Source organism: Rhodococcus sp. T7 (assembly GCF_009872365.1).
Classification (GTDB): Bacteria; Actinomycetota; Actinomycetes; order Mycobacteriales; family Mycobacteriaceae; genus Rhodococcus_F.
On sequence record NZ_WXYH01000022.1, the window covers coordinates 57,083 to 112,743 of the forward strand.

At 68.2% G+C, this 55,661-nt stretch carries 56 protein-coding genes, 1 tRNA gene and 1 pseudogene (2 of these 58 running past the window's edge); 29 read left to right on the plus strand and 29 right to left on the minus strand.

Annotated elements, in window-relative coordinates; genetic code table 11:
• Positions 1-652: pseudogene (locus MLGJGCBP_RS53665) on the minus strand (amidohydrolase) (it extends 1,021 nt beyond the left edge of the window).
• Entirely contained in the window at positions 652-2,082 is a 1,431-nt protein-coding gene (locus MLGJGCBP_RS03375; protein WP_160094055.1) for an APC family permease, read from the minus strand. Before MLGJGCBP_RS03375 ends, MLGJGCBP_RS53665 begins: the two are co-directional and overlap by 1 nt.
• A 158-nt stretch (positions 2,083-2,240) precedes the next feature.
• Between MLGJGCBP_RS03375 and MLGJGCBP_RS03380 the strand changes: the two genes are divergently transcribed.
• Complete coding sequence (locus tag MLGJGCBP_RS03380) at positions 2,241-2,639, plus strand: TetR family transcriptional regulator C-terminal domain-containing protein (protein WP_236580900.1); 399 nt, start codon at positions 2,241-2,243, stop codon at positions 2,637-2,639.
• Positions 2,640-2,648: 9 nt separating this feature from the next.
• On the opposite strand, the gene MLGJGCBP_RS03385 is transcribed toward MLGJGCBP_RS03380, so the two are convergent.
• Together MLGJGCBP_RS03385 and MLGJGCBP_RS03390 are read right to left on the minus strand one after the other, a co-directional pair.
• A complete protein-coding gene (locus MLGJGCBP_RS03385) occupies positions 2,649-4,295 on the minus strand; it encodes an amidohydrolase (RefSeq protein WP_160094056.1) in 1,647 nt (548 codons plus the stop codon).
• Between the two features lie 17 nt (positions 4,296-4,312).
• Positions 4,313-5,557, minus strand: a complete 1,245-nt coding sequence (locus MLGJGCBP_RS03390; protein ID WP_160094057.1) for an MFS transporter — start codon at positions 5,555-5,557, stop codon at positions 4,313-4,315.
• A 289-nt stretch (positions 5,558-5,846) separates the two neighbouring features.
• Here MLGJGCBP_RS03390 and MLGJGCBP_RS03395 point away from each other — a divergent pair, with 289 nt between their 5' ends.
• On the plus strand, positions 5,847-7,373 hold the full coding sequence (locus tag MLGJGCBP_RS03395; RefSeq protein ID WP_160094058.1) for a PucR family transcriptional regulator: 1,527 nt from the start codon (positions 5,847-5,849) through the stop codon (positions 7,371-7,373).
• Between the two features lie 24 nt (positions 7,374-7,397).
• On the opposite strand, the gene MLGJGCBP_RS03400 is transcribed toward MLGJGCBP_RS03395, so the two are convergent.
• The 5 genes from MLGJGCBP_RS03400 to MLGJGCBP_RS03420 all read right to left on the minus strand — a co-directional run bounded on the left by MLGJGCBP_RS03400 (position 7,398) and on the right by MLGJGCBP_RS03420 (position 14,711).
• Positions 7,398-8,759: a flavin monoamine oxidase family protein gene (locus MLGJGCBP_RS03400; RefSeq protein ID WP_160094059.1), complete on the minus strand. Its 1,362-nt coding sequence runs from the start codon at positions 8,757-8,759 to the stop codon at positions 7,398-7,400.
• Between the two features lie 52 nt (positions 8,760-8,811).
• Positions 8,812-11,988 carry an NAD-glutamate dehydrogenase domain-containing protein gene (locus MLGJGCBP_RS03405; protein WP_160094060.1) on the minus strand — a complete coding sequence of 1,059 codons (3,177 nt, stop codon included), beginning with the start codon at positions 11,986-11,988 and terminating at the stop codon, positions 8,812-8,814.
• Positions 11,989-12,137: 149 nt separating this feature from the next.
• Complete coding sequence (locus tag MLGJGCBP_RS03410; protein ID WP_160094100.1) at positions 12,138-13,301, minus strand: MFS transporter; 1,164 nt, start codon at positions 13,299-13,301, stop codon at positions 12,138-12,140.
• Position 13,302: 1 nt separating this feature from the next.
• Positions 13,303-13,767, minus strand: a complete 465-nt coding sequence (locus tag MLGJGCBP_RS03415; protein WP_160094061.1) for a hypothetical protein — start codon at positions 13,765-13,767, stop codon at positions 13,303-13,305.
• Positions 13,768-13,781: 14 nt separating this feature from the next.
• A complete protein-coding gene (locus MLGJGCBP_RS03420) occupies positions 13,782-14,711 on the minus strand; it encodes an AEC family transporter (protein ID WP_087558759.1) in 930 nt (309 codons plus the stop codon).
• Positions 14,712-14,852: 141 nt separating this feature from the next.
• Here MLGJGCBP_RS03420 and MLGJGCBP_RS03425 point away from each other — a divergent pair, with 141 nt between their 5' ends.
• The 3 genes from MLGJGCBP_RS03425 (at position 14,853) to MLGJGCBP_RS03435 (ending at position 17,096) form a co-directional block, all read left to right on the plus strand.
• Positions 14,853-15,905: a serine hydrolase domain-containing protein gene (locus MLGJGCBP_RS03425; protein ID WP_160094062.1), complete on the plus strand. Its 1,053-nt coding sequence runs from the start codon at positions 14,853-14,855 to the stop codon at positions 15,903-15,905.
• 131 nt (positions 15,906-16,036) lie between these two features.
• Entirely contained in the window at positions 16,037-16,432 is a 396-nt protein-coding gene (locus MLGJGCBP_RS03430) for a DUF6153 family protein (RefSeq protein ID WP_236580901.1), read from the plus strand.
• A 70-nt stretch (positions 16,433-16,502) separates the two neighbouring features.
• A complete protein-coding gene (locus MLGJGCBP_RS03435) occupies positions 16,503-17,096 on the plus strand; it encodes a DUF305 domain-containing protein (RefSeq protein WP_160094063.1) in 594 nt (197 codons plus the stop codon).
• Positions 17,097-17,156: 60 nt separating this feature from the next.
• On the opposite strand, the gene rpsR is transcribed toward MLGJGCBP_RS03435, so the two are convergent.
• The 4 genes from rpsR to rpmB are packed head-to-tail and all read right to left on the minus strand — an operon-like array spanning position 17,157 to position 18,142.
• Positions 17,157-17,411 carry a 30S ribosomal protein S18 gene (rpsR, locus tag MLGJGCBP_RS03440; protein WP_005238639.1) on the minus strand — a complete coding sequence of 85 codons (255 nt, stop codon included), beginning with the start codon at positions 17,409-17,411 and terminating at the stop codon, positions 17,157-17,159.
• Between the two features lie 9 nt (positions 17,412-17,420).
• A complete protein-coding gene (gene rpsN, locus MLGJGCBP_RS03445; RefSeq protein ID WP_087558673.1) occupies positions 17,421-17,726 on the minus strand; it encodes a 30S ribosomal protein S14 in 306 nt (101 codons plus the stop codon).
• A 12-nt stretch (positions 17,727-17,738) separates the two neighbouring features.
• Complete coding sequence (rpmG, locus tag MLGJGCBP_RS03450; RefSeq protein WP_160094064.1) at positions 17,739-17,906, minus strand: 50S ribosomal protein L33; 168 nt, start codon at positions 17,904-17,906, stop codon at positions 17,739-17,741.
• Positions 17,906-18,142 (minus strand): 50S ribosomal protein L28, encoded by a 237-nt coding sequence (rpmB, locus tag MLGJGCBP_RS03455; protein WP_160094065.1) that lies wholly within the window; start codon positions 18,140-18,142, stop codon positions 17,906-17,908. The genes rpmG and rpmB overlap by 1 nt, the downstream gene beginning before the upstream one ends.
• Positions 18,143-18,239: 97 nt before the next feature.
• Between rpmB and mrf the strand changes: the two genes are divergently transcribed.
• From mrf to MLGJGCBP_RS03505, 10 genes are all read left to right on the plus strand, one after another.
• A complete protein-coding gene (gene mrf, locus MLGJGCBP_RS03460; protein WP_160094066.1) occupies positions 18,240-19,514 on the plus strand; it encodes a ribosome hibernation factor-recruiting GTPase MRF in 1,275 nt (424 codons plus the stop codon).
• A gap of 68 nt (positions 19,515-19,582) precedes the next feature.
• Positions 19,583-20,191, plus strand: coding sequence for a trimeric intracellular cation channel family protein (locus MLGJGCBP_RS03465; protein WP_087562456.1), 609 nt, complete (start codon positions 19,583-19,585; stop codon positions 20,189-20,191).
• Between the two features lie 67 nt (positions 20,192-20,258).
• Positions 20,259-20,945 (plus strand): response regulator transcription factor, encoded by a 687-nt coding sequence (locus tag MLGJGCBP_RS03470; RefSeq protein WP_005238656.1) that lies wholly within the window; start codon positions 20,259-20,261, stop codon positions 20,943-20,945.
• Positions 20,945-22,423: a sensor histidine kinase gene (locus tag MLGJGCBP_RS03475; protein WP_160094067.1), complete on the plus strand. Its 1,479-nt coding sequence runs from the start codon at positions 20,945-20,947 to the stop codon at positions 22,421-22,423. The genes MLGJGCBP_RS03470 and MLGJGCBP_RS03475 overlap by 1 nt, the downstream gene beginning before the upstream one ends.
• Positions 22,424-22,552: 129 nt before the next feature.
• Entirely contained in the window at positions 22,553-24,046 is a 1,494-nt protein-coding gene (locus tag MLGJGCBP_RS03480; protein ID WP_160094068.1) for a S1C family serine protease, read from the plus strand.
• Positions 24,046-24,606, plus strand: coding sequence for a MogA/MoaB family molybdenum cofactor biosynthesis protein (locus MLGJGCBP_RS03485; protein ID WP_005567398.1), 561 nt, complete (start codon positions 24,046-24,048; stop codon positions 24,604-24,606). The genes MLGJGCBP_RS03480 and MLGJGCBP_RS03485 overlap by 1 nt, the downstream gene beginning before the upstream one ends.
• A gap of 664 nt (positions 24,607-25,270) precedes the next feature.
• Positions 25,271-25,957, plus strand: coding sequence for an MspA family porin (locus MLGJGCBP_RS03490; protein WP_160094069.1), 687 nt, complete (start codon positions 25,271-25,273; stop codon positions 25,955-25,957).
• Between the two features lie 72 nt (positions 25,958-26,029).
• Positions 26,030-26,710 (plus strand): MspA family porin, encoded by a 681-nt coding sequence (locus tag MLGJGCBP_RS03495; protein WP_160094070.1) that lies wholly within the window; start codon positions 26,030-26,032, stop codon positions 26,708-26,710.
• Positions 26,711-26,966: 256 nt separating this feature from the next.
• Positions 26,967-27,653 carry an MspA family porin gene (locus MLGJGCBP_RS03500; RefSeq protein ID WP_160094069.1) on the plus strand — a complete coding sequence of 229 codons (687 nt, stop codon included), beginning with the start codon at positions 26,967-26,969 and terminating at the stop codon, positions 27,651-27,653.
• 72 nt (positions 27,654-27,725) lie between these two features.
• A complete protein-coding gene (locus MLGJGCBP_RS03505) occupies positions 27,726-28,409 on the plus strand; it encodes an MspA family porin (protein WP_160094071.1) in 684 nt (227 codons plus the stop codon).
• Positions 28,410-28,477: 68 nt separating this feature from the next.
• Here the strand turns inward: MLGJGCBP_RS03505 and mscL are convergent, their stop codons facing one another.
• The 4 genes from mscL to MLGJGCBP_RS03525 form a co-directional block, all read right to left on the minus strand.
• On the minus strand, positions 28,478-28,945 hold the full coding sequence (gene mscL / locus MLGJGCBP_RS03510; RefSeq protein ID WP_160094102.1) for a large conductance mechanosensitive channel protein MscL: 468 nt from the start codon (positions 28,943-28,945) through the stop codon (positions 28,478-28,480).
• A gap of 83 nt (positions 28,946-29,028) precedes the next feature.
• Positions 29,029-29,742, minus strand: a complete 714-nt coding sequence (locus tag MLGJGCBP_RS03515; protein ID WP_160094072.1) for an SAF domain-containing protein — start codon at positions 29,740-29,742, stop codon at positions 29,029-29,031.
• A gap of 97 nt (positions 29,743-29,839) precedes the next feature.
• Complete coding sequence (locus tag MLGJGCBP_RS03520; RefSeq protein WP_015889437.1) at positions 29,840-30,148, minus strand: FmdB family zinc ribbon protein; 309 nt, start codon at positions 30,146-30,148, stop codon at positions 29,840-29,842.
• Positions 30,149-30,220: 72 nt separating this feature from the next.
• On the minus strand, positions 30,221-30,829 hold the full coding sequence (locus MLGJGCBP_RS03525; protein ID WP_160094073.1) for a 5-formyltetrahydrofolate cyclo-ligase: 609 nt from the start codon (positions 30,827-30,829) through the stop codon (positions 30,221-30,223).
• A gap of 105 nt (positions 30,830-30,934) precedes the next feature.
• On the opposite strand from MLGJGCBP_RS03525, the gene MLGJGCBP_RS03530 reads away from it, so the two are divergent.
• The 8 genes from MLGJGCBP_RS03530 (at position 30,935) to MLGJGCBP_RS03565 (ending at position 38,045) form a co-directional block, all read left to right on the plus strand.
• The gene (locus MLGJGCBP_RS03530; RefSeq protein ID WP_087559981.1) at positions 30,935-31,855 is read left to right on the plus strand and encodes a UTP--glucose-1-phosphate uridylyltransferase; all 921 of its coding nucleotides are present in this window, start codon (positions 30,935-30,937) and stop codon (positions 31,853-31,855) included.
• Positions 31,856-31,874: 19 nt separating this feature from the next.
• On the plus strand, positions 31,875-33,134 hold the full coding sequence (glp, locus tag MLGJGCBP_RS03535; protein ID WP_087559982.1) for a molybdotransferase-like divisome protein Glp: 1,260 nt from the start codon (positions 31,875-31,877) through the stop codon (positions 33,132-33,134).
• A 77-nt stretch (positions 33,135-33,211) separates the two neighbouring features.
• Positions 33,212-33,847 carry a GNAT family N-acetyltransferase gene (locus MLGJGCBP_RS03540; RefSeq protein WP_124389239.1) on the plus strand — a complete coding sequence of 212 codons (636 nt, stop codon included), beginning with the start codon at positions 33,212-33,214 and terminating at the stop codon, positions 33,845-33,847.
• A gap of 320 nt (positions 33,848-34,167) precedes the next feature.
• Complete coding sequence (gene sepX, locus MLGJGCBP_RS03545; RefSeq protein WP_160094074.1) at positions 34,168-34,908, plus strand: divisome protein SepX/GlpR; 741 nt, start codon at positions 34,168-34,170, stop codon at positions 34,906-34,908.
• A gap of 97 nt (positions 34,909-35,005) precedes the next feature.
• Positions 35,006-35,078: transfer RNA gene (locus MLGJGCBP_RS03550), tRNA-Ala, on the plus strand.
• A 1,022-nt stretch (positions 35,079-36,100) separates the two neighbouring features.
• Positions 36,101-36,529, plus strand: a complete 429-nt coding sequence (locus MLGJGCBP_RS51385; protein WP_236580902.1) for a hypothetical protein — start codon at positions 36,101-36,103, stop codon at positions 36,527-36,529.
• A 2-nt stretch (positions 36,530-36,531) separates the two neighbouring features.
• A complete protein-coding gene (locus tag MLGJGCBP_RS03560; RefSeq protein WP_087559986.1) occupies positions 36,532-37,032 on the plus strand; it encodes an ImmA/IrrE family metallo-endopeptidase in 501 nt (166 codons plus the stop codon).
• Positions 37,032-38,045, plus strand: a complete 1,014-nt coding sequence (locus tag MLGJGCBP_RS03565; RefSeq protein WP_160094075.1) for a hypothetical protein — start codon at positions 37,032-37,034, stop codon at positions 38,043-38,045. Before MLGJGCBP_RS03560 ends, MLGJGCBP_RS03565 begins: the two co-directional genes overlap by 1 nt.
• A 22-nt stretch (positions 38,046-38,067) precedes the next feature.
• Here the strand turns inward: MLGJGCBP_RS03565 and MLGJGCBP_RS03570 are convergent, their stop codons facing one another.
• Both MLGJGCBP_RS03570 and MLGJGCBP_RS03575 read right to left on the minus strand, forming a co-directional pair.
• Positions 38,068-39,486 (minus strand): glucose-6-phosphate dehydrogenase, encoded by a 1,419-nt coding sequence (locus MLGJGCBP_RS03570; RefSeq protein WP_160094076.1) that lies wholly within the window; start codon positions 39,484-39,486, stop codon positions 38,068-38,070.
• Between the two features lie 133 nt (positions 39,487-39,619).
• Positions 39,620-40,036, minus strand: coding sequence for a helix-turn-helix domain-containing protein (locus MLGJGCBP_RS03575; RefSeq protein WP_087559989.1), 417 nt, complete (start codon positions 40,034-40,036; stop codon positions 39,620-39,622).
• Between the two features lie 643 nt (positions 40,037-40,679).
• On the opposite strand from MLGJGCBP_RS03575, the gene MLGJGCBP_RS50315 reads away from it, so the two are divergent.
• Together MLGJGCBP_RS50315 and MLGJGCBP_RS03580 are read left to right on the plus strand one after the other, a co-directional pair.
• On the plus strand, positions 40,680-40,823 hold the full coding sequence (locus MLGJGCBP_RS50315; protein WP_005561362.1) for a hypothetical protein: 144 nt from the start codon (positions 40,680-40,682) through the stop codon (positions 40,821-40,823).
• 140 nt (positions 40,824-40,963) lie between these two features.
• Positions 40,964-41,803, plus strand: a complete 840-nt coding sequence (locus MLGJGCBP_RS03580; RefSeq protein ID WP_087559990.1) for an SDR family oxidoreductase — start codon at positions 40,964-40,966, stop codon at positions 41,801-41,803.
• A gap of 3 nt (positions 41,804-41,806) precedes the next feature.
• Here MLGJGCBP_RS03580 and MLGJGCBP_RS03585 read toward each other — a convergent pair whose 3' ends face one another.
• Positions 41,807-43,825, minus strand: a complete 2,019-nt coding sequence (locus tag MLGJGCBP_RS03585; protein WP_160094077.1) for an ABC transporter ATP-binding protein — start codon at positions 43,823-43,825, stop codon at positions 41,807-41,809.
• A 50-nt stretch (positions 43,826-43,875) separates the two neighbouring features.
• A complete protein-coding gene (locus MLGJGCBP_RS03590; protein WP_236580903.1) occupies positions 43,876-44,436 on the minus strand; it encodes a hypothetical protein in 561 nt (186 codons plus the stop codon).
• Positions 44,437-44,687: 251 nt separating this feature from the next.
• Between MLGJGCBP_RS03590 and MLGJGCBP_RS03595 the strand changes: the two genes are divergently transcribed.
• Complete coding sequence (locus MLGJGCBP_RS03595) at positions 44,688-44,990, plus strand: hypothetical protein (RefSeq protein WP_160094079.1); 303 nt, start codon at positions 44,688-44,690, stop codon at positions 44,988-44,990.
• A 38-nt stretch (positions 44,991-45,028) separates the two neighbouring features.
• Here MLGJGCBP_RS03595 and MLGJGCBP_RS03600 read toward each other — a convergent pair whose 3' ends face one another.
• The 5 genes from MLGJGCBP_RS03600 to MLGJGCBP_RS03620 all read right to left on the minus strand — a co-directional run bounded on the left by MLGJGCBP_RS03600 (position 45,029) and on the right by MLGJGCBP_RS03620 (position 51,945).
• Complete coding sequence (locus MLGJGCBP_RS03600) at positions 45,029-46,243, minus strand: RNA polymerase sigma factor (protein WP_160094080.1); 1,215 nt, start codon at positions 46,241-46,243, stop codon at positions 45,029-45,031.
• Entirely contained in the window at positions 46,240-46,644 is a 405-nt protein-coding gene (locus tag MLGJGCBP_RS03605) for a YciI family protein (protein WP_160094081.1), read from the minus strand. The genes MLGJGCBP_RS03600 and MLGJGCBP_RS03605 overlap by 4 nt, the downstream gene beginning before the upstream one ends.
• A gap of 107 nt (positions 46,645-46,751) precedes the next feature.
• Positions 46,752-48,191, minus strand: coding sequence for an HAD-IB family hydrolase (locus MLGJGCBP_RS03610; protein WP_087559996.1), 1,440 nt, complete (start codon positions 48,189-48,191; stop codon positions 46,752-46,754).
• Positions 48,192-48,199: 8 nt separating this feature from the next.
• The gene (locus tag MLGJGCBP_RS03615; RefSeq protein WP_160094082.1) at positions 48,200-50,473 is read right to left on the minus strand and encodes a glycerol-3-phosphate 1-O-acyltransferase; all 2,274 of its coding nucleotides are present in this window, start codon (positions 50,471-50,473) and stop codon (positions 48,200-48,202) included.
• 17 nt (positions 50,474-50,490) lie between these two features.
• On the minus strand, positions 50,491-51,945 hold the full coding sequence (locus tag MLGJGCBP_RS03620; protein WP_160094083.1) for a wax ester/triacylglycerol synthase domain-containing protein: 1,455 nt from the start codon (positions 51,943-51,945) through the stop codon (positions 50,491-50,493).
• 191 nt (positions 51,946-52,136) lie between these two features.
• Here MLGJGCBP_RS03620 and MLGJGCBP_RS03625 point away from each other — a divergent pair, with 191 nt between their 5' ends.
• Complete coding sequence (locus MLGJGCBP_RS03625) at positions 52,137-52,631, plus strand: DUF2505 domain-containing protein (protein ID WP_087559999.1); 495 nt, start codon at positions 52,137-52,139, stop codon at positions 52,629-52,631.
• Positions 52,632-52,634: 3 nt separating this feature from the next.
• Here the strand turns inward: MLGJGCBP_RS03625 and soxR are convergent, their stop codons facing one another.
• The gene (gene soxR / locus MLGJGCBP_RS03630) at positions 52,635-53,114 is read right to left on the minus strand and encodes a redox-sensitive transcriptional activator SoxR (protein WP_087560000.1); all 480 of its coding nucleotides are present in this window, start codon (positions 53,112-53,114) and stop codon (positions 52,635-52,637) included.
• A gap of 42 nt (positions 53,115-53,156) precedes the next feature.
• Positions 53,157-53,678: an FABP family protein gene (locus tag MLGJGCBP_RS03635; protein ID WP_160094084.1), complete on the minus strand. Its 522-nt coding sequence runs from the start codon at positions 53,676-53,678 to the stop codon at positions 53,157-53,159.
• A 107-nt stretch (positions 53,679-53,785) separates the two neighbouring features.
• Between MLGJGCBP_RS03635 and arcA the strand changes: the two genes are divergently transcribed.
• Positions 53,786-55,003, plus strand: a complete 1,218-nt coding sequence (gene arcA / locus MLGJGCBP_RS03640; protein ID WP_160094085.1) for an arginine deiminase — start codon at positions 53,786-53,788, stop codon at positions 55,001-55,003.
• Positions 55,004-55,071: 68 nt separating this feature from the next.
• Here arcA and arsC read toward each other — a convergent pair whose 3' ends face one another.
• A complete protein-coding gene (gene arsC / locus MLGJGCBP_RS03645) occupies positions 55,072-55,428 on the minus strand; it encodes an arsenate reductase (glutaredoxin) (protein ID WP_160094086.1) in 357 nt (118 codons plus the stop codon).
• Positions 55,429-55,515: 87 nt separating this feature from the next.
• On the opposite strand from arsC, the gene MLGJGCBP_RS03650 reads away from it, so the two are divergent.
• Positions 55,516-55,661, plus strand: the start of a protein-coding gene (locus MLGJGCBP_RS03650; RefSeq protein ID WP_160094087.1) for an SDR family oxidoreductase. Its footprint extends 538 nt past the window's final position; the window shows 146 of its 684 coding nt (coding positions 1-146); its start codon is at positions 55,516-55,518; its stop codon lies off the right edge, out of view.

Consider the following 55,661-nt stretch of genomic DNA (forward strand, 5'->3'; position numbering starts at 1 on the left):
TGCCGCACGCGGTCGCCATCTCCAGGCTGGACGTGATCCTCCGGTACCGGCGGTCGGGGGAGTACATCGGGATGTCGCGCTGCAGACCGGCCAGACCGGCCCGCGTCATCGCGCTGGTGTAGAAGTCCGTGACCCAGCCGGTTGGCAAGCCGTTTCCGTCGAATTCCGGACGTCCCCACGGGATCCGGGTGCCGCGGTCGATGCCGAGCTTCCGCAGCGCGGCGTCGTTCAGCCACACCGAGTGCTGGTCGTAGGTGGTGATGAAGACCGGGCGATCCGTGAGGCCGCGGAGGTCGTCGGCGTTCGGCCTGCGCCCGGTCACCACGGAGTAGACGGCGTTCTCGGCGCAGATCCAGTCGAGGTCGGGGCGGGCGGCTGCGTGTGCGCCGATCCGCCGCCGGACCTCCGTGAGGTCCTGTGCGCCTTCGAGACTCACCGCGTCGGGGTCGAAGCCGAGGAGCAGGTGGTTGTGGCTGTCGACGATGCCGGGGGTGACCAGCCGGCCGTGCAGGTCGATGGTCCGCCGGGCCGCCGGGGCGTCCTCGGTGGTCCCGACGTACCGGATCCGGCCGTCCGCGATGCCGACGGCCTCGGCCCGGCCGGGCGCGTCGAACGTGCGGACGACGCCGTTGTTCAGCAGCAGGTCGAGCATCAGCAGGTCTCCTCGGGGGCGGCGTCGAGCAGCAGCAGGTGGGTGTTCTTGCGCGGTCGCAGGTAGAGGGCGAAATAGACGAAGCCGGCGGCGACGAGTCCCAGGGAGATGCCGAGACTGAGCCACTGCTCCGGGTCGAGCAGGGTGACGACGAAGACGAGACCGAGTGCGGCGATGCAGATTCCCGGGGCGAGGGGCCACAACGGCATGCGGTAGCCGGCTCGGGTGGTTCCGCCGCGGCGGTGGTTGATCGCGGCCAGCGCGATGAACAGGTAGGTGAACGTCAGGGTCGACCCGGTGGCGGTGAGCAGGACGTCCAGCGGGACGAAGCACGCGGCGAACGCGATGGCGCCCATCACGACGGTGGCGAGCACGGGGACACGGCCCTTGGTGCTGACGGCCTGCAGCGGCGCCGCGACGGTCTCGGGGAGGGCGCGATCGCGCGCGGCGGCGTAGAGGAGCCGGCCCGCCTGCAGCGTGATCGCGATGATCGCGTTGATCACGGCGAGGGCGATCGAGAGCATGACCACCATGGCGACGGCGTGACCGGCGCGTTCGGTGAGGAAGGCCTCGACGGGGAGGTCGGATCCGAAGAGTTCGGTCTGCGAGCGGGCGCCGACCATGATGGCGATCAGCGGGACGAGTTCGGTGGCGACGGTGATCACGGCGCTCCAGATCACGGCCTTCGCGATCGAGCGGGCGGCGTTCTTGGTTTCCTCGGCGAAGTACACGGCGCCGCCGTACCCGTTGTACGCGAAGATTCCCTGGGTGACGGCCAACATCAGTCCGGAGATTGCGAGGGGTGCGAGCCGGCCGGTGGACGTGTCGAGGACCTCCGGGCTGAGCAGGCTCGACAGCGGCCGTTCCATGTGGACGAAACCGAGGACGGTGAGCAGGGCCAGTGCCGCCATCTCGACGCCCAGGAAGGCCCCGGTGAGCCACGCGTTCGTCCGGATGTCGAAACACGCGGTCACGGTGGTGATCACGACGACGACCAGTGCGGTCTGCTGCGGCGACAGTCCGTGGATCGCGACGCCCAGATAGTCGGCGACGCCGAGGGCGAAGACCGCGATGATCAGCGGCAGCGAGATGAGACTGATGAAGAACGTGGCGACGCCGAAGGCCGGTCCGAGTGCCCGCGACACCAGCGAGTAGTCGCCGCCGGCAACGGGATACGCGGAGGCGAGTTCGGCGTAGCAGAAGGCGATGAGGATGCTGACGATGCCGGCGATGAGGAACGCCCAGAAGACGCCGGTGCCGAACAGGGCGAGGGCGGAGCCGCCGAGGATGAAGACGCTCGACGCCGGTGAGATCGAGGACAGGGTGATCAGGATGTTTCCGCCGACGCCGATGCTCCGCGAGAGTGAGGCCTCGTAGGCGTCCGGGGCGGCGGGGGGAGTGGCGGTGGGTGGCCGGGCGGTCTGGTCCATGAGCTGTCCGTTCGGGGAGAGTGAGGGGGGAAATAGTTTTTTGACAGACCCGTCAAACAACTGGGCCGAGTGTCACAGATTTCGACGACCTGGATGCGCTTCTCGCCGAGGCCCATCGGGCGGGCACCGAGCGCTACTGCGATCAGCGCGACGAGGCGGTGGCCGCCCAGACGTCGTACGCCGCCAAGTTGAGGACGGCCATCGACGCGGGCCTGCCGAGCGGGCCCGACGACACCCTGATGCGGCTGCTCTACGAATTCGACTTCATGTCGGGCACTTCGGCGCTGCACGACGAACTGGTCCGGAAGATGTATCTGCGGCAACTCGCGACGTACCGCGCGATCCTCGGCGACGGACACGCGTCGGGGGAGTTCGCCGTGAACGGCGACATCGACCAGGCAGCCATGAACCTGGTGGCCCTCGAGGACGCGTACGGTCTGCACATCGTCGGGGGAAACAGTCTCATCACCGTCGACGCCGCGCGCACGGCCATGCTGGGATTCTGCGAACAGATCGGCTGCGGCGTCGCGAAAGACGCCGCAGCCGAACGGGACTGACCGGAACGGCTACGCCGGGAAGCTGCCCGCCACCTCGGCTTCGTGGCGCACCGCACCGGCCACCACGGTCAGCTGCACCCGTGCGGTGAGCAGGGAATCGGCGCCCGCGGTGAACGGATCCCCGTCGAGGACCACGAAATCGGCGGCCTTGCCCTCGACGAGCTGACCGGTGAGGTCGTCCCAGCGGCACGAGTAGGCGGCGTCGCGGGTGGCGTGCGCGAGCGCGTCCGCCATCGGCAGCGCGTACTCCGGCAGGTTGGGTGCGAGCGCCGGATCGATCGCGGACCTGCGCGTCGTCGCGATGTACATGTTGGGCAGCGGGGGATGCGGTGCGGTGGGGGCGTCGGACCCCAGCGCGAGGACGGCGCCGGCCGCCGTCATCTCGGGCCACGGAAACGCCCGCCCGACCCGATGGTCGCCCAGCATCGCCCGCCAGTTCTCCTGGATCGCGGGATCGGCGTGCACCGGTTGCATCGAGGCGACGACGCCGAGCCGCGCGAGCCGCTGCACGTTGTCCTCCGTGATCGTCTCCAGGTGTTCCATCCGGTGCCTGCGCGGGCGAATTCCGTTGGCGGCGACTGCGTGTTCCAGCGCATCGAGCGCGATCTCCGACGCCTCGTCGCCGATGGCGTGCATCGCCACCTGCAGTCCGGCGGCGTCGGCGGCGGCGACCACCGGTGCCAGCGAGGCGAGGTCCCAGATCGGTTCGGCGTTCGTGCCGTCCGAGTACGGTTCCTTCATGGCGGCGGTGCAGCTGTCGATGACGCCGTCGATGATGACCTTGATCCCGGCCATCCGCAACCAGGGGCCCTGCAGGCGCTGCTGGTACTCCGCCGCCTCGTGTACCTGGCGGATGTTCTCCTCGTCCGAATCGGTGCGTTCGATCAGCCAGTGCCCGGCCACCCGCAGCGGCAGTGTGCCGTCGCCCGCGGCCAGTGCGCGTTCGAGCGCCGCGACCTCGTCCGCGCCGAGCGCCATGTCGACCGCCCCGGTGACGCCGTCGACGAGGTACTGCTCGAAGGCGGCCGCGAGGGCGGTGTCCCGTTCGTCGTCGCTGATCACCTTCGCGAGGGCGGGCCACACGATCTGGGTCACCGCCGTCTCGAACAGCATGCCGGTGGCCTCGCCGGTGTCGGGATCGCGCTCGATGCGGCCGCCGATCGGGTCGGGGGTGTCCGCGTCGATCCCGAGTTCGCGCAGAGCGGCGGTGTTCACCCACGCCGAGTGCACGTCGTTGGAATCGAGATAGACGGGTCGGTCGGCTTCGGCCGCGTCGATCATCTGGCGCGTCGGCGGGTGCCCGTCGAGTGCGGAGAACAGCCAGCTGCGGCCGAGGAGCCGGGGCGCGTCCGGGTTCTCGGCGGCGAACCGGCGGATGCGGTCCTGGATGTCGGTCAGGTCGGCGGCGCTCTGCAGGTCCACCTTCTGCAGGGCCTGTCCCATCATCAGCAGGTGGGTGTGGGCGTCGATGAAGCCGGGCAGGACGAACGCCCCGCCGAGGTCGACGACGCGGGCGTCGCCAGACAGCGTGTCGGCGGTCGCGGTGTCGCCGACGTACGTGAGGCGGTCGCCCCGGACGATCATCGACTCGGCCCAGGCCGGTTCGGCGGCGGTGAAGATCCGGCCGCCGCGGTAGTGGGTCGTGTCCGTGTTCATGGTGTTCTCTCTTTCCGTCAGACGACGACCGAGGTGGTGTACCGGGCGGTGGGATCCTGTCCGGGTGACGCGGAGGCCTGTTCGGTGCGCGTCGACAGGCGCGCGATCCAGACGATCGGCACGAGCAGGACGACGCTGATGCCCGCCAGGACGAAGCCGAACGCGACGTACCCGACGGCGCCGGTCACGAGCGTGCCGAAGAGCGGGGCGAACGCCGACCCCACCAGATAGGTGCCGAGGAGTGGGGCGGACCAGCGGCCGGACGGGTCCAGCGCGGCGGCGATGGCCACCACGTAGATGAAGGCCGCGGCGTACACCGTGTTCCAGGCGATGATGAGCACCAGGTACGTCGTCGAATCGGTGGCCAGGCAGGAGCCCAGCTTGAGGGCCGCGCCGAGTCCGAGGAGGACGGCGGTGGGGACGGTGCGGCCGAGGCGCGAACCGAGCGCCGTGAGGACGAGGGCGGCGCCGATGCCGCCCGCGGTGGACAGGCTGAGGGCCAGACCCATCTGCTGTTCGGTCAGGGACGCGTGTTCGGCGCCCATGATGCCCGACACCGCCCACAGCGAGTCCTCGCCGATCGCCCAGATCGCGAAGAGCACGAGGAGGGAGAAGCCGGCGACGGCCAGTTTCTTCTCGGTGACGCCCTGGGGCAACGGGGTTCGCGTGTGTGCCGTGCTCGGCTCGTCGTCGTCCTCGTTGACGGCGGGGGCGGACGGCAGCCAGGTGATCGTGAACACCGTCGCCAGCGCCAGCACCGCGACGATCCCGAAGGCGTTGGTCATGTGCAGGCCGAGGATCGGGATCAGCGCGAGGACTCCGGTGACCGCGGTGCGGTTGACGAGCCCGTTGATCCCGGACACCCGGTTCGGATTGTTCAGCGCGGCCAGGGCGGCCCCGCCGACCGCGACCGCGCCACCGGCGCCGATCCCGCCGACGATGACGGCGGCGCACGCGACCGGCGCGGAGTGGACGAGGGCGGCGACGCCGAACCCGGCGGCCATCACGACGAGGCTGACGCGGCCGAGTAGGTGGCGTGAGCGGCCGGCGGCCCAGCGGGTGGTCGCGAGGCAGACGAGCGCGGTGGCGAGCATCGAGCCGGTGAGGACGGCGCCGGCGACGGTCTGGGTGACGCCGAGGTCGTCGACCATCGCGATGATCATGAGCGGGATGAGATTGGCCGTGATGTAGCCGACGACGAAGACGCTGAAGGTGGCGATACCGCGGCCGAGGGTCAGGGGGACGCGGACGGCGGCGGTCACGTGGGATTCCTGGGGTGGGACAACGACAACTCCGGGTCTCGGGTGGCGTCCCGCGTGAGACGTGGGTCACTTAGCGAATGGGATTCGTTAAGTATGCGGAGGGTGTGCCCCGGGCGCAAGAGGGCAAACGAACTTGATTCGTTAATGTTGCGTTTCGGCGTTGTTCGAGGTCGGCGTCTGACACAATGGAGTAGTCGTCCGTGCTCAGCTGGCCAACTTGTCCAGCGCCATCCCGATTCCGACCGGTCAGGGTGGCACGGACCCGACCGCACACTGCGCAGGAGCCGACATGACCGTTCCCGTTCGCTGGATGTTGTCCCAGCCGGACCTGGCTCTCGAACTGAAGGGTGGCGCCGCCGGTCTCGGCAACGAGATCACGTTCGCCCACACCACCGAACTGCAGGACCCCTTCCGCTGGCTCTCCGGCGGCGAACTGCTCCTCACCACCGGTATCCGGCTGCCGCTGACGGCCGCCGACCGGGGGCGGTACCTGCGCGGACTCGGCGAAGCCGGGGTGGCGGCCGTCGGGTTCGGCACCGGACTCTCCCATCCGGAGGTGCCCGAGGACCTCGTGATCGTCGCCGACGAGATCGGGCTGCCGCTGCTCGAGATTCCGCTGCCCACCCCGTTCGCGGCTGTGGTCAAGAGGGTCATGAACCGTCTTGCGGAGCAGGAGTACGAGGCGGTGCTGCGCGCGTCCCGGGCCCAGCCGCGGATGACCCGCGCCGTCATCCAGGGCGGCACCGGCGCCACCGTCCGCGAACTCGCCGTCGCCACGTCGTCCACCGTCCTGCTCCTCGACCTGTCCGGCCGGGTGCTGGAGGCGCATCCGGCGCAGCCCGCGGAGGACGTCCTCGGGGAACTGCGCGACGTGCTGGAGGCGGGCACCGGCGGGGCGTCGAGCAGCGTGTCGCTCGCGCGCTCGGGCGCGTCGATCACGGTGCAGCAGATCAGCGTCGGCAGCACCCCGCACGGCCACCTCGCCGTGATCAGTCCCACCGCGCTCAGTCACGTGGACCAGATCTTGCTCGGTCACGCGAACTCGTTGCTCGCGTTGGATTTCGAGAAACCGGTGCGGCTCCGGACAGCACAGAACCGGCTCAATTCGCACGCCCTCGGCCTGCTGCTCACCGAGGACCGCGACCTCGCGCCCGCGTGGTCACAGATCCGGCACGCCGCCGACGCGGACGGGATGATCCGCGGACTCACGGTCGTGGCGGAGACGCCGGCGCTCGCGGAACGGGCGGAGTCGGCGGTCGCGGTGGCCATGAACAAGGCCGGACGGCAACTGTTCTCGCGCAGGCACGATGCGCGGGTCACCGTCCTGTTGCGCGGAACCGACGACGTGGACTTCGCGCGGGCGATGCTGCGCAGTCTGTCCGCCCCGGAGCGGAAGGCCATCCGTGCCGGGCTGAGCGGGCGGCGGGAGATCGCCGGACTCGTCGCGGCCATCGAACAGTCCCAACTGGCCGCGTCGGCCGCCGAGGCGGGCGCGGATCCGCTGGAATTCGCGGCGCTGACCGGCAGCGCGCTGCTCGCGTTCAGTTCGACACGGGAGGTGCTGAACTCGCTGGCGGACACGATGATCTCGCCGATCGACGACTACGACCGCACCAACGGCACCGAACTGCTGGGGTCGCTGCGGGCATTCCTCGAGGCGAACGGGCACTGGGAGTCGGCGGCGGCGACGATGGGCGTGCACCGGCACACGCTGCGCAGCCGCATGGCGCGGATCGAGTCGCTGATCGACTGCAGGCTGGACGTGGCGCGGGTACGCGCCGAACTGCTGCTCGCGATCATCGCCCGGCAGTCGTGACTGCCGGGCGATGACCGGACGGGATTACTTTCCGAGGCGGGCGACGATGTCCGCGGCGGTGCGCTGACCCATCCGGACGGCGCCGTCGACGTGCTGGTAGCCCTCGGCGGCGATGTCCGAGCAGGAGAAGTGGAACGGTCCGACCGGTGTCCGCGTGTCCTTGCCGTACCGGTGCAGGCCACCGAGGTCGAAGCTCGCGGCGTACGCGCCCCGGGTCCATTCCTCGGAGCCCCAGTCGGACTCGTAGTACACGACCGGCTCGGCGGCCTTCGGTCCGAGGTAGCGGGCGAGGGAACCGACGATGGTGGCGCGGCGCTCCTCCTCGCTCAGTGCGAACATCGCGTCGGCCTTCTCGTCCGACACGAACGCGACGAGGGTGCCGCGGGTGTCCTCGTGGTTGGTGTTGTCGTACACCTCCTGCACGACCTCGGAGGCGCCGAATCCGGTGCCGGACAGGCCGTCCGCGCGCCAGAACGGGGTCTCGTACACGGCGTGCACCTTGATGACCAGTCCCAGCGACTGGTGCTGGTGCATCTGGTGCTGGCGGCGCGGCAGCGGCGGGTCGTAGGAGATGCGGGAGTACAGGTTCGGCGGGACGGCGAGGATCACGCGGGAGGCCTCCACGCGAATGTCCCCGTCCGCCAGTACCACCGCGCCGTCCTCGCTCCACCGGACGGTGCGCACGGGGGCGTTCAGGAAGACGTCGTCGCCGAGGGCGGCCGCCATCCGGATCGACACCTGCTGCATGCCGCCGATGACCCGCTTGTCGAGGATGAAGTCCTCGTCCACCAGGTGCGAGAACGATCCGGCGGACGCGGCCATCAGCACCGCCTGCAGCGCGGAGAACGCGTGCGCGGGCTTGGTCAGCATGCCGCCGGCGATGAACAGGCCGATGTTGTCGCGGGCCTCGGCGTCGTCGGACTGCTCGATCAGCCAGTGCTTGAACGAGATCGTGTCCAGTTCGCGGGCCAGCGGATGCGCCCACGGCTCCTCGGCCCCGATCTGCGCGGCGAGGTCGTCGAGGATCTGGACCAGGCGGTCCATCTCCTTGCGAGTGGTCTCGTCGACGGGGAACGACTCACCGGTGTAGCGGGTGCGGTCGCCTGCTGCCGAGATGTAGACGGATTCGCCCTCGCGGTACCGGTCGAACGTCTCGAGTCCGAGTTCGTCGAGCAGCGAGATCAGCGCCGTCTGGTCGGGGGACACCCACTGGCCGCCGATCTCCAGCATCGCGCCGTCGATGGTGTCGGTCCAGGTGCGGCCTCCGACGCGGTCGCGCGCCTCCAGGACGGCGACGGACAACCCCGCCTTACGCAGCGCCGTTGCTGCGGCCAGGCCGGACGGGCCTGCGCCGACGATGGCGACATCACGTTGGAGAGTAGGCACTTTCGAGCTCCTTTGGTTGAAGTGCTGATCGGTTCGGGAAAGGTGGTTCTGGTCAGCAGCGGGTCAGCGCGAGCGACAGTTCGGCGTCGATGACACAGATGCTCGAGTTGTCCACGCGGTCGAGGCTGCGCAGTTCGCCGAGCATCTGTGCCAGGCGGTCCGCGGCGGTGGTGTGTTCGGTGAGCCAGTGGGCGACGGCGTCGGCGGCGGTCGTCGCGGGCGAGGCGCCGCGCAGGACGAGCCCGATCAGGCCGTGCCAGTGCTCCTGGAGGTTGTCGACGAGGACGGCACCCGCCATGGCCTCCCAGTAGGCGGTCCCGGTCTCGCCGACGGAGAATCGTTCCGACAGCCAATCGAGGCCCACCACGCGGCCGAATTCGCGGTACGTCTCGGCCACCTGGGTGATCGGCACGTCCAGCGACTGCGCAGTGGTCTCCAGGGCGAAGGCCTGCGCCAGGATCCGCAGCGTGGCCAGGTCCTGCGCCGGCGCACCGGTGAGGCGTGGCAGCGCGGCCGTGAGTTCCTGGACCGGCTTCGCGAAGCGCTCGATCAGCTCTTGCGCATCCGTGCCACGGTGCCGCAGCAGCCACGACGTCGTGCGCTCGATCAGGTCCTGGATGCCGAAGTGCAGGTTCAGCCGGGTCCGGTGCGACGCGCCGGGCAGCGTGAGGACCTCGTTCCACAGGCGGTCGATGTCGAACACCTGCCGGACGACGGCGTACGCGACGGTGATCTCGGGGGTGCCGACGCCGAGCCGCTCCTCCAGCCGGTGGATCAGGCCCGGTCCGACGCGGTCGATCATGTCGCCCGCCACGATGACGGCCACGATTTCCCGGGCGAGCCGGTGCCCGCTGATCTGACGGGGGACGCGTTCGCGGATGGGGGCCGGGAAGTAGTCGGCGAGCACACCGTCGAACACCGCGAAGTCGAGCACGGGGGAGGCGAGCAGTTCGGTGACGACGAGGTTCTTCGACTGCGCGAGCAGAACGGCGATCTCCGGCCGGACCAGTCCCTGGCCCGCGCGGTGCCGCGCGGACAGCTCCGCCGCCGACGGCAGGACCTCCGCGGCCCGGCTGATGCCGGCGTCCCGCTCGAGGTTCTCGATCAGCCGCTCGTGGCGTCCGAGCAGGAACGGGGCGTGGACCTCGGCCAGGCTGATCGCGAGAGTCTGGGAGGCGGCGTCGGCGAGCACCGATTCGCCGATCTCGTCCTGGACCCGGGCGAGCAGCGTGTTCCGTTCCGCCGCGGGGAGTTCGCCGACCGCGACGGCGGCGTCCAGCGCGACCTTGAGGTTCACTTCCCGATCCGACGTGGCGACGCCGGTGGCGTTGTCGATGAAGTCGGCGTTGATCCGGCCGCCGTTCAGCGCGTACTCGATCCGGGCGCGCTGGGTGAGACCGAGGTTGCCGCCCTCGCCGATCACCGCGGCGCGCACATCGCTCGCCTCGACCCGGACGGCGTCGTTGGCCGGGTCGGCCGCGTCGGCGTGCCCCTCGGTGGACGCCTTGACGTACGTGCCGATTCCGCCGTTCCACAACAGGTCCACGTCCGCGGTGAGCAGAGCCTTCACGACCTCGTGCGGGGGGAGTTCGGTCGCGGTCACGCCGAGCCGTTCACGCACCTGCGGCGACAGCGGGATCTTCTTCGCGGTCCGCGGCCACACACCGCCACCCGCCGAGACGAGGCTGCGGTCGTAATCGTCCCAACTGCTGCCGGGCACCGCTGCGAGGCGCTCGCGTTCGCGGTAGGACGCCTCGGAATCCGGTTCGGGATCGAGGAAGATGTGCCGGTGGTCGAACGCGCCGACCAACCGGATGGCGCGGCTGAGCAGCATGCCGTTGCCGAACACGTCCCCGGACATGTCGCCGATGCCGACCACGGTGAACGCGTCCGTGTCGACGTTCTTGCCCATCTCCGCGAAATGCCTGCGCACCGAGACCCATCCGCCGCGCGCCGTGATGCCCATCGCCTTGTGGTCGTAGCCGGCGGACCCGCCGGACGCGAACGCGTCACCCAGCCAGAACCCGCGTCGCGTCGCGATGCTGTTGGCCAGATCGGAGAACCGGGCCGTCCCCTTGTCGGCCGCCACCACCAGATACGGGTCGGACTCGTCGTAGATCACCGTGTCGCGCGGATGCACGACCTCGCCGTCGACGATGTCGTCGGTGACGTCGAGCAGTCCGTCGATGAAACTCGTGTACGCCGCGCGGACCGCGTCCGGGGTCGTCTCGGTGCGCACCACGAACGCGCCCTTCGCGCCCATCGGGACGATCAGCGAATTCTTCACGTGCTGCGTCTTCATCAGACCCAGCACCTCGGTGCGGAAGTCGTCCTTGCGGTCCGACCAGCGCAGGCCGCCGCGGGACACCGGACCGCTGCGAACATGGCTGCCCTCGACGATCGGCGAGTGCACGAAGATCTCACGGTACGGCGTCACGGCCGCGGACAGCGACAACAGCGACGGGTCGATCTTGAAGGCCGCAGGGGCGGCGCTGATCGTGCGGTCGTGGCGGAACCAGTTGGTGCGCAACACCGCCGAGGTGAACGACAGCAGTCCGCGGAGCAGCCGGTCCTCGTCCATCGTCGCGGTGCGGTCGATCGCGGCGAGCAGCACCCGCCCGGCGCCCGCTGCGGCACTCTCACGGTCGGAGCCGGCGACGGCGGGATCGAACCGGGCGGTGAACAGGTCGCGGAATCCGCGAACGAAATCGGTGTGCCGCAACAGGGTCGCGACGATGTTCGGTTCCGACAGTCCCAACCCCACCTGCCGGAGGTACCGGCACGCCGCCCGGACCAGGACGGCGTCCGTCCACGTCAGGTTCGCCGCGGCGACGAGGCGGGTGAAGCCGTCGACCTCCAGATGTCCGGCGGCCGCGGCCTCGAACGCGTCGGAGAGCAGCCCGGGAGTTTCGGCGTCCCAAGTGAAGTCGCCGGTGCTGAAGTCGAACCGGTGGACGAGCGGGCTGCCGGACTCGCCGTCCGGCAGCTGTTCGTGGGACGCGACCCGCAACCCGAGGTCGGCGAACAACGCGACCAGTTCCGCGAGCAGCGGGGTGCCCTGCGGCCACACCATCACGGCGGCCGGCTCGAGCCATGCATCCGCGGAGTCGACGAAACGCAGCCGCGGGGTGGTACCTCCGGACGCCAGGACCGCGCTCGACACGGCGGCCTCGTCCCGCCGTGGACCGGGTGTGTCGGTCGTGCTCGGAATGACACCGGTATAGCTCATCGTGTGGCTCCTGACCCCTGATCTGACGAACGCGTGACTGGGAACCAGTGTGTCGGGGAGAGACGCACGCCACATCCGACGAAGTGGAGCGTCGTGTGTCGGTGGGCGCGACGTTTCGGCACCCGTGAGTACTTGTTAACCGCCGGCGGTTAAGAAGTACTCACAGCACGCCACGTCGAGACCGCCGCGGTGCCGAGCAGACCGCCGGTGATCACGAAGATCGACGACGTGCCCGCGACTCCCGCCGCGGCGCCCGCGGCCAGCGGAATCAGGACCTGCCCGAGCCGGTTGCCGGTCAGCCGCAGCGACAACGCGGCGGCCCGGTTGGCGGCGGTGACGAGCCCGGCCACCCACGTCATGGTCAGGGGTTGGCCGATGCCCCAGAAGAATCCGGCGACGACGAGCAGCAGTGCCATCCCGGCCGGGTCGGGGACGAACGGCAGCAGGGCGGTGGGCAGCGCCGAGCACAGCGTGGCGGAGACCAGCAGTCTCGACCGCGGCACCCAGGTGAGCAGCCACGGCAGGAACGCGCGCGACACGATGGACGCCGCGGTGCGCGCGGTCAGCAGCAACGTCACCAACAAAACGCTGAAACCGAACTCGTGCCCGAGGACGGGGAGGTACGCGACGACGACGTCGACCGACGCCAGCACGATCAGGCTGCTGAACACGGCCGGCCGCATCCCCGTCGTCGAGATCATGCTGAATACGGACTGCCGGTCGCCGGGCGACGGTGGTCCCGCCGGCTGCGGACGTTCGCGAATCGGCCAGGCGAACGGCACCGCCGCCAGCGCCACCGCACCCATCACCGTCAACGCCAGGGTGGTCTCGACGACGCCGCCGTCCGAGCTGCCCGCCGCGATCACACCGACCAGCGGCACCCCGAGGGCCTGGCCGATCGAGACGCCGAGCGTCAATCCGGCGAAACCGCGGTCCAGTTCACCCGGTGGGGAGAGGAGCGTGATGAAACCCTGCCCGGCGACGGTCACGAGGATCTGCCCGAACCCGAGGACCACATTGCCGAGCCCGAGGACGATCAGGTCGCCGCTGACGGCGATCACCAGGACCCCGAGGGAGGTCAGCAGCACCCCGGTCCGCAGAACCGCGGCCGCGTGCCGCCGGTCCACGGCGCGTCCGATCCGGACGGCCACGAGCAGCGGCGCCAGCGAGAACAGGGCGGTTACGACGCCGATCGTGACGGCGTCGCCGCCGAGAGCGAGGACACGGTAGGAGACGAGAACGCGAACGGCGTGATAGACGGCCTGGAGGAGAGCAGTGGCAATGCAGACGTTGAGAAACCAGTGCTTCACCAGGTCAACCGTTGATCACCTGACGATTGCCGAGCGGCCCCTGCAACTGGACCTCGAGGGTGCCGAACACGGCGACGAGGATGCACATCTTGTCGGCCGCCTCCGGGAGAGTGCCGGTGCGCAGCGAGATCGTCACGGTGGTGTCGGTCTCGCTCACCGTCGCATCGGCGCCGTAACACTCCGGGGTTCCGGTGACGAAGTGGATGGCCACCTTGTTGCCGTCCGCGCGGGACCACGACTCGAACGGCGTCGGATTCGCCCGGACGATGTCGGGGCGCGATTCGAAGACGGTGCCGAAGTCCTCGCCGGGCACCTCGGAGGGAATGGGCATCCCCGACGACGGATTGGTCGGGCTGGGACCCACTGCGGACGCGATCTCCGGGGGAATCGTCGGTTCGTCGGTGCTCGAACCGGACCCGCATCCGGCGACGGCGAGGCAGGCCAGCACTGCGAGGGCGATTACGCGCATAAGCCACGGTAACCTCATCCCGCGAGCAGGCCGGAGACCAGCGCAATCCCCGGAATCGCAGCCAAAGTCGTGACGAACGCGGTGTCCCGGGCCATCACCGTTCCCACCCCGTACCGGCTGGCGTAGACGAAGACGTTCTGCGCCGTCGGCAGCGTCGCCACCACCACGATGGCGAACAGTTCGTGGCCGCTCAGCCCGAGCAGATAGCGTGCCATCACATAGGCCAGCACCGGTTGCACGACAATCTTGAGCACCGACGCCAGCGCGACGTCGCGACGCGGACTCGTTCCCTTCTCCAGCACCCGCACCCCGTACAGCGAGATGCCGAACGCGAGTAGTGCACCGGGCACCGACGCGCCACCCAGGAGCCGGAACGGCTGCATCAGCGCCTCCGGCGGTGTCCAGCCGAGCAGGGCGACCAGCAGTCCCGCCGCGCCCGCCACGACGATCGGGTTCTTGAACGGCGCGGTGATCGTGTCGAGTCGCGATCCGCCCCGCCGGAGTGTGGTGACGTCGAGGATGGTGAGGGCGATGGGGGAGTACGCGATGATCTGGAACAGCAGCAGCGGCGCGACGAACGACGCGTCCCCGAGCACGAACACCGCGATGGGAATGCCCAGATTCGCGGAGTTCACATACGAGGACGACAGCGCGCCGATGGTGAGTTCCGGAAGGGACCTGCGTAGCCACACCCGCGCGACGACCATGTACAGTGCGCCGACCGTCAATGCCGTGACAGCCGCGACGGCCAGTGTGGGCGAGAAGATCACGGAGAGGTCGGACGATGCGAGCGATTCGAACAGCAACGCCGGTGTGGCGACGAAGAACACCAGCCTGCCCAGGACGGACTCGCCCTCCGCGCCCAGCGTCCCACGCCGGCCGAGAATGTAGCCGATCGCGATGATCACGAATATGACGGTGAATCCCGCAACAACTCCCGACACGCTGCGGGGCACCTCCTCGACAGGGATGCCTCCTGTCGGCAAACCTTCCGAAGTCTAGTGCCAGGTATTCGGGTGAGTGACAATAGCGTCCGGTCGGGAACATCGTCTGTGTGCGCGTTCCGTCGCGCTCGAGGAGTCGCAATGCTGCGTCGTACGACCGTTCTCTGCGCGCTGTTCTGCGCGTGGACTCTTGCTTGGGGTGCCGCGCCCGTGGCGTCGGCGCTGGCCCCGCCGTCGAGCGGGGATCCCGCTCTGATCGCGCTCGCCGGGCAGGTCCTCGGGCGTAGCTACCGCGAGCACGCGAGCGTCGCGTACCTCGACTCCTCCGGCACCCGGTTCGCGAACTTCGGGGCCACCGAGGACACAGACTACGAGATCGGTTCCGTCACCAAGACGTTCACCGCGGGACTGTTCGTCGACGCGGTCGCCCGCGGCGAGGTGCGGGAGGACACGAAGGTCGCGGACGTGCTGCCGCTGCAGGGCGCGCCGGTCGGCGACGTGACGCTGCTCGAATTGGCGTCCCACACGTCCGGGCTGGCGCAGTTCCCGATGAGCACGGACACCGTGGTGGCCGTCGGGAACTGGGTGGTCGCGTCCAACCCGTTCACGTACGACCCGGACACGCTGCTGGAGCAACTGCGGTCGGCGCCGCTCACCACTCGCGGCAGTTACTCCTACTCGACCGTCGGCTTCGCGTTGCTCGGCCAGGCGCTGGCCGCGGCCGCGCACACCGACTACCCGTCGCTGCTCCGCGAGCGCATGCTCGTCCCGCTCGGACTGTCGCAGTCGTGGATGCCGCTCACCGCCGCCGACCTGCCCGCGGACGTCACCCGCGGATTCGACGTCCTGCACCGGTCGCAGGACCCGTGGCCGCTGGACGCGTACGCCCCGGCCGGTGGGTTGCGGTCCACGGCGGACGACATGTCGACGTACGTCCGGGCTCTGCTCGACGGCACGGTCCCGGGCAGCACGGCAATGGATCCGCGGTGGGTCGGCGCCAACTACCGGGCGCTGACGTGGTCGATCGTCCCGTTCGAAGGCCGGGACTACACGCTGCACGGCGGCGCGACGGGCGGCTTCCAGTGCACTGTCGTGCTCGACCGGGCGAACGACCGCGGGCTCGTCATTCTCACCGACACGATCGGCGGACTCGAGCAGCAGGGCCTGGAGACCCTCGCGCACACCCCCATGTGAGTGCGAAAGCGTCCCCCGGCACACTTTGTCACTCACCTGCCCGGCGTCCGCCCCACGTGAGTGACGAAGTGTCCTCGGGTACGCGTTGCCACTCACCTGAGTACCCCCGCCGGGTATGTCCGGTTACAGTGGTGCCTGTGGAAACGGCAACCGGGCGGAGGCAGAGGGTCGCGGCTCGTGCCGCGCTGCTGATCGTCGTCGCCGCCGGGGTGCTCCTCATGCACAGCCTGATCGCGCCGACCGCGATCGCCGCGGTGCACGAACAACCCTCGGCCACCGCGACCCACGCCGAGGACCCTCACGGATGCGGCGGGGACGGTTGCGAGCAACCCCATCTCACCGGCCACCAGTGTGCCGGTGTGATCGTGGTGATCGCCGCGCTGACATCGGCGATGCTGCTGTGGTGGCAGTCCGCGGATCCTGCGGCGCGACGGTCGCGGGTGAGCGCCGGCCGGGTGCAGTCGGGGCGCGGCCCGCCGCCGTGGACGGTGTTGTCGTTGGCGGAACTCTCGATTCTGCGGGTGTGACAGGGAGCCCGGGGCGTGTGCCCCGGCGGATCCGACTGTCATTTTCCGATTTGATTCCGAGGAGTTCCTCATGCGTACCACCAGCACAGCCCTGATCTCCGCCGCGGCGGCCGCTGCTCTCGTCCTGACCGGATGCAGCACCGATTCGGCGGGCACCCCGTCGACGTCCGGTGCCACGTCATCCGTCGTCGAATCGCAGGCGCGGTTCAACAACGCCGACATCGCGTTCCTGAACGGGATGTACCCGCACCACGCGCAGGCGGTGGAGATGGCCGACGTGGTCGCAGGCCGCACCGACAACACAGACGTGGTCGCTCTCGCCGCCGCGATCAAGGCGGCGCAGCAACCGGAGATGGAACGGATGACCGCGTGGCTCCAGCAGTGGGGACAACCGGTTCCGGCGTCCGGCATGGACCACGGCAGCAGCATGGACCACGGCGACGGCATGATGTCGGCCGATCGGATGGCCGCCCTGATGGCACTGTCGGGCACCGAATTCGACCGGCAATGGCTGACCATGATGATCGAGCACCACGAGGGCGCGGTCGAGATGGCGAACGTCGAACTCGCCGATGGTGAGAACCCGGACGCGAAGCAGATGGCCGCCGACATCGTGACCGCCCAGCAGAGGGAGATCGCCGACATGCAGGCCGCGCTCGGCTGACCGGAATGACGAAAGGCCCCGTAATCCGAGGATTACGGGGCCTTTTCGGTGCCTTGCGAGTTACCGGCTCGTGAAGGGCAGCAGAGCCATCTCGCGAGCGTTCTTGACGGCGACGGCAACCTGACGCTGCTGCTGCGGGGTCAGGCCCGTGACGCGGCGGCTGCGGATCTTGCCGCGGTCCGAGATGAACGTGCGGAGGAGGTTGATGTCCTTGTAATCGACGTACTCGATCTTGGCCGCGAACAACGGGTTCTTCTTGGGCTTGCGGCCCTCGACGGGACGCGGCTTCTTCGACGGTGCTCTCTTGACTGCCATCTTCTTCCTTTACCAGCTCGACTTGTGGACGCCTGGCAGCTCCCCGCGGTGCGCCATCTCGCGAACACGCACGCGAGAGAGCCCGAACTTCCTCAGGTGGCCGCGCGGACGTCCATCCGCAGCGTCTCGATTGCGCAATCGTACCGGACTCGCGTCGCGGGGCAGACGCTGCAGTGCCGCTCGGGCCTCCGCGCGCTCGTCTGCGCTGCTCGACGGGCGGCGGATGGTCTCCTTCAGCTCCGCGCGACGCTCGGCCCAGCGTGCCACGACGATCTTGCGTTGCTCGTTCTTCGCGATCTTCGACTTCTTTGCCATGTGCGGTGTCTTCTACTTCTCTTCTCGGAAATCGACGTGCTTCCGCACGAGCGGGTCGTACTTCTTCATCACCAGACGGTCCGGGTCGTTGCGGCGGTTCTTGCGGGTCACGTACGTGTATCCGGTGCCTGCCGTCGACTTCAGTTTCACGATCGGGCGGATCTCGTTGCGGGCGGCCATCAGATCTTCTCCCCGCGGGTCCGGATCCGGGCGACGACGGCTTCGATGCCGTCCCGGTCGACGGTCTTGATGCCCTTCGTGGACAGCGCGAGGGTGATCCGCCTGCCCTCGCTGGGCAGGAGATACGTCTTCTTCTGGATGTTCGGATCCCAGCGCCGGTTGGTGCGCTTGTGGGAGTGCGAGACGGACTTGCCGAATCCTGGCTGGCGTCCGGTCACCTGGCAGTGCGGCGACATGGGCGTTCCTCTCTGCCCTCCGCGACAACTACGCAAGAGGGGGATGACAATCATTTTCGACAACGATGAGATTCCAATGTAGCGTTCTGTCCACGTAATGACAATCGTTATCGAAAGGGTGCTCGTGAACGAGATAGTCGACGGCCGGACGCCGCTGATCCTGGTATCCGGCTGGAGCGGCCCCACCGAGGACGCGGCGCGCTCGCTGCTCCGCGAAGGCACCGTCGTCGTGCATCACGACCTCGACCTCGTGCACGAAGGCGTCGTGCGACGCACCGTCACCACGCTGGAGTCGGGGGCGCCGCGCGAGCGCCTCCGCATCCTCGAACTGACACACGGCTGCATCTCCTGCACGCTGCGCGAGGACCTCCTCCCGCTGATCCGCCGCCTGCACACCCGCAGTTCGGTGCAGCGCATCGTGCTGCACCTCGACCGCAGGCTCGAACCCGAGGCCGTCTGCTGGGCGGTCGAGCACGTGTCGGTGTCTGGTGCGGTCGGGCAGATCGACGGTCCGGCGTCGCGGGACGTGCGCGTCGACGGCGTCGTCACCTGCCTCGACGCGCGGTCGTGGCTGGCCGATGCCACCGGCGACGACGCGCTGGACGACGACCGCACCGTGGCGCAGGTCGCGGTCGGGCAGGTGGATTTCGCCGACGCCCTGGTGGTGTCGGGCAGCGCGGGCGACGGCTGGCAGCAGGCAAGGCTTCACGCCGTCCTGGCGCGGCTCGCACCGGGCGCACCGATCAGCTGGGGCGGGGTCACCCCCGACGTCGAACGACTGCTCCTCGACATCCCGGCCGGCGCGCGACGCGGTGAGCCGTCCCACGCCCACTCACCGCTGCTGCGCGGGCAGCCGCCGCTGTCCCACGACTGCGGCGTGATGCTCGTCGAGTTCACCGCCACCCGCCCGTTCCATCCGGAGCGGCTGCACGAGGCCGTCGACGTGCTCCTCGACGGCGTCGTCACCGCACGCGGACGCGTGTGGGTCGCGACGCAGCCGGACGAGGCGCTGTGGCTCGAGTCGGCCGGTGGGGGACTGCGGGTGGCAGCCGCCGACCGCTGGCTGGCGGCCATGACCCCGGAGGAGCAGGAGCAGGTCGGGGTCGCGCGTCGTGCGATGGCAGCGCTGTGCTGGGACGAACGCTTCGGCGACCGGCACACGTCGATCGTGGTGCTGGTGCACACCGCCGACCCCACCGAGATCGACCGCACGCTGCAGTGGGCGCTCGTCACCGACGACGAACTCGCGGACGAGGCCGGATGGCGGTCGTGGCCCGACCCGTTCGGGCAGTTCCACGAGGACCCCTGCGAGAGCGGCGAATCACCCTACGCAGAACCCGAATCGAGAGAGGGACAGCGCCAGCGCCCGTGAGTACTTGTTAACCGCCCCACGTTAATAAGTACTCACGGGCCGAAGGCACGCCGTGCGAACCTTGGCGGGTGCTGCTGTACATCCTGGAACTGGTGGGCATCGCGGTGTTCGCGGCGTCGGGCGCCCTGGTGGGGGTGACGAAGCGCCTCGACATCTTCGGTGTGTGCGTGGTCGGTGTGTTCACCGCTCTGGGTGGTGGCATCGTCCGCGACGTCCTGCTGGGCATCCACCCGCCGACGTCGCTGGGTAGCTGGCCGAACCTCGGCACGTCGTTCGTCATGTCGTTGCTGGTGTTCTTCCTGCATTCGACTGTAGGGCGGCTTCGCCGGGAGATCTTGGTGCTGGACGCCCTGGGGATGGGCCTGTTCGCGAGCACGGGCGCGGTGATCGCGCTCGACCACGGGGCGAGTCCGCTGGCATCGTGCCTCATCGGCGGTACGGCGGCGATCGGCGGCGGCATCCTGCGCGACGTGCTGGTGAACGAGGTCCCGTTGCTGCTGCAGCGGGACTTCTACGCGGTGCCGGCGCTGCTCGGTTCGGCGCTGGTCGTCGCGGTAAGCGAGTGGGGTTCGGGGACCGATGTGGCGCTGGTGGTGGGGACGGTGTTCGCGTCCGCGCTGCGGCTGGTGGCGTTGTGGCGGAACTGGGGTCTGCCGGGTCCGCGCGTCGTCGAGTGACCGGCGACATCCCCATTAGCGGTCCCTTCTCAGACATATCTCAGTTGATCGGGCCAAACTGTCGGGTATGCGCATTTTGGTGGTCGACGACGATCGCGCCGTGAGGGAGTCCTTACGGCGGTCGCTCAGCTTCAACGGGTACTCGGTGGAACTGGCCGTCGACGGTATCGACGCTCTCGAGAAGGTCGCGAACGCGCGCCCCGACGCGCTGGTGCTCGATGTGATGATGCCGCGTCTGGACGGTCTCGAGGTGTGCCGCCGGTTGCGGAGCACCGGTGACGACCTGCCGATTCTCGTCCTGACGGCGCGCGATTCCGTGTCGGAGCGGGTGTCGGGCCTGGACGCCGGAGCCGACGATTACCTGCCGAAACCGTTCGCCCTCGAGGAGCTGCTGGCCCGGTTGCGTGCGCTGCTGCGCCGCGCCGCCCCGGAGCCGGGCATCGATTCGGAGAAGATGACGTTCGAGGACCTCACGCTCGACCCGGTCACCCGCGAGGTGACGCGCGGCGAGCGGTCCATCAGCCTCACCCGCACCGAGTTCTCGCTCCTCGAGATGCTGATGGCCAACCCGCGCCGGGTGCTCACCCGCGGCCGCATCCTCGAGGAGGTGTGGGGTTACGACTTCCCGACGTCCGGCAACGCGCTCGAGGTCTATGTCGGATATCTGCGCCGCAAGACGGAGGCGGACGGCGAGACCCGCCTGCTGCACACCGTCCGCGGGGTCGGCTACGTGCTGCGGGAGACTCCTCCGTGATGGCTGTTCCGTTCCACAGAACTGCCCCCAAGTCGGGGGCGGCGAAGCACGACACGCACCACATTTCCCGGTACCCCACAGGACCGATTCCGTTACCGCCCGAGATGCGGCCTCCGATGCCGTTGACCCGGTCGGTCTCGTTGCGGTGGCGGGTGACGCTGCTCGCCGCGTCCGTGGTGGCCATCGCGGTGGCGGTGATGGCGATCGCGGCGTACGCAGTGGTGTCGCGGGCCCTGTACGCCGATGTCGACAATCAGTTGCGGAACCGCGCGTCGGCGCTGATCGACAGCAACCTCGTGACGTTCGATCCGCGGTACATCGCGGGCGCGACGCTGTACACGACGGACATCAGTGTGGCGCTGGTCTTTCCGGACCTCGACACGTACACGCCACCGGGTTCCAATGTGCCGATCGGCGAGCCGGAGCTGTCGGTGGCGCGCGGCGAGCAGGAGACGTCCCTGCGCACTGCGGACAACCAGCGGGTGCTGGCCGAGCGCACCCAGGACGGCAGCACGCTGGTGATCGCCCAGCGGCTGGCGCCGACGGGGGCGGTGCTCGACCGGCTTGCCTGGGTGCTGTTCATCGTCGGCGGGTGCGGGGTGGTCCTCGCGGCCGCCGCCGGAACAACGGTGGGACGCACCGGTCTGCGTCCGATCGCCCGGCTCACCGCCGCCACGGAACGGGTGGCGCGCACCGACGACCTGACACCGATGCCGGTGACGGGCAACGACGAACTCGCACGGCTCACCGAAAGTTTCAACACCATGCTGAGGGCGCTCGCGGAATCGCGGGAGCGGCAGAGCAGGCTCGTTGCCGACGCGGGACACGAACTGCGGACGCCGCTCACGTCGTTGCGCACCAACATGGAGTTGCTGATCGCATCGAGTCGTCCTGGTGCGCCGCACATTCCGGACGAGGACATGGCCGAACTGCGCACCGACGTGGTGGCGCAGATCGAGGAACTCTCGCAGCTGGTGGGCGACCTCGTCGACCTCGCCCGCGAGGATGCACCGGAAACCGTCTTCGAGAGAGTCGATCTCAGTGAAGTGGTGGACCGCAGCCTCGAGCGTGCGCGACGCAGGCGGAACGAGATCGACTTCACCGCCGTCACCGTTCCCTGGTTCGTCTACGGCGACCACGCGGGATTGTCGCGGGCGGTGCTGAACGTCCTGGACAACGCGGCCAAGTGGAGTCCGACCGGTGAGCAGGTGCGGGTGGCGATGAGACCGGCAGGCGACGGACTTCTCGAGCTGACGGTCGACGACGCGGGCCCGGGTATTCCGGAGGAGGACCGGGAGCTGGTGTTCGACCGCTTCTACCGGTCCACGGCGTCGCGCTCGATGCCCGGCTCCGGGCTGGGGCTGGCGATCGTCCGGCAGGTGGTGGTCAAGCACGGCGGCACGATCGCGGTGGACGTCTCCGAACGGGGCGGTGCGCTCATCCGCATCGTCCTTCCGGGGGAACCGGAAGCGGAATAGGCTCGAAGCTCGAGGTCTCGGCTAACTCAAAGGCCGGTCTCAGGACCCTCTCAGTCCCACCGGGCACTCTCGTAGACAGAGACGGTGCGACTGCCCCTGCGGGTGGTCGCGGGAGATGGAAGTGATGCGATGAGCGAGGATCGAAACAGCCACGACGGCGACAGCCGCGAGAACGCCGGTGGCGACCGGGGCGGGCGCCCCGACCAGCCGGCCAACCCACAGCCGCAGCCGCCGACGCCGGGGTACCACCCGACCGAGCAGTTCCCGACCACTCCGCACAACCCCGCGGGCGGTCCGGCGGGGCAGCAGGCCTACGGCGCCGGGTACCCCCAGGGCAATCCGTACGGTGTGCCGCACCAGCCCACCCAGCAGTTCGGGCACCCCCAGCACGGCGCTCCGGGACATCCGGGTGCCCAGCATGCGGCCGGGCAGCCGGGGACGCCTCAGGGCCCGTTCCCCGGCCTGCAGGGGCCCGGACAGACCGCCGGGGGGTCGACGGCGACCGCGACGAAACGTCCCGCACGCACGGCGATCGTGGTGGGCGCTGTGGCGCTCGCCCTCGTGAGCGGCGGCATCGGTGGCGTCGTGGGTTCGCTGGCGACGGATCGGAACGGCGGCGGCGCCGCGGTGACCAACTCCCTCGACGCCCCCAAGAACAACACCGCGACCCCGGCCGCGAATGCACCGGCGGGGTCGGTGCAGGCGGTCGCGAACAAGGTGGTCCCGAGCGTCGTCCAGATCGAGGTGGCGACGGCGGGCGGTTCCGGTGGCGAGGGATCCGGCATCGTCATCTCGTCCGACGGCATGATCCTCACCAACAATCACGTCGCGGGCGCGGCCGCCAAGGGCGGCAAGCTGACGGTCGCGTTCTCGGACGGCAGCACCGCGGACGCCAAGCTGGTCGGCGCCGACCCGGTATCCGACCTCGCGGTCATCAAGGTGGACGGCAAGACGGGCCTCACCCCGATCGAGCTGGGCACTTCGGGCAACGTGCAGGTCGGACAGCAGGTCGTCGCGATCGGTTCGCCTCTCGGCCTCGCCGGGACCGTCACCGAGGGCATCATCTCGGCGCTCAACCGCCCGGTGTCGACCAGCGGTGAGTCCGGCAACCAGAACACCGTCATCGATGCCCTGCAGACGGATGCGGCGATCAACCCGGGCAACTCCGGCGGCGCTCTCGTCAACATGGACGGTCAGCTGATCGGCATCAACACCGCCATCGCGAGTATCGGTGGTTCCGGCGCGGGCGAGCAGAGCGGCTCCATCGGTCTCGGCTTCGCGATTCCCGTCGACCAGGCGCGGCGCATCGCGGACGAGTTGGTCAAGACGGGCAAGGCCACCCAGGCCGTCATCGGGATCCAGGTCCCGTCGCAGGACGCCGCCAACGGTGCCACCGTCGTCGAGGTCACGTCGGGCAGCCCGGCGGAGAAGGCGGGAATTCCGAAGGGCTCGGTGATCACGAAGGTCGACGACCGGGTCATCACCAGCGGCGACGCGCTCATCGCCGCCATCCGTTCACACGCACCGGGAGACAACGTGTCCATCACCTACACCGACGGGAACGGATCGAATTCCAAGACCGTCGACGTCACGCTCGGAACCGCCGAACAGGGCGGCCGCTGATGAACACGGGGATTCTCGGGCAGGTCGAGTCCGTTCTGAACGGGGCCACTACGGTAGGGACCATGGACATCGAAGCCTCGCTGGCCGGCCGCGCGCTGGTGGTAATCGTCGACGACCGCACCGCTCACGGTGACGGCAAGGACTCCATCGGGCCTCTGGTGACGGAACTGCTGAACGAGGCCGGCTTCATCGTCGACGCCATCGTCGCGGTGGCGGCCGACGAGGTGGAGATCCGTAACGCGCTCAACACCGCCGTCATCGGCGGCGTCGACCTCGTCGTCTCCGTCGGCGGCACCGGCGTGTCGCCCCGCGACGTCGCCCCCGACGTCACCGCCGAGGTCCTCGACCGCGAGATTCCGGGAATCTCGGAGGCCCTCCGGTCTTCGGGTCTCGCCGCCGGTTCGCTGGACGCCGGTCTCTCCCGCGGGCTCGCCGGTGTGTCCGGCAGCACACTCGTGGTGAACCTCGCGTCCTCTCGCGCCGCGGTCCGGGACGGCATGGCCACCCTGACGCCGCTCGCGGCACACGTGATTTCCGAATTGTCCGGTCTGGAAGGCTGAGACGATTTCTCGTTCCGACGAGCCGGGTTCGCACAGCGAGCCCGACGAGCAGGCAGTTCCGAGCCGGGCCCCGATCGACAGGGCCCGGCTCGAACGCATCTTCGGGGATGTCTTCCCCGCCACCACGGCCGACGAACGCGGGCAGGACGAGGCATCTCAGTATGTGGACAGGCGCATGGAGTCCGAGGAGTGGATTCGGCGTCAGGTTCCCCCTCATCACTGGTAAGCGCCTGATTGAAATCTGGAAGAATCTAAGTGTGGCCAACGGTAACCGGAAAATTCGCGCCAGGAAAACCACTGGTACGGCCGATTTCATTCGCATCAGCCCAAAGCGTGGCTACCCGCAGGTAATGTTTCGTTTCCCACTTTGTGAGGCACATCACAATTGCGTCACGAGCTGATCACGTTGCCCCGGTTCTTAGCTCAGGTTAATGTCCCTGACGAGTCAGTACGAAGATGGAGGGCGGGGCGTGGTGCCACGTCGTCGCCCAGACCAGCCTCTTGGTGAGGTTTGTCTCTAGTGTCGAAATTCCGGCAACTGGACGTCCGCAGTTAACGCTACGGACACCTTTGCTGCGAATACTGCGCTGGGCCCGAAATGGACCACTCCTCAGCTTCGATCGTCGGGGCTGGGAACCTGCACGAATCCTGATGAGGGGAACGAATGAGCGAGAACCGCAAGTCCGGCCTGCGCCGTGGCGCCCGTATTGCAGGCCTGGGTGCTGCTGCGGCTGTTGCACTCGGTTTGATGTCTACTGGTGCGGCGAGCGCGGATACTTTCATCCCGCTGCCTGATGGTTCGAAGACCGGTCCGAATGCGACGTTGACGCGTACCGCCGAGAGCGCTCTGTCGTCGCCGTCGTTGGCTGCCAACGGTACCGGTCGTGTGGCGTGGGTGTCGGGAACTGTGACTGCCGATGTGAAGGGCATCAAGGAGGTCACCGAGGTTCCGGCCGCGAATGGCGCGCCGGCCAACAGCGCGGGTACCTACAACGGGACGAATGCGGCGACGACGCATGGCGTGTCGCGGGTGTCGACCGGGTACATCGTGGGTTGCCAGGTGGACATCACGGGTCTGTCGGCGAACCCGTCGTTCAGCCTGGGGCTGGACTCGCTTTCGGCGAGCGCGGGTCTGTCGGTTCCGCTGGCCGCGGGTGAGGTCAAGTACGTGCCGCTCGGTGCGAAGGACATCAAGAAGGACGGCGTGTACGCGCTGCAGTACCAGGACGCGGAGCTGCAGGTTCAGAAGTGCGGTGGTTTCGCGCAGGCTCGTTCGTATTCGGTCGTGGAGATCGTGGGCAACGACTACTCGAAGACGGTTCTGTACGGTGCGCCGTTCAGCATCGGCTGATTTCGGTCTTCTTTCGCAGTTCTTTCCACCCACTTTCTCGCGTGTGCGAGCTTCTATCCCTGAGAGGGAACAATGATCATCAACCGTAAGAACGGTGTGCGCCTGGCCGCGGTCGGTGCCGCTGCTGCCGCGACCATGGGCTTCTTCTCCGTCGGTGCGGCGAACGCCGATACGTTCGTGCCGCTGCCCGGTGGTTCGATCACGCAGACGTTGGCGGACGGCACCGTGGTGCACGTGAACCTGACGGACGAGAGCGCGAACATTTCGCCGTCGCTGGGTGCGACGCCGTTGCACCGCAACGTGTGGGTCTCCGGTAAGGCCTCGGTGAACCTGGAAGGCGCCGGCGCGAAGGGCGCCAAGATCGAGCCCGGCTACGTCCTCGCCTGCCAGGTCGACTTCGGCGCCAAGGGCGGCGCAACCGGCGGTACCAAGGGGGCGCTGAGCGACCTGATCTCGGGCGACACGCTCCCCGTCGATGCCGGCACCAGCGGCGGCATCACCCTCGGCCCCGGCCAGGCAAAGACCGTCAAGGTCCTCGATCTCGAGGCGCCCGACGCCTATGGTGCGGAGACGCACGGTGGTTCCAACACCGTCAAGGGCACGTCTGGTTCGGTCACCTGGGCCGACTCCTCCCTCGGAGTGAGCGGCTGCGCCGGCTACGCCCAGGCCCGCAGTTACGTCAAGGTGGGCGTGAGCACCGACAACGTCAGCAGCATTGTTACTCTGTGGGGAGAGCCCTTCAGCATCGGCTGATCGGGTTTTCCGTAAATAGATAGAACCTCCGGGAACCGGGGGGCGTGAGAATGGTCACGCCCCCCGGTTTGCTTTTTCCATAATGGCTATAGATCCCTATTACGCGCAGATCAACCTAACTTCGCTCGGTAACGCTTCTGTAAATGCACTCATGGCGGTATAACTTTTCGGCCTCAGGTGCATTAATTTTATTCCGTCGCTAGGCGGTTGGGAGATCTCCGATGGTCGGAGAAGACACGCCTGATGAGGGGAACGAATGAGCGAGAACCGCAAGTCCGGCCTGCGCCGTGGCGCCCGTATTGCAGGCCTGGGTGCTGCTGCGGCTGTTGCACTCGGTTTGATGTCTACTGGTGCGGCGAGCGCGGATACTTTCATCCCGCTGCCTGATGGTTCGAAGACCGGTCCGAATGCGACGTTGACGCGTACCGCCGAGAGCGCTCTGTCGTCGCCGTCGTTGGCTGCCAACGGTACCGGTCGTGTGGCGTGGGTGTCGGGAACTGTGACTGCCGATGTGAAGGGCATCAAGGAGGTCACCGAGGTTCCGGCCGCGAATGGCGCGCCGGCCAACAGCGCGGGTACCTACAACGGGACGAATGCGGCGACGACGCATGGCGTGTCGCGGGTGTCGACCGGGTACATCGTGGGTTGCCAGGTGGACATCACGGGTCTGTCGGCGAACCCGTCGTTCAGCCTGGGGCTGGACTCGCTTTCGGCGAGCGCGGGTCTGTCGGTTCCGCTGGCCGCGGGTGAGGTCAAGTACGTGCCGCTCGGTGCGAAGGACATCAAGAAGGACGGCGTGTACGCGCTGCAGTACCAGGACGCGGAGCTGCAGGTTCAGAAGTGCGGTGGTTTCGCGCAGGCTCGTTCGTATTCGGTCGTGGAGATCGTGGGCAACGACTACTCGAAGACGGTTCTGTACGGTGCGCCGTTCAGCATCGGCTGATTTCGGTCTTCTTTCGCAGTTCTTTCCACCCACTTTCTCGCGTGTGCGAGCTTCTATCCCTGAGAGGGAACAATGATCATCAACCGTAAGAACGGTGTGCGCCTGGCCGCGGTCGGTGCCGCTGCTGCCGCGACCATGGGCTTCTTCTCCGTCGGTGCGGCGAACGCCGATACGTTCGTGCCGCTGCCCGGTGGTTCGATCACGCAGACGTTGGCGGACGGCACCGTGGTGCACGTGAACCTGACGGACGAGAGCGCGAACATTTCGCCGTCGCTGGGTGCGACGCCGTTGCACCGCAACGTCTGGGTCAACGGCAAGGCCTCGGTCCACCTGGACGGCGCCGGAGCGACCGGTGCGGACATCCAGCCCGGCTATGTCCTCGCCTGCCAGGTCGACTTCGGCGCAGAAGCCGGCGCGGGCGTCGAATCGGGGAACCTCGCGGACCTCGTGACCGGGGCTGCCACATCCATTCCCGTTACGCCCGCCGGCAGTGGTGCTGTTACCCTCGGCCCCGGTGAGGCGGTCAGCGTCGACATCATCGACCTCGAGGCGGCGGACGCCTACGGCGGAGAGTCGCACTCGGCATACAACAGCTTCGAGGGTACCGACGGTTCGGTCTCCTGGGCCGACTCGACCCTCGGCGTGAGCGGCTGCGCCGGCTACGCGCAGGCGCGGTCGTACGTGAACGTGTCCGTGGAGACGGACAACGTGAGCAGCACCGTCACCCTGTGGGGACAGCCCTTCAGCCTCGGCTGATATTCGTTCCACTCATGACTCCGGGCCCGTGCAAGCAGCTGCTGCACGGGCCCGGAGTCGTCGAAACGCTATTCGCGAGTCTGCTCGAGCTTCGCGGCCTTCTCCGCCGGCATGGCGTGCGCTCCGTCGGAACTCGCTGCCGCCCCGTCGGTTTGGAGGCTCGCTTCGAGGATGTCGCGAATCTGGATCAGCAGGTCGGCCTCGCTGGCCTTCTTGTCTGCGGGTTCGGTGATGAACCGCTTCTTCGCGGCGTTGGCCGGGACGATGAGAATGAAGTACACGACCGCGGCGATGATCACGAAGTTGATCACGGCCGTGATGACGGCGCCGATGTTGATGAAGGTGGCCGGGTTGTCGGCGATTACCTGATAACCCCAACCCAGGTCGTTGGCGCCGCCCGCAACGGCGATCAGCGGATTGATCACGTTGTTGGTGAACGATGTGACGATGGCGGTGAACGCGGCTCCGACTACGACCGCGACGGCGAGGTCGAGGACGTTCCCCCGGAGCAGGAAGTCCTTGAATCCCTTGAGCATGTCGACGTCTCCTCGAGTGGGTGGCAAGTCATCCATCACTGTCTCCCGGAAAAGCCTAGATCAGCCCGGCTCCGCGTGACGGGTCACTGAAACGTCACGGTGATCGCGCTCGTGAGGGACGCTGCGGCCACCGTCGTGGCGTCGGACGCGGGAAGCGCCAGCATCACCACCCGTTCGCGCTGGTCACGTCCGTTCTCGGACGGAGTCACCAGCACGACGACGGCGCGGGACGCCAGGACGGTGGCTCCGGACCGCCGGTCCGGATTCGCTGGTGTGCCGGGATCGACCGTCAGCACGTCGACGCGATCGCCCTCACGCAGGAGTTCCGTGACGGCCGGGTCGGCGAGCCGGACGGGGACGATCCGTGCGTCGTCCATGCCCGCTGCGGCAGCGGCGAGGCGTGGGCCCAGCACCCGGACGTCGGTGAGGGCTTCACCGGCGCGGGTCGGTCCGGCGAGGGTGCGTCCGTCGACATCCGACACGGCGGTGAGGGCCCCGTCGGGGAGGCTCCCGGCCTCGAATTCGACCAGTTCCACGTCGGCGTCCGTGAGGACGACGCCGGGTTGCAGATCACGCGCGGCCACCACGACCCCGGAGCGGGCGGAGCCGGGGTCCCCTCGGGCAAAGAGGGCCAGCGCGAGGCAGACGAGTGCGGCGGCCAGGACGCGCCTGGCGGCGAGAGTGCGGGCCCAGCCGGGATGGGTGAGATCCGACAGCCGGTCGGCCCATGACGGGCTCAGGCTTCGGTGTGCGCGGTTCGACCGGTTGTGACCGGTCTGGGCGGGGGCGAACGACATGGTTCGACGCTAGGAGACCGGCAGGCCCGTAGGTACGCCGAACGGGCCCGCCTGTGGATGGACGAGAAGTTGTGGATAACTCGCGAAAGCGCGAGAACTAGCTGGCAGCAGCCTTGGCCGGTGCGGCGGTCGCGGTGCTCGTGGAGCTGGACGAGGCCGTCGACGAACTTTCCGACTTGGCAGCGGGAGCAGAGTCGGTCTTGGCCGGCTCGCTGGCCGCTCCGGACGTGCCGCGGCTGTCGGTGCGGTAGAAACCGCTGCCCTTGAAGACGATGCCGACGGAGTTGAACAGCTTGCGCAGCTTGCCCGAGCATGCGGGGCAGACGGTCAGGGAGTTATCGCTGAACGACTGGACGATGTCGAAACGGTTGTCGCATTCCGTGCACGCATATGAATAAGTGGGCACTGGGTTCCTCCGCACTGTGTAGTCAAACCGCAGGTTTTAGCACTCTACAGTCGACAGTGCCAACAACGCTAATCAGGGAACTATTCCGGGCCCTGGATGCCCCCGTTGTTCGCCGAGCGCGACGAGTCCCGAGCCGGGCGTGAGGGCCCATCCCATACGCACGTCATGAGGATCCTCCGGCAGTTCGGGCACCAGTTCCTCGTCGCGGACCATCGTGATCAGCCGCGCGCCGGGGGCGGCGAGCCCGAGGGTGCGGTCGTAGAAGCCCGCGCCGCGGCCGAGTCGCACGCCGCGTCGATCGACGGCCAGGGCGGGAACGAAAATGGTGTCGGCCGAACGGATCTCGCCGGGTTCCTGCACCGGTCCGGTGGGTTCGCGCAGGCCGTAACTCGCGGGGGCGAGACAGTCCGCGCCCGTGAACTCGGACCAGTAGAGCGGGCCGGGACCGCGGGTGACGGGCACGAGGACGCGTCCGGCGACTTGCCGTAGGGCGTCCAGAAAGTCCAGCGACCCGGGCTCGAGCGCGGTGGGGACGTAGGCGCAGACGGTCGATCCGCCGGCGATTTGCTGTGTGACGAGCGCGACAATCGCCTGGTCCTCGGCGGTGCGGAGTTCGGGGGTCAGCGCACGCCGCCCGGTGAGCACCAGTTGCCGCCACTCGTCCTTCGTTCGTGCGTGCATGCCCCAACCTTAGAGCCGGCCCGGCAGCGTCTCCGGCGGGTTCCGGGAGGCGGCTGACAGGATCTTGGTGACTGACTGGTAGGTCCGCACAGTTAAGGTGTGGGCATGACAGACGCCGCCCCGCACACCGCCAGCGCCTTTCGCACGGCTGTCGTGCCCGCAGCGGGAATGGGGACGCGATTCCTCCCCGCGACCAAGACCGTGCCGAAAGAGCTGCTCCCGGTCGTGGATACCCCGGGTATCGAACTCGTTGCCGGAGAAGCCGCCGACTCGGGTGCCGGCCGGCTCGTGATCGTCACGTCGCCCGGTAAGGACGGAGTGGTCGCCCACTTCGTCGAGGACCTCGTCCTCGAGAGCAAGCTCGAGGCCAGCGGCAAGTACCACCTGCTCGAAAAGGTGCGCAAGGCTCCCGGCCTGCTCGAGGTGGAGTCCGTCGTCCAGGACCAGCCCCTCGGCCTCGGCCACGCGGTCGGCTGCGCGGAGTCGGTCCTCGACGACGACGAGGACGCCATCGCGGTGCTCCTCCCGGACGACCTGGTGATGCCGCGCGGCGTGCTCGAGACGATGTCCCGGGTCCGCCGCAAGCGTGGCGGCACCGTGCTCTGCGCCATCGACGTCCCCAAGGACCAGGTGAGCGCGTACGGCGTCTTCGAGGTCGAAACGGTCCCCGACGCCACGAACCCGGACGTCCTCAAGGTCACCGGCATGGTCGAGAAGCCGGCCATCGAGGACGCGCCGTCCACGTTCGCCGCCGCCGGTCGCTACCTCCTCGACCGCGCGATCTTCGATGCGCTCCGGCGGATCGAACCCGGCGCCGGCGGCGAACTCCAGCTCACCGACGCCATCGCACTCCTCATCAAGGAAGGCCACCCCGTTCACGTCGTCGTGCACCGGGGCACGAGACACGATCTCGGAAATCCCGGCGGCTACCTCCGCGCTGCGGTTGACTTTGCGTTGGACATGGAAGAGTACGGCCCGTCGTTGCGCGAATGGCTGATCGACCGATTGAAGCGGACGGAATCCTAGAAGCTCGGGAGGCAAGAACTTGCGGTCGGTCGAGGAGCAACAGACGATCGTGACCGCGGCCGCGGTGGCGCCGCGGCCGGTCCGTGTGGCGATCTCCGAAGCCCAGGGGCTGCTGTGTGCCGAAGAAGTGGTCACCGAGCGGCCGCTTCCCGGGTTCGACCAGGCCGCCATCGACGGTTACGCCGTCCGTAGCGTCGACGTCCAGGCTGCCGGAACCGACATCCGGGACGACGAGGGTGCGCCCGTGGAACTGTCCCTTCCCGTGGTCGGCGAGGTCACGGCCGGTTCGCGGCAGCCGATCCGGCTGCAGCCCCGTCAGGCCGTCAAGGTCGACACGGGGGCTCCGCTTCCGACGCTCGCCGACGCCGTCCTCCCGCTCGACCGCACCGACGGCGGCCGGGCCCGCGTCAAGATCTACAAACCGGTCCGCTCCGGCGACTACGTGCGCCGCGCAGGCGACGACGTGCAGCCCGGCGACGTCGCCGTCCGGGCAGGCACCATCATCGGCGCCGCCCAGGTCGGGTTGCTGGCGGCGGTGGGACGCGACAAGGTGCTCGTACATCCCCGGCCCCGGCTGTCCGTCATCTCGGTAGGTGGCGAACTCGTCGACGTCGACCGCACCCCGGGACCCGGTCAGGTCTACGACGTCAACTCCTACGCGCTGGCCGCCGCCGCCCGCGACGCCGGCGCCGACGTCAACCGGGTCGGTATCGCGAACGCCGACGCGCGCCGTCTGCGTGAGGTGGTGGAGGGTCAGCTGATCCGGTCCGAGATCGTCGTCATCGCGGGTGCGGTCGGCGGCGGGGCATCCGAGGACGTCCGGGACGCGCTCGCCGATCTCGGCAACCTCGAGGTCGACCGGGTCGCCATGCACCCGGGATCGGTCCAGGGTTTCGGCCAGCTCGGCCGGGACGAGGTTCCGACGTTCCTGCTCCCGTCCAATCCGGTGAGCGCCCTGGTGGTGTTCGAGGTGATGGTGCGCCCGCTGATCCGCATCGCACTGGGTCGCAGGCAGCCGATGCGCCGCGTCGTCACCGCCCGCACCGTCGCACCCATCACGTCGATCGAGAACCGCAAGGGTTTTCTCCGTGGTCAGCTCATGCGCGACGAGGCCACGGGGGAGTACCTCGTCCAAGCTCTCGGCGGGGCGCCGGGCGCGTCCTCGCACCTGCTCGCCACGCTGGCCGAGGCCAACTGCCTCGTCATCATCGAACCCGAGATCACCGAGGTGCGGACGGGTGACCAGGTGGACGTGGCATTCCTGGCGCAGCGTGGCTGATGACACTGCGGCAGTGTGGAACGAGATGACACAGCATCGGCGTGAGACAAGATGACACAGCATCGGTGTGAGACGAGATGACACAGCATCCCGGTTGGCCTCCGCATCTCGGGCCCCTGCGGGTGAAGGGTGGCGTCGTCACGGTGCGCGCCATCAGGTTGCGTGACGCCTCCGCGTGGAGCCGTCTGCGCACCCGTGACCGCGCGCACCTCGAACCGTGGGAGCCGACGGGGGAGGCGCCCTGGGAAGCGCGCCATCATATTTCGGGATGGCCCGGACTGTGCAGCAGTCTGCGTTCGGAGGCGCGGAAGGGCCGCATGCTGCCGATGGCCATCGAACTCGATGGCAATTTCTGCGGCCAGATCACGATCGGCAACGTGGTGCGGGGTGCGCTGCGCTCCGCGTGGATCGGATACTGGGTGGCCAGCGACGTCAACGGGCTCGGCGTCGCCACCGGCGCGCTCGCGCTCGGGCTCGATCACGCCTTCGGCCCCGTGGGTCTGCACCGCGTGGAGGCCACCGTGCGTCCGGAGAACCTGGCGAGCCAGGCTGTGCTCCGCAATGTCGGTTTCCGTGAGGAAGGTCTGCTCGCGCGTTATCTGGACGTCGACGGGCAGTGGCGCGACCACATTCTGGTCGGCATGACCGTGGAGGACGTGCCCGGCACCGTCGCGGATTCGCTCGTGCGGAGTGGCAAAGCCACCTGGGCGTGACCGCCGGCGCCGTCTGGGCGTGACCGGTGAATCCACCCGGATTTGTCCGCCGAATCGGACATGGACAAACGTCCAGCTACGCGGCAGTTATTTCACGGTATCAAAGCTCGCCGAGCGGGACTCCGCTTTCGGTGAGTCTTTGCCCGATCGTTTCCTTCGCCTGTGCGAGGCATGTCGAGCACCACATTTTCGCGTTACGCATGTGGCACCTGAGTATGGTGAGATCGGCGCGTCTGCGAAGATGTGCGTGTTCATGCGGTTAGCCTGGATGGGTCAACAGCGGTATCCATGCTGGTAGACGATTGGGAGGAGGTCGCCGAATGCCGAACTCGTTTCTCTGGATCGGGCTCGTCGTCGTGTGGCTCTTCGTCCTGGTCCCGATGCTGGTGAACAACCGCCCCCGAATTCGGCAAACCAGTGACGCAGCACTCGCGACGCGCGTGCTGCACCGCGGCGACGAACGTCCCGTGCAGCGTGGACCCGCGGCAGGGCACCGCAGCGACCCGTACTGGCAACCGGAACCGGACCACTACGGCTACGACGCGGAGGACCTTGTGGACACTCACGCAGAGGAAGACGATTTCGACGGTGAGCGGGCCCCGGTCGGCGAGTACGTGCCGGTGCGCCGGGGACGTGGCGGCTTCGATCCCGAGGCCGACGCGATCGCGCGCGAGGCCCGCTACGGGTTTCGGCAGCGATCGCTTCTCGGGCTGGTGTTCGCGACGATCATGTCGGCGGCGCTCGGCCTGATCATCTCTCCGCTGATGTGGTGGGCGTTCGCGGCCGGCGTGGCCGGTCTCGTCGCCTACATGGCGTACCTGCGCCGGCAGGTCCAGATCGAGCAGGAGATCCGTCGGCGGCGGACCGCGCGTCTCAATCGCTCGCGGCTGGGTGTCGAATCCCGGAGCGACGACGAACTCCGGCTCATCCCCGCACGGCTGCGGCGTCCGGGCGCCGTCGTCCTCGAGGTGGACGACGAGGACCCTGAATTCGATCACCTCGACCACTTCGACGACGAGCCGATGCAGCAGGCGACGATGCGCCGGGCCGCCGGTGAGTAGCCCTCGGATCCGGGCCGAAAGCCACGTCGGTGCAGGCGATTCGCTCCCTCCGCGGGTTGCCTGCTAGAGTTTGCCGAGCGGATCGCAGGATCCGCGCGGGGCTGTGGCGCAGTTGGTAGCGCGCTTCGTTCGCATCGAAGAGGTCAGGGGTTCGATTCCCCTCAGCTCCACCGCAGAAGAGGCACTCACTCCATCCGGAGAGAGTGCCTCTTCTGCGTTCCGGCCCAGGTGAGTGCCGTCGTCGGGGGTTCGAGGTACCTGGCATTCCGCTTCAAATTTGCCAAAAGGTAACTGAATGCTGTGTACTGTCCGTAGGTCATCAAGGGGTCGATCGCACGGGGTGGAAATACATGCAGGCAATGCGCAAGATCTCGCAGTTTCTCGAGCCGGCGACGGTGGTTGCGACCATCACCGCGACGATGTTGCTGGTAAACGCTCTGTGAACTCCCGTCGGCCAACCGACGCCGCGACGACCCTGACCGATCAGCACCTCCAGGCGGCAACGCCGAGCCCGTAGGGGTTCACCGAAGCTGCTCGAGTCCCACCTGGCTCGGGCATCGCTGGTGGTGCCGGTTCCCCGACACCGGCACCACCAGCACCTCCGCTCGATCCGCTCGTTACCATGACAGCGGCGATGTCGCCGTGAACGTGGTGTCGTGTCGTGAATACGAGGGGGGTGCATTGTGAGCGCGCGTCGCGTCTTTCGAAGGCTGACCGTGGCCGGGCTGGCTCGGCCTTCCTGTCTGGGCTCGCCTGGATCACTGTTTCGGCGTTCCCGTCCGACGCCGTCGCCGGCCCCCAGTACCACGAATGCGACGGCGGCCGCTGCGAAGACGGTTCCACCGGGTCTCCCGGCGGTGGCAAACCTCGAGATCCAGACCCACCGTGCGAGAGCCGGAGCAGATGCGGTGGCGGAGAGCCCAGCGGGACACAGGAACCCAGCGAGACGGCCGAACCCAGCGAGACGGCCGAGCCCAGCGAGACGGCCGAGCCCAGCGAGACGGCCGAGCCATCTGGGACCCAGGAGCCGTCCGGGACCACGGGACCAACCGAGTCCGCTGAACCTACCGGGACGTCGACTCCTTCGACGTCCCGTGTCGTCGTCGCTCCGCCCAACCCGATCGAGTTGCCGCCCCCGGCCGAACCGAAGGTTGTGCGCCCGGACACGTCCGGAGGCGACGACTCCGGTGACGTGGGTTCCGGAGACGTAGGTTCCGACGCTGCTGCCGCCCCGGGCGCGGAGAGCCCGGCCGCGCCCCCGGCGTCCGGGGGAGCGCCGGCAGGAGGGTCCGCTCCCGGCGCCGCCGTGGCAGGTGCGAGCGGTTCCACGGATTCGGCGCCCCAGGACCGGCCAGCGGGGGAGACCGCCGGCAGCGACGCTCGATCGCCCGGCGCGCAGGCGCCTGCCCAGGGCGATCCCGCTGCCGCACCGCCGGGAATGGTTCCCGTGGTCCACAGTGAGCCGTTGCCCGCGATCACCGTTCTCGGTGGGGTCGGCGTGCTGCTGTGCTGCGCCGGCGAAGCGGGAGCGCTGACCTTCAGGGGTGGGCGCGCACAGCAGGCGCGCATCGCGGCCGCTCGGGCGGAATTCTTCCCGCCCGCTTCGAATGGAGGGGTGTAGTCGTGGGGGCGAACAGATCTCATCGTCGGGTGGCGGCGGCCGTGGACGCGGTGTGTGACGCGGCGGCCAGAGCCGAGGCAGTGACGCTCCGGCACGTGGTGGACGCGGTGGCCCGTGAACGGCAGCGTTCCATCGAACTCGATTTCACGAAGCCGATGGCACCCGGGGTCTGCGGCCAGCGGCGTGCGTACCCGGACCGGGACGTCATCGTGCTGGCGCCGGGCCTGCCGGACCTCGACCGCACGCTCGCGCACGAGTTGGGTCACATCGTGTTTCGGCACGAAGGCGCAGAGATCGTGGCCGCGACTCTCGAAGCCGGCGACGATCTGATCGCCTACATGCTCAGCCAGCGGTCGCGGCGGCGGGGAGACGAACAGCCGTCCGACGAGGTGGCCGAGTGGGAGGCCGAGACGTTCGCGTCGATGCTGCTCATCCGTTTGAAGACGATGCAGGGGCGCGGTACTCCCGTGTCCGTGCTCCGATACGACGAGGCGATCGGCTGATGGGCTGGCTGATTGCGCTGGTCGTATGGACGGCGGCGGGTGCCCGGATCGGCCGGGTCGCCGCGCGTCAGCCGACGCCACTGCGGGTGGCGATGGTGGTGGCCGTGTCCAGCGCGGCAATCGCGTCGACCCTCGCCGTTCCGGACGTCGCCGGTCGCCTCGACACCCTGGCCCCGACGGCCGGCCTGTCGGAGATCGTCCTCGAACTGGCATGGACGCTGTTCGCCGCCGCGAGCGCGGTCGGCGCGGTCTCCGTGTGGCCGATACTCCCACGTCCGGCGCTGCGGGCGGTGGCCGTGATCGTCTACACCATCGCCCTCGTGCTCGGAATCGGGCTTGCCGGTGGAATTCCCGTCCCCGCGCTCGTGTTCATCGTGATCGCGCTGACCGCGGTGGTCGTGACCGGCGGCCGGCACGTCGCGTGGACCCCGCTCGGCCGGGGAATCTCGCTGATCGTCGTCGGATCCGCGACGGTCCTCGCGGCAGCCGTCGTGGGACTGGTGCGTGAACTGTCGGGGCAGACGTGGATCGTCGGCTCCTCGCCTGCGTACACCGTCGCGGCCGTGATCGTGTCGGTCGGCACGGTGTGGGTGCTCGTCGAAACCTGGCTGCGCGCACGGCAGGACCTGCGCCGCATGGACACTCTGCATTCGGTGCTCGTCACCCGGTTCCCCGAAGTGGTCGAGGGCGACGGCAAGGGCAGCACCACCGTTCTGCGCGCCTCGGACGCCGTCGCCCATGTCATGGACGCGCTGTACCTGCAGGCGGGTGCGGGCATGCTCGACACGGACGAACAGCAACTTCCGGAATCGACGGCCGAGCGCGCCGAGATTCTCGCGCGCTGGATCCACGACCCGGTCGTCTCGGACGTTCTCGACACCGAATGGATCGCACCGCCCCAGGGCATGTCGCCGCGCCGATGGGTCCTCGAACTCGCGGACGCGTACACCGAGTTCGGCTCGTCGTCCCCGGCTCTCGCGCAGGCGGACACCGCGGTTTCGGCTGCGGACTAGCCGGAGCGGCCCGTGAGGCCGGTCAGTCCGGCGAACCGGTGACCAGCCACCCGCACGGCGCGGCGAGGTCCTCGGCCTCGGGCGGTCCCATGGATCCCGCGGGGTACGGCTTGGCCGGGGGCGGGTCACGCAGGAGCGCGTCGGCGACGGTCCAGACGTGGGCCAGGCCGTCGGGGCGCGTGAACAGCGACCGGTCGCCGTGCAGGACGTCGAGGATGAGTCGCGAATAGGGTGCGAGGGCGTGGCCGAGCGGCACCGTGTCGAGGGGCAGCCCCAGGTGGCCCACCGACAGGCTGTCCTCGGGTCCGGGCTCCTTGACGACCATGGAGATGTCGATCTCGCCGTCGCCCTTCAGATCGAACGTCAGGACGGCGCCGTCCGGCGGAATGTCGGTGAGCGGGCCCTGCGGACTGCGGAAGACCAGGCTCACCCGTTGCTTGCTGACGCCCAGCATCTTTCCGGTGCGGAGGAGGAACGGCACTCCGCGCCAGCGGTCCGTGTCGACCCACAACCGGGCGGCGACGAACGTCTCCGTCGTGGAATCGTCCGCGACACCGTCGACGTCGCGGTACCCCTCGTACTGGCCGAGCACCACGTCGGCCGTGTCCAGGGGCCGGAACGCCCCGATCACGGATTCCCGTGCGGATTGGAGATCGTCGGCGCCCAACGTCTCGGGCGGTTCCATCGCGATCTCGGCGGCGACCTGGAACAGATGCGTCACCAGCATGTCCAGGACGGCGCCGGTGGCGTCGTAGAACCGGGCGCGGTCGTCGATGTCGAGTGTCTCGGGCACGTCGATCTGAATCTGCTCGACGTGTTCCCGGTTCCAGACACCCTCGATCATCCCGTTGGCGAAGCGCAGGATGTGCAGGTTCTGGGTGCTCTCCTTGCCGAGGAAGTGGTCGATCCGATAGATCTGCTTCTCGTCGAGGACGTGGTGCACGGCTTCGTCGAGTTCGGTGAACGCCTCCTGGGAAGTACCGAACGGCTTCTCGTACACGACGCGTGCGCCGCGGGCCAGATCGTGAGCGCCGAGCGCACGGGTGGTCTCGGCGAACGTGCTCGGCGGCAGCGCCAGGTAGTGCACCAACTGCGCGTCGGCCGCACCGAGGTCCTGCCGCGCCTGCTGCACGGCCGCGGGGAGTGTTCCCGGATTGTCGGGGGTGAAACCGCCGCCGGCGAATCTCAGCCGCCGGGCGAACGGTTCCCAGTCGGCGTCGTCGTGCGGCACTCCGAACTGGTTCACGACGTCGTGCACGTGGTCGCGGAACTGATCGTCGGAGACGTTGCCGCGCCCGGTGCCGATCAGCATCCACTCGGAGTTCAGGAGCCCCGACAGGGCGAGCTGGAAGAACGCTGGGAGGACCATGCGTTTGGACAGGTCTCCGGTGGCACCGAAGAGGACGAAGATCGTGGGACCGAGCTGCGGTCTGTCAACCATTGCTCCATCATGCGCCACGGAGCCACGCCGGGCAGGGCAATCCGGCGGTGTCGTCGGGCCCGCACCCGTGAGTCCTACGTAGATCTCCGAAGCGATTCTCCGCGAACTCGTTGCCGCCCAACGGCTCTCGTCGTCAGCGGGACGCGTCCGGCGGAACCTCCGGTAACCCCTCGCTGGCGCGGAGTTTCTCGGCCATCGTCGTGAGCAGATTCTGCGACTCTTCGGAGAGGTCGAACGCGCGGCTCGAGAGCTTGCGGAGTCCGTATCCCTGGAGTTGCGAGAGAAGCTCGAGATCGTGGTCGATCTTCGCGGCGTAGATGTCGTTGAAGAAGTAGTCGGGCTTCACCTTGAAGAAGCGGGCGAATGCCGCGACCGTCTCGTCCGAGGGATTGGTGCGTTGGCCCGATCGGAGCTGGGAGATGTAGGGCTTCGAGATCTGATGCCCGTCCTCGATCAGCGCCGCCGCGACCTCGGCGTTGGTATGCGGTTTACGTCCCGGAGGGTGGACCGTGTCGAAAAGCTTGTTCAACCGCGCAGCAAAATCTGCCATTGTGAGCCGCCGGGTCCTCTCTCGTGCGCGCGTCAGTCGTGTGAACGACACCGTACCACGATGATAACCGATTGATAACTCACGGACATAGAGGCAAAACGCCGTTCGCTCGAGCGGGGCTTATCTCATATATGTTTCAATCACCGCGCGCCGCTCGCTCGGGGATCGTCGGCTTTTTGGGGACTCTCTGTGCTCGTCACGCCCGTTCTACCGTTGAAAGTTCAAGGGCGGACTCGGCCCGGGCCGAGATGTGCTCGCGTCGGCGTCCGCGGTCGAGGGCGTGGCTGCATGGTTGCCGTTTCAATCACTGAGAGTTTGCTGGCACCATCGCAGGGGTGTGCGCCGCGAGGCGGGAGTGCCCATCGCCCCTGTTCAGGACCACAGTGTTGCGTTGCGCATCGCAACGACCAGAGGTCGCTCGCGGCCCGCGGGGCTCGGTGAACACTACTGTGAACCGGTGCCGTCTGCACGGGCGGCGGGCCGCGCGCCGTCGATCCGGCTCTCGGCCGCCGCGAAGGACCGCCGCCCCGCCCCGGCAAGCTGGACGATAGTCCAGCTCAGGTGGGGTTCTAGCGGCCGCCGCAGACCTCCGAGTCTGGTCAAAACTGAAGCCGTCAGGGATGATTGTGATATGGAACACAGAATGAGTGACGCCGAGCTTCGGAAGGCGATTCGAGTTCTGCGCGAGCGCGCCGACGACGCCCGGCACCGAGGAAACGACGACGATGCCAATGGGATCGAGAGGACGATTCGTACTTATCAGGAAGAAATGACCCAGCGGTTGTGAACCGTCACGAACCGGCCCGCCGAGGGCCGGTTCGCGTCTCTTCCGGGCAAATGCGCCGCCGCGGTTGCGTGCGCGCAATCAGATTGCGTGCGTAGACTTCCAGCCGACACGGATCGGTGACGACGGGGGCGCACACGGCTATGGCGATCAAGACGCTGGACGGCAAGAAGTGCCTGATCACGGGTGCAGGTAGCGGAATCGGGCAGGCAACCGCCCTGGCTGCCGCGGCGGAAGGCGCCGAACTGTTCCTCACCGACATCAACGAAGTCGGCCTGGCGCAGACGGTCGAGCAGGTCGGCAGCGGTGGGGGCACCGTCAGTTTCTCGCGTGCGCTCGATGTGTCCGACTACGACGCGGTTGCCGCATTCGCCGCCGACGTCCACGAACAGTTCGGCAGCCTCGACGTCGTGATGAATGTCGCCGGCATCTCCGCGTGGGGGACGGTCGAGAATCTCGAACACCGTCACTGGAAGTCCATGGTGGACGTCAATCTGATGGGTCCGATCCACATCATCGAGAGTTTCGTGCCCCCGATGGTGCGGGCGGGGCGCGGCGGACATCTGGTCAACGTCTCTTCCGCCGCCGGGCTCCTGGCACTTCCGTGGCATGCGGCGTACAGCGCAAGCAAATTCGGGCTCCGCGGAGTCTCCGAGGTCCTGCGGTTCGATCTCAAACGGCACGGCATCGGCGTGAGCCTCGTGGTTCCCGGCGCCGTCAAGACGCCGCTGGTGGGCACCGTCGAGATCGCGGGCGTCGACCGCGACGATCCACGCATCCGAAAGGCGATCCACCGTTTCGAGAAGCGGGCCGTCACGCCCGAAAAAGTTGCTTCCTGCATCATCGCCGGCATCAAGAAGGACCGGTACCTGGTGTACACGTCGCCGGACATCCGGTTCGGCTACTGGTGGGCCCGCAAGTTCTCGCCGCCGTACGACTTCGTGATGCAGCGGGCGAACGACCAGTTCAGCAAGTTCCTGTAGGGGCTACGCCTCACCGGCGCGGAGCACGGTGCCGTCGGTGAATCGGACGCCGTCGGTGCACCGGCACTCGACCTGCCCGGCGCCGAACTGCTCGGCGTGGAGGCGCGCGTACAACCCTTGCCGCGCAAGGAGTTCGGTGTGCGTGCCGCGTTCGATCAACGTGCCCTCGTCGATCACGAAGATCACGTCGGCGTGCTGAATCGTGGACAGCCGGTGGGCGATCGCGAGGGTGGTGCGTCCGCGCATCACCTCGCCGAGGGCGCGTTGGACGAGTCGCTCGGAGACCGTGTCGAGCGCGGACGTCGCCTCGTCGAGGATCAGTACGCGAGGATTCTTCAGCAGCACCCGGGCGATGGCCAGGCGTTGCTTCTCGCCGCCGGACAGGCGGAATCCTCGTTCCCCGACCAGGGTGTCGTAGCCGTCGTCGAATCCGAGGATGCGGTCGTGGATGTTGGCGGCTGCGGCGGCCGCCTCCAATTCGGTATCCGTCGCGTCCGGTTTGGCGTACCGAAGATTGTCGGCGATCGACGCGTGGAACAAGTACGGGTCCTGGGTGACCATTCCGACCGCGTCGGCGAGTGAACTCATCGTCAGATCGCGCACGTCGTGGCCGTCGACGAGGACGGCGCCCCTGTCCACCTCGTACAGGCGCGGCACGAGGTAGCAGAGCGTGGTCTTGCCTGCCCCGGACGGTCCGACGAACGCGGCGAGCTGACCGGGTTCGATCTCCAGCGACGTGCCCGCGACCGCCCAGCGCCTGCTGCGACGTTCCGCCGGTGCGGTTTCGGGCGCCGCCGCGGCCGGGAACCGAGACGCGACGGTCGCGACGCCGCGCACGCCGCCGCCCCCACCTCCGCGGCCCAGGCTGCGCAGAGCCACCGGGTCGGGATCCGCGGTGGCCAGGCGGACGGGCGCGGGATACGCGAAGTACACGTCGTCCAGTTCCACCCGCCCGGGGGAGTCCGCGGGCAACTCGACGGCGTCCGGCCGGTTCACGATCGCGGGTTGCAGGTCGAGGTACTCGAAGATGCGGCGGAACAACGCCATCGACGTCTGGACGTCGAGCGTGACCCGCATCAGCGAGACCAGCGGTTGCAGCAACCTGGCCTGCAGCGTCGAGAACGCGACGAGTGTTCCCGCCGAGAGCGCCGCGGACCCGCCGCTGACGAGATACCCCGCCAGCAGGTAGACGAGGGCCGGAGTGATCGCCATGAACGAGCTCACGACGGCGAAGAAGCCCTGCCCCGTCATGGCTTGGCGCACCTGAAGTTCCGTCTGCCGGGCGTTCTCGGTCCGATACCGGTCGAGTTCGGTGTCGGCCTGGTTGAACACCTTCGTCAGCAGCACACCCGACACGCTCAGCGCTTCCTCGGTGATCGCGGTCATGTCCGACAACGACTCCTGCGTCTTGCGCGCCAGGACCCGCCGCCGGGCGCCGACCCGCCGCTGCAGGTAGACGAAACCTGGGAGCAACGCGACCGCGAGCAGCGTCAGCTGCCACGACAGCAGCAGCATTGCGACGAGGGACGCCGTGACGGTGACGACGTTCGAGAGGATGCTCGACGCCGTGGACGTGAGGACGGACCGCACCCCTCCGACGTCGTTGGCCAGACGCGACTGGATGGAACCCGTCTTGGTGGAGGTGAAGAACGCCAGTTCCATCTTCTCGAGATGGGCGAACAGGCGTTCCCGGAGATCCGCCATCGACAGGTTGCCGACCTTGGTGGTGAGGTAACTCTGGCCGACGCCGATCACCGAACCCGCCAGCGTCACCACGATCATGGCCACCACCAGCCACAGCAGCAGCGTCAGATGCACGCCGCTGCCGTCGGTGGGGAACAGTGCGCGGTCGAATACGGCCTTCGTGAGGAAGGGATTCACGATGCCGAGGAGCGCGGAGACGACGATCGCGGCCGCGACGAGCGCCAGCCATCCGCGGTAGGGGCGGAGGAGCGCCCAGATGCGGGGGAGTAGCGAAGGCTCGGGCGCCTGCTGTGTGGATACGGGACCGGTCGCGGACATCTCCCCATCGTGCCCACCGAGCGGAGCCCTGGCGAGTCGATTCGGTCCGGTTACGGCCGGTCACCGTGCCCCGGGATGCCGAGTTCGCCTCGCACTGCGGCGAGGAAGTCTTCTTGGGCGCCCTTCCCGGACTGGAAGTGGTCGGCGAACTGTTGCTGGCGGGTGGACAGGGCGTCCGCTGACACGACGTCATCTGCCGCGAAGTCGGTGCTCAGCCAGCCGATCGTCTCGGCGCCGGCCAGATACTCGACCACCATTCGCCGTGCCGATTCCACTACCGCCTCGGATCCGATCAACTCCACCGCCGCGAACTTCGAGCCGAGCACGATATTCTGCCGCGGTAGCGGCCCGAGGATTTCGAGCGTCACGCCCGAGAGGACGGGGCCGTCGAAGTGGTCGAATGCCACCGACACGGAACTCGCGGTGGTGCACACCTCGTTGGCCGCGGTGAGGAACTCCGAATAGATCTGCTGCCGCTGCGTTCGCAGGAACTCGTTCGAGGACTGGTTCACCGTCGCCTCCACCTGATTCGACGTGTTCAGAAGTGTGAACGCCCCTGCGGACACGGAACCGATCAGGGTGCCGACGACGGCCATCGTGGCGACGAGCATACTGAGTCGAAACTCGTGGCGTCGCACAGCCATTCGGTCGCCAGGTTCGGCACTCTTTGTCTCGCTCATCGTCCCGCTCCCATCGACGCTCCACCGGTGTACGTCGACTCTCCCGCACGGCCTGCGACCCGTCGCGCGTAGTCGACTACGCGGGTTGTGAAACTTTTCGTGGGGGTCGGAGCGATATGCGTAGTAGGTCGGGACTCTCCGAAATTGAAGGTCGGGGACTCTGTGAATCGAAGGTGAGCACAATGAACAAGATCGCACTCCGCACCGCAATCGCTTCGGCCGTCATCGCTCCGGTGATGCTCGTCGGCGCCGGAGCGGGCACGGCGACGGCCGCACCCATCCTCAGCGCAGGAGGCGCAGGCGAGATCAGCATCAAAGTGCCGGATAAGGAAAGCTGGAACTGCTTCGCGCTGGATTCGAATTTCGGTCTCAAGGCGGGCGTCGGCACGGTCGGAGGTTTCACTAGAGGGTCCAACGTGACCGTGTTCTGTTTCGGCACCACGGCACCGTTCTTCTTCACCGGCAGTGTGAAGGCGGGAACCTGATCTTCGCTACCTGAGGTGAGGTCGCCGCAGAGCCCGGTTCAGCGTTCAGCGCTGAGCCTGGCCACTTGCGCCGCGAGGTACTGCTGCTCCGGCACGCTGGTGGTGCGGTTCGCTGCGGATCGGTAGTGCGCGACGGCCGTTTCGGTGTCGCCGGCCATCTCGAACAGGTGGGCGCGGACGGCGTCGAGCCGATAGTGCCCGGCCAGGGTCTCGTCGAGGGGCCCCAGCATCGTCAGTCCCGTGGCCGGTCCGTGCACCATCGCCGCGGCCACCGCGCGGTTCAGCGTCACCATCGGATTGTCCGACATGCGCTCGAGTAGACCGTACAGCGCGAGGATCTGCGCCCAGTCGGTGTCCTCGACCCGATCCGCGTCGTCGTGCACCGCCGCGATTCCGGCCTGCAGTTGGTAGGCCCCAACCGAGCCGTGGGCGACGGCATCCATCACCACCTGCTGGCCCTCGTCGATCAGCTCCCGGTCCCACAGCGTGCGATCCTGCTCCGCCAGCGGGATCAGCTCGCCGTGCGGACCCGTGCGGGCGGGGCGACGGGCATCGGTCAGCAGCATCAGCGCCAGCAGCCCGCCCACTTCACCGTCTTCCGGCAGCATCGCGTGTACCGCCCGCGTGAGCCGGATCGCTTCGGCGGACAGTTCGGTGCGGTGCAGATGATCGCCGATGCTACTGGCGTACCCCTCGTTGAAGATCAGATAGAGCACATGCAGCACGGACCGCAGGCGTTCCGTCCACTCGTCACCCGTCGGCCGGCGCAGTGGTATCCCGGACGACGTGATGCGTTGCTTTCCGCGACTGATCCGTTGTGCCATCGTCGCTTCCGGAACCAGGAACGCATTGGCGATCTCGGCGGTGGTGAGACCCCCGACCGCGCGCAGCGTCAACGCGATGGCCGAGGCCGGCGTGAGAGCAGGATGGCAGCACAGGAACAGCAGGAGCAGGGTGTCGTCCCGATCCGGCACGTCCGTGGCACGCACCTGCCGGGCAACCGCCTCCTCCCGCGCGCGGCGGGCGATCTCGCTGCGGATCTGATCGGTCACCTTGCGGGTGGCGGTCTGGATCAGCCAACCCCGCGGATTGTCCGGTAGCCCCTCCCGCGGCCAGTGCTGGGCCGCGGCAAGCAACGCTTCCTGCACCGCGTCCTCGGAAGCCTCGAAATCGCCGGACCGCCGCACGAGCGCACCGAGGACCTGCGGCGCCAGTTCGCGCAGCAGGTCCAAGGTTGCGTAGTCGGTCTTCACAGATCGACGTCGGGTGCGCCCATCACCTGCCGGACGTCGATCGGCTGCTGGATCGGCGCCCCACCCGGGCCCGGGGCCGCCGACGTCCGCGCGGCGATCTCCAGCGCCCGCGCCTCGGATTCGACGTCGATCATGCGGTACCCGGCAAGCAGTTCCTTCGATTCGGGAAACGGTCCGTCGGTCACCACCGGAGCACCCTTGCCGTCGAACGTGACACGCTTCGCGACGTCCGGCCCGGCGAGCCCCTGCGCGTCGACGAGTTCGCCGTTCGCGACCAGCTCCGCGTTGAGGTCCTGCTGGAACCGGATGTGCGTCTGCATCTCCTCCGGCGTCCACTCCGTCATGGGCACGTCGCATCCCGCGCCGGCCTGGTAGTGCTGCAGCAACATGAACTTCGGCATCGTCTTGCTCCTCGTCGTGTGGTGCGCCCATTCTGGCGCTTTCACGTACAGGACGGAGCCCAACCGGCGTTCTCGACATCCTTCGAGAACATTCTTCGAAGAATTTTTCAGCGGTGCCCGGCGTGCAGGCAGTCCTCGAACAGCGTGCGCACCTCGTCGACGTGCCGGTCGAGATCCGCGAGGTCCCAATCGTCGGTCGGCACGGGCGCGAGGACGTCGACGTCGACGGTGCCGGGGTGCGCGACGAGCGAGTTCCGCCACATCCGTTCGCCGGCGTTGTGGATGACGATCGGCACGATGGGCACCCCCGCCTGCATGGCCAGGTGGAATCCGCCCTTCTTGAACTTGCCGAGGCGCGGGGTCGGTGAGCGGGTGCCCTCGGGGGCGATCGCGATGGAGATGCCGGACTGCAGTTTGTCCACGGCCGGGCGGAGGGCCGCCCGTGCCTTGGTGCTGTCTGACCGGTCGATGTAGGCGACGTCGAGGAGGGCGCCCACGGGGATGAACCGGGGGTCGCGCGCGGCCTCCTTCTTCGCGACGCCGGTGACGTCGCGCCGGATGACGCTGCCGATCACCAGCATGTCGAGGGAACTCTGGTGGTTGAACATGAAGACCGCGGGCCTGGCCGACCACGCGTTCTCCCTGCCCTTGATGCGTACGTTGATGCCGCAGATCGCGAGCGCGAGGTCCGGTCCGAAGCTGCCGACAAGGTTGGCGCCGGTCTGCCGGTTCTGGGTGAGCAGGCCCGCGGAGACGCCGAACGCCGCGGCGCCCATCAGCGCGCCGATCGCGGTGGTGGTGCGGGCGATGGACATCGGGTCGGCGCCGCTCTCGGGGGGGCGCAGATGCACCGACGGCCACCCGTTCTGCCGCGCAGTGGCCGCGAGCTTGCGGTCGGGGTTCAGTGCCACGGGATGTCCCACCGACTTCAGCATCGGAACATCCTCGGCGCCGTTGGAGTACGCGAAGCTGTCACCGAGATCGGCGTCGTGCTTGTCGGCGTACTCGCGCAGTGCCTCGGCCTTGGCCGGTCCCCACAGTGGTGCCGATTCGAGCTTTCCGGTGAGCATCCCGTCCAGGATCGCGGGCCGGGTGCACAGCACGTCCTCGGCGTCGATGTCGAGGTCCGCGGCCACCGACAGCGCCTGATACGGGGTGGCGGACGTTGCCATCACCACCCGGTGACCGGCGTGCCGGTGCGCGGCGAGCAGGCCGCGGACCTCGGAAAAGATCATCCTCGCGATCTCCTGCCGGAACAGCCGCTGCCCCCACTCCTGCATCTCGTCCTCCATGCGCCCGGCCAGGCTCTCCACGCCGATGCGCATCAGGTTGCCGACGTCGGCGCCCCGGAAGCGGGTCTCCACCGCGGCGTTCGTGGTCCGGAGAAGCTCGGCCACGCTGATGTCGAAGCGCCGCAGGCGGTCCCGGTAGACGACGCTCGCGGAGTACCCGCTGATCAACGTGCCGTCCAGGTCGAACGCCGCGAGGGTGGCCGGGCCCGGAACGGCGGCCGCGATGTCGTCGTGGAGACTGCGGAGATCGCTCATCTACTCACCTACCACCCATCTGGTCGAGATTCTCGTGCGTGGTCGAGATTCTCGTGCGCGATGGCCCGGATGCGGAGCACCTGGCCGATCAAGGTCTGGAGTTCGGCCTCGAACTCGACCCGCCGGGCCGCCATGTTCTCGGCGTTCGGTTCGACGAGTCCCCGGTTCCGTGCCAGTTTGAGCGCGGTCGTGAAGAGTTCGGCCGAAATCGACTCGCTGCTCCCGATCTGCTGCCGGAGCCGTCGCTGCTCGGCGAGCGCGAGGCACGCCGTCATGAATGCCTTCTCGTCAAACTTCCGGTCCACAGGGGTGCGTAGCAGCTGAGCCGCGACCACCGCGTACGCCTCCAGGAACGGCTGCAGAACCCGGTGCGCCAGGTGAATGCGCATCCCGGACAACAGGTTCGCCGCATGCTGGGGGTCACCCAGGTTCGATTGCCACGCCGGGTCTATCAGGTCCAGTTCGGCGCGCAGTTCCTTCCGGAAGCTGTCCTTCTCGCTGAAGAAGAATTCGAACTTGAGGAGGTCGCGGATGCGGAGCGCCGCATTCCATCCGTCCTCGAGCGGGTCGGTGAACTGCTGATCGACGGCGGCGCGCAGCACCATCTCCGCGATCGCCCGCATCACCAGGAAGTGAATGGTGTTGTTGCGGTAGAACGCTGCCACGAGATGCTGGTCGCGGCCGAGGTAGAACACCCGCTCGCTGCCCTGGTCGAAACTCTTCAGGACCCCGGAGTCGAGATGGGTGCGCACGGCCTTGCGGATCACCTGCGGATCCGTCAGATCCACGTCGCCCGCGGTCGGCAGCGAGCGCGCCGTGATGTAGTCGACGAGCGGTCCGAGGATGCCGCCGACCTCGGCGACGGTGAGCGCCCGGTCCTCGATGCCGAGGAACGCGAGCATGACGAGTGAGGACGCCGTGACGGGGGTGACCTCGTTGATGCGGTGGCACACCTCGAACGCCGTCTTCTGCACCGCCAGCCGCAGGTCGTCCTCCTGGCCGAGGTAGTCCGCCAGCGACATCGGCCTGCCGACGTTGACGTGCGCGACCCCGTGCCGTTGACCCTGCGCCCGAACATATCCGAAGAGCCAGCGCAGACTCTCCTTGCTCTTCGCCTGGCCGTGCGCCTCCGCCGCCATCGCCCCGACCTCGTACAGCTGGTCGTAGGTCAGCGACACCGGCACGAGGTACACGTCGGACATCCCGCTGTCCTGGAACGCTTTCGCGAGGTAGTTGAGCAGGCCGAACCGCGGTGGCCGCAGTTTCCCGGTGCGGCTGCGACCGCCCTCGATGTACCACTCGAGGTTGAACCGTTTCGTGAGCAGGTAGCGCATGTACTCGCGGAGCGTCCACTTGTAGATCTCGTCGCCCTCGATCTTGCGGCGGATGAACACGGTGCCGCTGCGCTTGCCGATCGGCCCGATCGGCCAGAAGTTGATGTTCAGCCCGCCCATCACGTGGTTGAGCGGAAGGTCGTTCGCGAGCAGGGCAGGCCGCAGCACCAGCGGGTCGAGGTACGAGCGGTGGCTGGGCAGGAACACCAGGGAATGTTCCTTGTTCAGCTCCCGCAGGTCGTCGAGCCGGGTGGTGTCGACGTCGAGGCGGTACGCGCGGGAGAAGTAGCGGCCCAACTGATCCCACAGTGCGATGGCCCGCCGGCTCTGGGCGGCGACCATCTCGTCCAGTGCGCCGCGGGCCCGGCGATCCACCTCGGCGACGGGAAGATTCAACTGGGCGGACAGTTCGTGCGTGCCGTCGTGGTACCGGCTGGCGTCGGTGATCTCGTCGACGACGAACCTCGACACCTTGTACTGCGTGCCCAGCACGGTGCGCTCGGCCCGTTCGAGGGTCAGCGCCGCCTGGCGGCGGATGAAATCCGGGAGCGACCCGCCGCCGTTCTCGGCGAGCCGGCGTTCGAGGTCGCTGAGCGGGGCCGGGTCGCCCTCCAGAACCTGGCATCGGGCCGGGTCGTCGCGCATCACCCGGCGTTGCATGTTCTGGCCGGGGTGCAGCGGATCGCGCAGCGACAGCGTCTCCCGGAATCGCTGCGCGCCGTCCGGATGGGTCTCCTTCGGCAGCCACACCACCCGGAGCGGGGTGAGCAGCGGATCGTCCTTCCGGCGTGCCAGATCGGCGAGGGCCTGATCGGTGACGCGGACGGTGGGCGGTGGCTGACCGGAGTCGTTCGCCTGCCGCTCCAGCCACGTGCGGAGAACGTCGTCCTCCATCTCGCTCATCGTCTCGATGAGATAGACCCGTGGCCGTGTCGTCTGCTCGTCCATCGCGCCAGCCTTTCCTTTCACCCGCGGCCGAGTTCGACGATCTCGTCGAGACTCTCCTGCAGGCACGACATGAACCGCGCCGGTTCGGTCACGGCGGCGGTGTCGAGATTGACACCGATGCAGCACGTGCCGACGTGGGAGACCAGAGTTGCCATGACCGCGCAGCCGGGGGCCGGGCCGAACGGGAACATCCGCTCGATCCGGGCACCCGCGAGATACACGGGCACGGGCACACCTGCGACGTTGCTGGCCTGCAGATCGAGGCCCGTCGACTGCGAGAGGTACCAGTTGGCCAGCACCACCGTCGGGATCCGGACCAGGATCGGGGCGGCGGAATCGAGCAGCCCGAGCGCCGGTTCCTGGCGCAACCCGAGAATGATCGTGCGTACCTTCTTGATTCGCGCGATCGGGTCGCGCTCACCGACCGGTCCGGCGAACCGGGCCGCCGCGAACCGGTTGCCCCCGGTCGGGTCCGACGCCGAACGCATACTCACCGGCATCCCCACCGGGATCGTCTCGAGGTCGTGGCCGAACGACTCGTGATAGCGGCGGAACCCGCCCAGCAGCGCTGCCACGTACGCGTCGTTCAACGAACCGCCTGCGACGTGGGCGGCGGAACGCAGTTCGTCGACACTCACCTCGAGCACGCCGAACCAGCGTCCGAGCCCCCGGTCGCGCAGCAGGTCCGACCCCGTGGTCGGGGGCGGGGTCACCACCCGGCGGATCGAGTTCGCGTAACCGGCGACCTCCGTGACACTGCCCACCGGGTCGCCGACGACCGTCATCGCCGTCCGCACCGCACCGCGGATCAGGCCGCCGAGACGGCCGGGGACGCTGCGCACATTGTCGAGCGCCTGCTCGAACAGGGCGCCGCCGCCCGACATCCGCTCCGGCAACGGCGCAGGCCGATCCGGTTTGTCCGGCGACGGTTCGGGGCGCCTGCTGTGCAGCAGCGTCATCAACTGGATGCCGCCGAGACCGTCCGTGATGCTGTGGTGCGTCTTCACCACGTAGACGGCGCGGCCGTCGTCGAGTCCCTCGATGAGCATCGCGCTCCACGGCGGCCGGGCGCGGTCGAACGGCTCCGTCGCCATGTGCCTGCACATCCGCAGCGCATGGTCGAACGTCGCAGGCTCCGGCAACCGCACCCGCGACAGGTGATAGTCGAGATCGAACTCGGGGTCGACCGACCACATCGGGTTGCCCAGCCGCAGCGTCGGCTCCACCACCCGCATCCGGATGCGCGGCACCATGTGCGACGCCCATTCGTGGGCACGCACGAGCCGCTCCCAGTCCGGCGGCTTGTCGAGGACGTCGACCGCGACGATCGGTGAGCGCAGCTTCGGCTGCACCTCCTCCATCCGCCACATCCCGGTCTCGAAGTCGGACATCGTGCGGTCCGCTCCCCAGGCGACGTCGGAGAAATCCACGTCGACGGCACTCGGTGGTATCAGAGGTTCGCCGTCGGCCATGCCCACCCTCATTCGGTTACTCGAGTTGCCCTCAGCTGCTGCTTTTCCAGTGTGGACCCGCCCCGCAGATCGCGTCCCTGGTTCCGGCGGATTGCGCGGCGGACTTTCCGCCTGAGGCGCTCCGCGCCCGTGCGTGGCTGACGAGTCCCTGGACTCCTTCGCCACTCACGGAGTTGTCGTAGGCTGCCGTCATGGCGAAAAGCTTCGACTACTCCGAACAGGTCGCGTACCCGATCGACCGCGTGCACGCGACGGTGACGGACCGGGCGTTCTGGCAGCACCGGTTCGAGGAGGCGCCGGAGAAGCTCACCCTCGACGACAGCCGCGGCCCCGGCACGCTGACGGCGACGATGCGCGACACCATCGGCGCGTCCTCCCTCCCCGGGCTGGTGCGCAAGGTCGTCTCCGGTGAACTGAAGGTCGAGCGGGCCGACGAATGGGGCGCACTCGACGGCGACCGTGCCGACGGCCGGATCAGCGGCAGTTCCACCGGGATCCCCGTGAAGATCGACTGCACGTCGGTGCTCCGCGCGTCGGGCGACGTCACGGTCCTCGACGTCTCCGGAACGGTGCAGGTCAAGATCCCGCTCGTCGGGGGACAGATCGAATCGCTCGTCAGGAAGCTGATCGGCGACATGATCGGGCAGGACCGCGACGCGATCGAGAAGTGGCTCGGCGACAGCTGACGCTCACGCCTCCGGCGCGGGGCCGTCCAGTTCGACGTCCAGCGTGCGGGCACCCGGCCCTGCCGTCCCCAGCCGGTCGTGGCTGTTGACGATCGCGCAACTGCCCAGCGACAGGCACCCGCAGCCGATACAGCCGGTCAGGTTGTCGCGGAGCCGGATCAACTGCTCGATCCGCTGATCCAGATCGGCGTGCCACCGCGTCGACAGCTTCTCCCAGTCCTTCCGGTTCGGGGTGCGGCCCTCGGGGAGGGTCGCGAGGGCGTCCCGGATCTCGGCCAGCGGAATCCCGACCCGCTGGGCGATGCGGATGAACGCGACCCGCCGCAGCGTGTCCCGGCGATAGCGACGCTGATTGCCGGACGTCCGCCTACTGGTGATCAGCCCCTCGCGCTCGTAGAAATGCAACGCCGACACCGCGACGCCACTGCGCTCCGACAGCTGCCCCGGCGTCAGTTCCTTCGCTCTCCATTCGGGCATCTCCACGACAGGCAACCTTTCACCGGGTTACCTGAACAATACTCGAGGTCAGTCGCGGCGGAGATGACCGTGGAGGTGGTGCGTGAGCGGAGTCAGGTCGTGCGCCATCCACAGGTCGTACGTGAGGTCGCCGCCGCGCACCGACAACTGTCGCCGGATGCTGTGCACCGGTTTGGCGTCCGGGGACGCACTCAGCGCCACCATCGACAACTCGATGATCCCCTCCCGGATCTGACCGCGGTGGATCTCGGTGAACCCGGTCGGCTGGGCGACGAGCAGTTCCGCCTCGTCCTCGGCGACGAGCCGCAGATACCCGGACTCCGAGTGCAACGGCCGCCCGGTGCCCGCCTCCCGCGTCCGAGACCGGTACGCCAGGAACGGTTTACCGCTGGGAGCGAATTCGATCTCCTCCGTGTACGCGAAGTCGTCGATCGTCGGGTACGCACCCTCGCCCTCCCCGCGCCACACACCGGCGAACGGCGCCAGGGCGGGCGGCACGGACGGAACCGGCGCAGACGAACTCGCCGTCGCATCCGTGTGCGCCGGCGAGAGAGTCGAGTTCTCGTCCATGAGATACCTCCGCCGCTTCACGGTACTCGCCTGCGGGGCCGAGGGACACGGTCGGCGGCGGAGCGTTTGAGCGTGCCTGCCGGGCCCGCCGGCATTACCGTCTAGACATGAACGCGTCGGGTTCTGCACCGCTGGGGGCCAACTCCGAAGTCGGGCAGCTGCGTGCCGTCCTCCTGCACCGGCCCGGGGACGAACTGAAGCGGCTGACGCCCCGCAACAACGACCAACTGCTGTTCGACGGACTGCCCTGGGTCGACCGCGCACAGGAGGAGCACGACGCGTTCGCGGACCTCCTGCGCAGCCGCGGCGTCGAGGTCCTGCTGCTGTCCGACCTGCTCAGCGAGACACTCGGCGCCAGCGGAGCCGCCCGCATCCAGGGCATCGGCGCGGCCGTCGACCCCCGCAAACTGGGCCACACGTTGGCGCAGGAACTCGCCGCACACCTCCGCGGCGTCCCGGCCCCCGAACTCTCCACCATCCTCACCGCGGGCATGACGTTCGACGAACTGCCCGTCGCCGCGAACACGGCGTCGCTGGTCCGGCGCATGCACCACGGCGGCGACTTCGTCATCGACCCGCTGCCCAACCTGCTGTTCACCCGGGACTCGTCGTTCTGGATCGGACCGCGCGTCGCGATCACCTCGCTGGCACTGCCCGCCCGCGTCCGCGAAACGTCCCTCACCGACATCATCTACGCCCACCACCCGCGTTTCCGGGGCGCCCGGCGCGCCTACGAATCCCACACGGCCCCCGTCGAAGGCGGCGACGTCCTGCTCCTGGCACCCGGCGTCGTCGCCGTCGGAGTGGGGGAGCGCACCACACCGGCCGGCGCCGAGGCGTTGGCGCGCAGCGTCTTCGAGGACGAACTGGCGCACACCGTGCTGGTGGTGCCCATCGCGCAGGCCCGGGCGTCGATGCACCTCGACACCGTGTGCACGATGGTCGACCACGACGCCGTCGTGATGTACCCGATCATCCAGGACACGCTGTCGGCGTTCACCATTCACCGCGAGGACAAGGGCGTGTCGATCCGTGGCGCCGACCCGTTCCTGAGCGCCGCCGCCGAGGCCATGGGCATCGGCAAACTGCGCGTCATCGACACCGGACTCGACAACGTCACCGCCGAACGCGAACAGTGGGACGACGGAAACAACACGCTCGCACTCGCACCCGGCGTCGTCGTCGCCTACGAACGGAACGTCGAGACCAACGCCCGGCTCGAGGCGTCGGGCATCGAGGTATTGCGGATCGCCGGTTCCGAACTCGGTTCGGGCCGCGGCGGTCCCCGCTGTATGTCCTGCCCGGTGGCCCGCGACCCGCTGTAGGCGGCTCCGCCACCCGTGCGCCTTTCTGGTAGCTGGAACAACCAGAAAGGCGCACGAGCGCGAAGCGCCTAAAGGATGTCGCTGACCTTCGCGGCCGGGCGGGCGAGGACGGTGCCCTTGTCCGTCACGACGATCGGTCGCTCGATGAGGATGGGGTTGTCCACCATCGCTTCCAGCAGTTCGTCCTCGGACGCCTCGGCGAGCCCGAGTTCCTTGAAGACGGCCTCCTTCTTGCGGATCGCCTCGCTCGGCTTCAGTCCGGCGTCGTCGAGAAGTTTGCGCAATCCGTCCCGCGAGGGCGGGGTGTCGAGGTACTTCACGACGGTCGGCTCGATGCCCGCGTCCCGGATCAATCCGAGGACGGTGCGGGACGTGCTGCAGCGCTGGTTGTGGTAGATGGTCGCGGTGTTCGCCATACCCGACATTCTGCACCGGGGAACAAACGCGCCCGCAGGGAGCGCTGAACCTGAGGTAGCAACTCGTGAATAGTCGACGAAAGAGGGAGATCGATCATGGCCGAGCACAGGGATGCGACTCCGCGGCGCATCGTCATTGCGGGTGGACACGGGAAAATCGCCCGTCACCTCATCAAGATTCTCACCGCGCGCGGTGACCGAGCGGTCGCGCTGATCCGCAACCCCGATCACGAGCACGAGGT

Coding starts and splice junctions, on each gene's coding strand:
- MLGJGCBP_RS03375 (WP_160094055.1), bottom strand. CDS start 2,082: ATGGACCAGACCGCCCGGCCACCCACCGCCACTCCCCCCGCCGCCCCG.
- MLGJGCBP_RS03385 (WP_160094056.1), bottom strand. CDS start 4,295: ATGAACACGGACACGACCCACTACCGCGGCGGCCGGATCTTCACCGCC.
- MLGJGCBP_RS03395 (WP_160094058.1), top strand. CDS start 5,847: ATGACCGTTCCCGTTCGCTGGATGTTGTCCCAGCCGGACCTGGCTCTC.
- MLGJGCBP_RS03405 (WP_160094060.1), bottom strand. CDS start 11,988: ATGAGCTATACCGGTGTCATTCCGAGCACGACCGACACACCCGGTCCA.
- MLGJGCBP_RS03415 (WP_160094061.1), bottom strand. CDS start 13,767: ATGCGCGTAATCGCCCTCGCAGTGCTGGCCTGCCTCGCCGTCGCCGGA.
- MLGJGCBP_RS03425 (WP_160094062.1), top strand. CDS start 14,853: ATGCTGCGTCGTACGACCGTTCTCTGCGCGCTGTTCTGCGCGTGGACT.
- MLGJGCBP_RS03435 (WP_160094063.1), top strand. CDS start 16,503: ATGCGTACCACCAGCACAGCCCTGATCTCCGCCGCGGCGGCCGCTGCT.
- rpsR (WP_005238639.1), bottom strand. CDS start 17,411: ATGGCAGTCAAGAGAGCACCGTCGAAGAAGCCGCGTCCCGTCGAGGGC.
- rpsN (WP_087558673.1), bottom strand. CDS start 17,726: ATGGCAAAGAAGTCGAAGATCGCGAAGAACGAGCAACGCAAGATCGTC.
- rpmG (WP_160094064.1), bottom strand. CDS start 17,906: ATGGCCGCCCGCAACGAGATCCGCCCGATCGTGAAACTGAAGTCGACG.
- rpmB (WP_160094065.1), bottom strand. CDS start 18,142: ATGTCGCCGCACTGCCAGGTGACCGGACGCCAGCCAGGATTCGGCAAG.
- mrf (WP_160094066.1), top strand. CDS start 18,240: ATGACAATCGTTATCGAAAGGGTGCTCGTGAACGAGATAGTCGACGGC.
- MLGJGCBP_RS03470 (WP_005238656.1), top strand. CDS start 20,259: ATGCGCATTTTGGTGGTCGACGACGATCGCGCCGTGAGGGAGTCCTTA.
- MLGJGCBP_RS03475 (WP_160094067.1), top strand. CDS start 20,945: ATGGCTGTTCCGTTCCACAGAACTGCCCCCAAGTCGGGGGCGGCGAAG.
- MLGJGCBP_RS03480 (WP_160094068.1), top strand. CDS start 22,553: ATGAGCGAGGATCGAAACAGCCACGACGGCGACAGCCGCGAGAACGCC.
- MLGJGCBP_RS03485 (WP_005567398.1), top strand. CDS start 24,046: ATGAACACGGGGATTCTCGGGCAGGTCGAGTCCGTTCTGAACGGGGCC.
- MLGJGCBP_RS03490 (WP_160094069.1), top strand. CDS start 25,271: ATGAGCGAGAACCGCAAGTCCGGCCTGCGCCGTGGCGCCCGTATTGCA.
- MLGJGCBP_RS03495 (WP_160094070.1), top strand. CDS start 26,030: ATGATCATCAACCGTAAGAACGGTGTGCGCCTGGCCGCGGTCGGTGCC.
- MLGJGCBP_RS03500 (WP_160094069.1), top strand. CDS start 26,967: ATGAGCGAGAACCGCAAGTCCGGCCTGCGCCGTGGCGCCCGTATTGCA.
- MLGJGCBP_RS03505 (WP_160094071.1), top strand. CDS start 27,726: ATGATCATCAACCGTAAGAACGGTGTGCGCCTGGCCGCGGTCGGTGCC.
- mscL (WP_160094102.1), bottom strand. CDS start 28,945: ATGCTCAAGGGATTCAAGGACTTCCTGCTCCGGGGGAACGTCCTCGAC.
- MLGJGCBP_RS03515 (WP_160094072.1), bottom strand. CDS start 29,742: ATGTCGTTCGCCCCCGCCCAGACCGGTCACAACCGGTCGAACCGCGCA.
- MLGJGCBP_RS03525 (WP_160094073.1), bottom strand. CDS start 30,829: ATGCACGCACGAACGAAGGACGAGTGGCGGCAACTGGTGCTCACCGGG.
- MLGJGCBP_RS03530 (WP_087559981.1), top strand. CDS start 30,935: ATGACAGACGCCGCCCCGCACACCGCCAGCGCCTTTCGCACGGCTGTC.
- MLGJGCBP_RS03540 (WP_124389239.1), top strand. CDS start 33,212: ATGACACAGCATCCCGGTTGGCCTCCGCATCTCGGGCCCCTGCGGGTG.
- sepX (WP_160094074.1), top strand. CDS start 34,168: ATGCCGAACTCGTTTCTCTGGATCGGGCTCGTCGTCGTGTGGCTCTTC.
- MLGJGCBP_RS03565 (WP_160094075.1), top strand. CDS start 37,032: ATGGGCTGGCTGATTGCGCTGGTCGTATGGACGGCGGCGGGTGCCCGG.
- MLGJGCBP_RS03570 (WP_160094076.1), bottom strand. CDS start 39,486: ATGGTTGACAGACCGCAGCTCGGTCCCACGATCTTCGTCCTCTTCGGT.
- MLGJGCBP_RS03575 (WP_087559989.1), bottom strand. CDS start 40,036: ATGGCAGATTTTGCTGCGCGGTTGAACAAGCTTTTCGACACGGTCCAC.
- MLGJGCBP_RS50315 (WP_005561362.1), top strand. CDS start 40,680: ATGAGTGACGCCGAGCTTCGGAAGGCGATTCGAGTTCTGCGCGAGCGC.
- MLGJGCBP_RS03580 (WP_087559990.1), top strand. CDS start 40,964: ATGGCGATCAAGACGCTGGACGGCAAGAAGTGCCTGATCACGGGTGCA.
- MLGJGCBP_RS03585 (WP_160094077.1), bottom strand. CDS start 43,825: ATGTCCGCGACCGGTCCCGTATCCACACAGCAGGCGCCCGAGCCTTCG.
- MLGJGCBP_RS03590 (WP_236580903.1), bottom strand. CDS start 44,436: ATGCTCGTCGCCACGATGGCCGTCGTCGGCACCCTGATCGGTTCCGTG.
- MLGJGCBP_RS03595 (WP_160094079.1), top strand. CDS start 44,688: ATGAACAAGATCGCACTCCGCACCGCAATCGCTTCGGCCGTCATCGCT.
- MLGJGCBP_RS03605 (WP_160094081.1), bottom strand. CDS start 46,644: ATGCCGAAGTTCATGTTGCTGCAGCACTACCAGGCCGGCGCGGGATGC.
- MLGJGCBP_RS03610 (WP_087559996.1), bottom strand. CDS start 48,191: ATGAGCGATCTCCGCAGTCTCCACGACGACATCGCGGCCGCCGTTCCG.
- MLGJGCBP_RS03615 (WP_160094082.1), bottom strand. CDS start 50,473: ATGGACGAGCAGACGACACGGCCACGGGTCTATCTCATCGAGACGATG.
- MLGJGCBP_RS03620 (WP_160094083.1), bottom strand. CDS start 51,945: ATGGCCGACGGCGAACCTCTGATACCACCGAGTGCCGTCGACGTGGAT.
- MLGJGCBP_RS03625 (WP_087559999.1), top strand. CDS start 52,137: ATGGCGAAAAGCTTCGACTACTCCGAACAGGTCGCGTACCCGATCGAC.
- MLGJGCBP_RS03635 (WP_160094084.1), bottom strand. CDS start 53,678: ATGGACGAGAACTCGACTCTCTCGCCGGCGCACACGGATGCGACGGCG.
- arcA (WP_160094085.1), top strand. CDS start 53,786: ATGAACGCGTCGGGTTCTGCACCGCTGGGGGCCAACTCCGAAGTCGGG.
- arsC (WP_160094086.1), bottom strand. CDS start 55,428: ATGTCGGGTATGGCGAACACCGCGACCATCTACCACAACCAGCGCTGC.